The organism is Bradyrhizobium sp. S69 (genome assembly GCF_009766005.1).
GTDB lineage: Bacteria > Pseudomonadota > Alphaproteobacteria > Rhizobiales > Xanthobacteraceae > Bradyrhizobium.
Map to the genome: position 1 here is coordinate 535,638 of NZ_LMUK01000041.1, position 45,456 is coordinate 581,093.

A 45,456-nucleotide genomic window follows, 5' to 3' on the forward strand; every position below is an offset into this window, starting at 1 on the left:
CTTGCTTGTGTATCCTTGCACATGAGACCGCGGGTGCAGCGCGCACCCGGTCTTCCCTGCGCCCTTGTTTTGGGCGGACTGAATTTGCAAAACTCGGGCGAATGCTGCCGCGAGATCGCGAAGGTATGCCTGCCTCTGAAGTCGTTCTGCGCTGTGTAAAACCGGCGTATCGGGGCATCCAGGGGCTACCGATGTGCTACTTTGGTCAACATCGCGGGGCAAGCGTAGCCCGGATGAGCGAAGCGACATCCGGGGCAGATGGATATCCTCCCTTCGTACACCCGCATGTCGCTGCGCTCATGCGGGCTACGTTCATCCTCCGATTGTAGATGGCATCATGACGCTTCCCGCCTCCGCATTGCCCGTCGAAATGCTGCCGTCGTTTCTCGGCGTGGCGCATTCCGCGACCGGCAAGGTGTGGCGCGACCGGCTCGATGCGCGGGGCGCGGCGCGGGCGCTCGCGATCACGCAACGCTATCAACTGCCGGAAATGCTGTCGCGGGTGCTGGCGGGACGCGATGTCGAGCTCGACGCGGTCGCGGATTTTCTCGACCCGACCATCCGCAAATTGATGCCCGATCCCTACACCGTGACCCAGATGGAAACCGCGGCCAAGCGCATCGCGGACGCCGCCATCCGCCGCGAGAAAGTGGCGATTTTCGGCGACTACGACGTCGACGGCGCGACCTCGGCGGCACTGTTGGCGTGGCACCTGCGCCATTGCGGCCTCGATCCGCTGATTCACATTCCCGACCGGATCTTTGAAGGCTACGGCCCCAATAGCGAGGCGATCCGCATGCTCGCGGGCAAGGGCGCGACCTTGCTGGTCACGGTCGATTGCGGCACCACCAGCCTGGAGCCGCTCGCCGAGGCGCGACGGCTGGGGATGTCGGTGGTGGTGATCGATCACCATCAATCCGGCGACGAATTGCCCGAGGTCGATGCGCTGGTCAATCCGAACCGGCCCGACGATCTCTCCGGCCTCGGCCATCTCGCGGCCGTGGGCCTGGTGCTGATCACGCTGGTCGCGGTCAACCGGGAACTACGCAGCCGCGGCTTCTGGACCAGCGAAATGCCGGAGCCGGATCTGCTCGGCATGCTGCATCACGTGGCGCTCGGCACGGTCGCCGATGTCGCGCCGCTGATCGGGCTGAACCGCGCCTTCGTCGCCAAAGGCCTGATCGCGATGCGCAGGCGGGACCATGTCGGCCATACCGCACTGATGGATGTGGCGCGGCTGAACGGTCCGCCAGAGGCCTGGCATCTCGGCTTCATGCTGGGGCCGCGCATCAATGCGGGGGGGCGGATCGGACGCGCCGATCTGGGCGTGCGGCTGTTGCTGGAAGGCGATATCTCCGAGGCGGCGCGGATCGCGGCCGAGCTCGATCGCCTCAACACCGAGCGCCGGGTCATCGAGCAGATGGCGGAGGCGCAAGCCGAAGCCGAGGCGCTGGCGTCGCTCGGGCTTGAAGACAAGGGGTCCGTAATCGTCACGGCGTCGGAAGGCTGGCATCCCGGCGTAGTCGGCCTGGTGGCGTCGCGGCTGAAGGAAAAATTCTCGCGGCCGGCGTTTGCGATCGCGCTGGAGCCGGGCGGTATCGGAACTGGATCTGGCCGCTCGATCTCCGGCGTCGATCTCGGCAAGGCCGTGCGACAGGCCGTTAACGAGAAATTGCTGATGAAGGGCGGCGGCCACGCGATGGCCGCCGGCGTGACGTTGCGCAAAGAGAGATTGGCCGAATTCCGCGCCTTCATGGAAAGCACCTTGGCAAAAGATGTCGCCAACTCGCGCCATGAAAACGAGCTGTTCATCGACGGCGCGGTCAGCGCGCGGGCGGTCACCACCGAGCTGGCCGCGACGCTCAACCGCGCCGGCCCGTTCGGCAGCGGCAATCCGGAACCCGTCATCGCGCTGCCGTCGCATCAACTGGTCTATGCTGATGAAGTGGGCCAAGCGCATTTGCGGTTGCGCTTCAAATCGGGCGATGGCTCCATCGTCAACGGCATCGCGTTCCGCTCGGTCGGCCAGAAGCTCGGCCATGCGCTGACCGAGAATCGCGGCCAGCCGCTGCATGTGGCAGGATCGCTCGCGGTCGATCGCTGGCAGGGCAGCGAGCGCGTGCAGTTGCGCGTGATCGATGTCGCGGTGCCGGATCAGGGACCGGCTATCATCAGGTAAGAAACGCCAGACAATAAACGGGAGTGGAAATGACAGGACAGGTTGCAGGCAAGGTCGCGTTGGTGACCGGCGGGGCGTCGGGCATTGGTGCGGCGGTCGCCGAATTGCTGGCGCGCGAGGGCGCGTCGGTCGTGGTCAGCGATGTCGATGAATTGAAGGGACCGGAAGTTGTCGCCGGCATCAAGAAAGCCGGCGGCGAGGCGACATTCCTGCATCAGGACGTGACCAGCGAACCGCGCTGGATCGAGATCGTCGCGGAAGTCGAAAAGCGCTACGGCCGGCTCGACGTGCTGGTTTCCAACGCCGGTATCGGCATATCGGTGCCCTCGATCACCGACATGACCTTGGAGGACTGGCGGCGGCAGAATGCCATCAATCTCGACGGCGTATTTCTTTCGGTAAAGCATTGCCTGCCGGCGATGCGCAAGACCAGCACGCGAGAGAACGGCGGCTCGATCATCCTGATGTCGTCGCTGGCGGGTCTGCGCGGCGCGCCGGGTCTGTCCGCCTACAGTCTGACCAAAGGCGGCGTACGGCTGTTCGCCAAGTCGATCGCGATGGAATGCGCGGGTGTCGGCGACGGCATCCGCGTCAACTCGGTGCATCCAGGGATCATCGACACCCCGATCTGGGGCAAGATTCCGACCGAAGCCGCCGGTCGCGGCCAGAACGCGCCGATCGATCCGGAAGAGCGCGCCAGGTTCGCAACGCCATTGGCGCGCGCCGGCCATGCTGCCGAGATCGCGCAAGGCGTGCTGTATCTGGCCTCCGACATGTCGAGCTACGTCACCGGCAGCGAACTGGTGATCGACGGCGGCATGAACGCAGGCGGCGTCGCGCGGAAGAGTTGAGCGGATTCGTGGTGACGTCGCGTCACACTCGCCGTCATTCCGGGGCGCGCGCTTGCGCGAGCCCGGAATCCATAACCCCTGTGTTCCCGTTCAGCGGCCAGACGCCGCCACAGGGCGTATGGATTCCGGGCCTGCGCCAAGAGGCGCATCCCGGAATGACGAAGGCTGTACGTTCATCGCGATCGCTACGGCCCTTGCCGCAACCGCGCCAGCACCTTCAGTCCGCCGTAACCGTCGGCGGGCTGAAGCCCCATCTGGGTCTGGTAGTTCCGGATCGCGGCCATGGTGTCATTGCCGACACGGCCGTCGGTGCCGCCGGTATCGAAGCCGGCTCTCGTGAGGCGGGTCTGCATTTCCTGCACCTCGGATAGGGTCAGCGCGCGCTCCGAGCCCGGGAACGGCTGGATGAAGGGTGGCCCGCCCAGGATACGGTCGCCGAGATGGCAGATCGCCAGCGCGTAGTTCATCGAGGGATTGTAGCTGCGCACCGCGTAGAAATTTGGCCCCAGCAGGAACGCCGGCCCGCCTTCGACCGGCACCCACATCTTGGCGCTGGCATCGGGTTGCGGAAACGGCTGGCCGTCGGCGCGGGCGATGCCGGCGCTGGACCACGCCGCGTAGCTTCGACTGCCGCTGGACGAGCCGCTCGCGCCGCGCACCTCGTAGCCCCAATGTTCGCCGGCGTGGTATTTGCCGCGATTGACCAGGTAGCGCGCGGTCGAGCCCAGCGCATCGTCGGGCTTGCCGAACGGCGATATCTTGCCGTCGCCGTCATAATCCATGCCGACATTGAGCCAGACTTCCGGCATCCACTGGGTATGTCCCATCGCGCCGGCCCACGAGCCCCGCATCTCCTGCGGCGTGCTCCAGCCGTGATCGACGATCTTGAGCGCATTGATCAACTCGGATTGCCAGTAGGCCCGGCGGCGCGGTTCGTTCCACGCCAGCGCCGCCAGCGCGGGGAATACCGGGCGCATATGGTTCTGCTGCACCTGCGGATCGCCATAGGCAGACTCGACGCCCCACAGCGCCAGCAGCGTGCCGCGCTCGACGCCGAAATCATGCTCGATCCGGGCGAACACCGCTTCGTTCTTCCGCAGCGCTTCCCTGCCGTGGATGACGCGCCAGTCGGAAACCCGGCGGTTGATGTATTGCCAGATCTCCTCGTTGAATTCGGGCTGGCTCTGCAGCTCCTTGAACACGGTCATGTCCGGCTCAAGGTGGCCCATCACCCGGTTCCAGGTCGCCTCCGAGACACCTTTTGCCAGCGCGCGCGCGCGAAACCCCTCGCGCCATTTCTCGAAGCCCGGCGGGGCGGCGAGGGCCGCGCGCGGATGCATCAACAGGGCGCCGGCCGCGAGGCCGGATTGCAGGAGCGCGCGTCGGGTTGGCGCCTTGAGGGAATCAGGCTGTTGCATCCGGCCAGTCTAGCTGCGTCGAAGGCCCTCGGCAGCAGCCATGACGCCGCGGAATTAGCCCAGATCGGTGGCGATTCTGGCGAGCCAGCGGCGGATTGTAGTCTGTGCCTGCTTCGGGAGGCCGGCCATCAGGCGGCGTTCGATGCCCAGCGCACGCCGCCGGCACTTATCGAGTCGCGTTTCGCCGCGCCGGGTCAGCCTCCATTGCAGCACCCGGCCGTGGATCGGGTGCGGGGCCTTTCCGATGGCGCCGTCGCGCTCGAGGTTGCGGATGATGACGCCGACGGTCTGCGGGGTCAGCAGCGCCACCCGCGCGAGGTCGGCGCCGGACAGCCCCGGATAGGCCCGCAGCATGGTCAGCACCACGAATTGCGGCGGCGTGACGCCGAGGTCGGCCAGCGCCCGCTCCATGGCCAGCCGGGCGGCCGCCTGCGCCTGCCGCAGCAGATAAGCGAGATAACCTTGCTCGCCGCGCTTGCCCTGGCCCGGCGGCGGAGGGCGGATCATCGTGGGGTCGGGATTGCCGGAAGCAGGTTTTTGGCGGGAGCGGGTTTTCGCCTGAGCGATGATTTTGGCGCGCAGGACTGCTTTTTGGGAGGGCTTTTTGGCGCCGAGCGGTTTTCGGCCTTTTTTTGAATTCGGCGATTTTTTCGGTTTTGCCGGTTTTTCGGCCGAGGCCTTTTTTGCCGTTTGTCGAGCCATGATCGGTTTTGTGTTTTTCGATTTTGTCTTTTTCGCCATCGCGACCTTGCCCGCTATATAAGTGCTCTTATAATATATCAGAACACTGATATGGTTAGGAAACTAAGATGTCACATGCCAGAAGCGAATACAAAGACTTCATGACACAGGCGCCGGACACTTACGAAATTGTCCGTAACCTCGGTCAGCTCGCCGCCAAGGCCGGCATCGACAAGCAATTGCTCGAACTGATCAAGTTGCGCGCGTCGCAGATCAATGGTTGCGCGTTTTGCGTACAGTTCCACATCCTGCAAGGCGAGAGCCTCGGCATTGCCATCGACAAACTCAATCTGGTGGTGGTGTGGCGCGAGGCGCCGCAATTCTCGCCACGTGAGCGCGCGGCGCTGGCCTGGACCGAGGCGCTGACCCTGCTGACGGGCGGCGTCAGTGATGAAGTCTACGCCGAGGCGAGTGCGGAATTTTCCGAACGGGAGCTCACCTATCTCACATCCGCGATCGCTTCGATCAACGTCTGGAACAGGTTCGGCGTCGCCTATCGCTGGACCCCGCCGGCGCGGCAGAAGGCGGCGGTCGCGGCGTCCTAGCAGTAAGACGAGAATGGCTTACGCGATGTCGGCCGCGGCGAGATGCTTGGGCGAGGCTGTCGCCGTGCCCGATGCCTTCTTGCGCGCCGCAACGCGCGCCGCCAGCCGGATCGCGGCTTCATAGGCGCCGATGTCGGCGATGCCTTTGCCGACGATATCGAAGGCGGTGCCGTGCGCGGGCGTCGTGAAGACGATGTCGAGCCCGGCCGTGATGGTCACGCCCTTGTTGAAGCCTTTGAGCTTGGTCGCGATCTGACCCTGGTCATGATACATCGAGAGCACGCTGTCATAGTCGCCGGCGAACGCCTTGATGTAGATGGTGTCGCACGGGAAGGGGCCTTTGCAGTTGATGCCTTCATCCGCCATCTTCTTGATCGCGGGCGCCAGGATCTCGATCTCCTCGCGCCCGAACAGGCCGCCTTCGCCGGCATGCGGATTGAGTGCGGCGACCGCGATGCGCGGCTTTTCAATTCCGGCCATCACCATGGTGTCGTGGGAAAGCCGCAAGGAATCGCAGATCCGGTCAACGCTGATCTGTTCGACCGCCTCGCGCAGCGAGACGTGCGAGGTGGCGCGCGTCATCCACTGATTGTCGAGCACGTTCATCTCGCTGAACAGGCCTTTGAAGTTCAGCAGATGCGCGAACATCTTGTGCTCGTCGGGGAAGTGCCAGCCGCCTTTGTGGAGGGCCTGCTTGTTGAGCGGAGCAAAGGTCAGCCCGTCGATCTGGCCGGCTTTGGCGAATTCGATCGCTGCCGCCAGGGTGTCGCCGGTCAAGCGGCCGGAATCGGCACTGGACAAGCCCGGCGGGAACAGCGCCGGATCGATGTTGCCGAGATCGATCGCGGGCACATGGGCCTCGTCGCTCCAATCGGCCTCAGCGGGCGTCTTGATCCAGTTGCAGGCGACATCGACCTTGGCCTGCTTCATGCCCATGTCGAGCACCCGTTTATCGCCGACATAAACCAGCCGGGCGACATCGCGCCCGCGCCGGTCGCTGAGGATTCGCGCGGTCTGCTCCGGTCCAATGCCGGTGCAGTCGCCTGGGATGATCGCGATAATGGGTTTTGTCATAAGCGTGTGCTTTCGAAGTCTGGGGCCATCTTGCGGCCCCTTGGAATAATCGTCGACGATTATTGGCCTGTCAAGTTTGACCGAAGCCGAGAGGTTTCTGCCTTGGCTCCGCTAACCGGCCGCCTCACGCGACGGGATGGTCTGGAAGATGCGCTTTTTGGCATTGAGCACATGCGCTTCCATCAACGACGCCGCGGCGACCGGATTTTTCGCGCGCAGCGCTGCGTAGATGGCACGATGCTCGGCATTGGAATCCGACATCCGTTCGCGTGTCACCAACGCTTTGCGGCGAAACAGATGAAGTTCGCGAATGATGCTCTGGTAGGTCAGCAGCAGACGCCTGTTGCCGGTGAACTCAAGCAGCGTCTGGTGGAACAAAAGATTGAGCGGATAATAGACATCGAGGTCGCCGTCGTCGGCGGCGGCGTCCATGTCGTCGAGCAGTTTAGCCAGTATTCGCAGTTGTTTTTCGTGAATGACAGGCGCCAGTTCCCGGCCCGCCAATGCAAAGAGGGCGGAGCGGAGATCATAGAGTTCTGCCGCTTCGACAGGGTCGATTTCGCGCACAAACGCGCCGCGGTTGACGACGAAACTCAATAGCCCCGATTGCTCGAGGCCGCGGCAGGCCTCGCGGATAGGCGCACGGCTGACGCCGAGACGGGCCGCAAGGTCGGCTTCATTGACCCAAACCCCGGGCGCCAAGGCGCCGGCCTCGATCATGCGGATGATTTCGTCCCGGACGATGGCGGTCAACGGCGCCCGTCCGGCCGACGACGTTGCGCTGCGAACAACCGCGGGTGGGTTCATTTCAGGCCCTCGATATCAGGAACATCCGGTTCCCTGCTTTTAGGCTCGATTTCCAAAATTGTCGACGATTATTGACAGGTGGGCGCCCGCTGGTGTTCTGTCGCGCAGGCCCGCGCGTACAGGGGCGGCGAGGCGGGGAAATGCGAACGAGCCCGCGGCGTCATCAGGCGAACCGATCGACGGAGAGCACATGTCGGAACTACTCGAGAATTTCACGCATACGCGGATCAAGACCAGCGGCGCCGATATTGTGGTGAGTTATGGCGGCAAAGGTCCGCCGCTGCTGCTGATGCATGGCAATCCCTTCACGCACCTGACATGGCACAAGATCGCGCCGCGCCTGGCCGAGGAGTTTACCGTGGTGTTGCCGGATCTGCGCGGCTACGGCGACAGCTCCAAGCCCGATGGCGGTCCCGATCATTCCGCCTATTCGTTCCGATCCATGGCGCTCGACCAGATCGAGGTGATGCGTCATCTTGGCTTCGACAAATTCATGGCCGGCGGCCATGACCGGGGCGCGCGGGTGCTGCACCGGCTGTGCCTCGACCACCCGGATGCGGTGACCCGCGCGGTGTTTCTCGACATGCTGCCGCAGCATCATTTGCTCAATAACGTGACGCGGCGATGGGGCACTTTCTCGTGGCACTGGTTCTTCATGATCCAGCCCACTCCGACGCCGGAAACCATGATCAATGCCGATCCGGAATTCTTCATTCGCCGCAAGCTGTCGAAAACCGATCAGGGCACCAGCTTCTTCGATCCGCGCGCGCTGGCCGAGTATATCCGCTGCATCAAGAATCCGAGGACGGTCTACGGCATGTGCGAGGATTACCGCGCGACCTTCGGCGTTGATCTCGACATGGATACCGCGGATTTCGAGGCCGGCAACAAGGTCAGTTGTCCGACCATGATCCTGTGGGGCAAGAAGGGTGGCGTCGGCCGCAATCACGACGCGGCCGAGGTCTGGTCGCATTACGCGGCCCATATCGAGCGTACCGCGACTGTGCCGTCGGGACATTATTTGCAGGAAGAAGCGCCCGAGGAAACCTACACCGAATTACGTAACTTCTTCGCCGCCGCCTAAAGGTTCTGCCACCTTCAAATAATGCAATTGCAGGGAGCGAACCGGCTCCCGGAAACGCTCATGGCGCAAGGCGCAACCGACAAGACGCCGGTGAGCAACAGGGTATTTCTGTTGCTCTGCGTGATGGCGTTCATCATGTATGTCGACCGCACCAACATCTCGGTCGCCGCTCCCATTCTCAAGAACGAACTGCAACTCACCAACACGCAGCTCGGCCTGGTGTTCTCGGCCTTCGCGACCGCCTATTCATGTTGTGGTGTGCCGGGAGCATGGTTGAGCGACAGGTTCGGCGCCCGGCGTCTCCTAACGCTCAGCGGTCTGATCTGGTCGGTAGCGACGATCGGGACGGGCCTCGTGTGGGGGCTGCCCTCGCTGGTGGTCGCAAGGCTGTTGGTCGGGGCCGGCGAAGCCCCGATTTATGCGACCGCCGTTCGGGTGATTTCGAACTGGATTCCCGAATACCGGCGCGGCCTCGCTTTGGGCGTCATGCATGGCTGCGGACGATTGGCCAACGCCCTGGCGCCGCTCATCGTCACGGGCTTGATCGTGTCGTTGACGTGGCGCGCGTCGTTTGTCGTGCTCGGCGTCATCACGATCCTGTTCTTTGGGTTTCTCTACACCTGGTTTCGCGATGAGCCGCGCGCGCATCCCGCGATCTCCGAGAGTGAACTCGCGGTGCTCGGCCGTTGCAGCGGCAAGATCACGCAAGGGCGTACGCTCGAGCCCATCGTGTGGCCGGATTTGCTGCGGCGGGTATGGCCCGCTTCGGCCGCATGCTTTGCGCACGGCTGGATGTTGTGGTTCTTCCTGAACTGGGTGCCGTCCTATTTCTCGACGCGCTACGGCATGAAGATCGAGGCATCGGCGGTGTTCTCGACGCTGGTGCTGCTGGGGGGAACGTTGGGCACGATGGCTGGGGGCGTGCTGTCCGACTGGCATTTCAGGAAAAGCAAAAATCGGCTGCGGGCGCGGCGCGACATTATCATTTTCGGCTTTCTCAGCTCGATCGTGGGCCTCGTGCCGCTACTCTTGAGTAACAATCTATTGGTCAACGCCGGCGGCCTCGGCGTCGCATTCTTCCTGTCGGAATTGGCGGATTCGCCGCTGTGGCTGGTTGGCGCGGAAGTGGCTCCCAAACATGCCGGCACCTCCAGCGCCCTGACGTTCGCGGGCATGGCGGTTGCGGGCGCGGTGTCTCCGCTGATCGTCGGAAAGCTGCTGGACGTGACCGGAGGCGATTGGTCGATCGCCTTCATGGCGTCGATCGCGGTGATGATCCTGGGGCCGGTCTTTTCAATGTTCATCCGGCTCGATCCGTCGCTCGATGTCGTCGAGGACGCGAAAACGTCGTGAGCGGGCCGCTTGAGCCCAATTCACAGTCTGGTGGATGGTCTGGCGCGCGGATCCGGCTGGTCCCGTCGCATCGCCTTTTATAAGCTTCGCCCAGGCCAACCACCCCGCGAGTGTTGAAGCGATGATTCGTACCCTGACCCTGCTGCTCGTCTGCCAGCTCGCCGGTGAAATATGTTCGCGCGCGCTGGGCCTGCCGGTCCCCGGTCCGGTGATCGGGCTGGCGCTGCTTGCGGCCGGCGCGATGATCCATGCCCGCATCACCGGTGCGGATACCTCCGAGATCGAGAAAACCGATCTCGGCGTCACCGCCTCGGCGTTGCTCGGTTCGCTCGGCCTGTTGTTCGTTCCCGCGGGCGTCGGGATCGTGCAGCAATTGCCGCTGATAGGCGGTTACGCGCTCGCGATATTCGTTGCGCTGCTGGTTTCGACGGTGCTGACGCTGCTGGTCACCGTCTATGTCTTCATTTTCGTCAAACGCGCGCTGGCGCCGGGCGCATCGCGCGATGGTGGCGCATGACCAATCCGTTTTCGATCTGGGTCTATCTCTCGGCGACGCCGCTACTCTGGCTGGCGTTGACCCTGGTGGCGTGGATCGTCGCCGACGCTATCGCGCGGGCCTGTGGCCGTCACCCCCTGGTCAACCCGGTGCTGATCGCCATCGCCACGATGGGCGCGGTTCTGATCGCCACGGGAACGCCCTATGAAACCTATTTCCAGGGCGCACAGTTCGTCCATTTTCTGCTCGGGCCCGCCACCGTCGCCATCGCCGTGCCGCTGGTGCGGCATCGCACGCTGGTGCTCGCCAATATCCTGCCGATGGCGGCTGCGCTGCTTGCCGGCGCGGTAACGGCGGTCGTATCGGTTGTCGCGGTCGCCGCCGCGTTCGGCGTGCCCCGTGAAATCCTGGTGTCGCTGGCGCCGAAATCAGTCACCGCCGGCATCGCGATGGCGATCAGCGAGAATCTCGGCGGGCGACCGGCGCTCACGGCGGTTCTGGTGATCACGACCGGCGTGATGGGGGCTGTCATCGTTACCCCGCTGATGAACGCCTTGAAGATCCGCGATTACGCCGCGCGCGGTTTCGCGGTTGGCCTGACCTCACACGGCATCGGCACGGCCCGGGCTTTTGCGGTCGACGAAATCGCGGGCACGTTTGCCGGGATCGCCATGGGGCTCAACGGCGTCGCTACCTCGCTGGTGGTGCCGCTTCTGCTGCAATGGCTCTAGCGTCGCATCGACGTGGATCGCAGCGAATTAGTTCTCGCCGCCTTCCTGCATGTCGGGATGCACGACGTCCTCGGGCAGCGCATGCGCCACGGCCGGGGAGGCGGCCATCTCAGGACCGATTTCGCGGCCGCGGCCGTGGATCAGGCGCTCATAGGCGGAGACCAGCGTGACGTAGGGACTGACCCAGAGCCAGCCGTCGCGGGTGAACACCTGCACGTCGAAATGCAGATGCCGCGTGGTCCCGTTGGGATGGTCGAGGTAATTCGAGACGACGCCGATCTTCTCGCCTTCCTCGACGTGGCGTCCGTTCAGAACGCCGTCGGCATCCATGCTCGATGGGCTCATATGCATGTAGCGAAAGCGGATATGTTCGGTGCTGCTGTTGATCTGCAGGATCGCGGCCTGTTGCGTCAGCGACCGGATCACGACGCCGTCGCGCACCGCCAGCACCGCCTGCTGCTTGGGATCGCAATGATCCTCTTCATTATTGCCCGGGCAGGCGCCCGGTCGAATGTCCTCGCCCTGGTGACCGAAAGCGGCGGGGCATTGCCCCACTTCAAAGCTGCGGGATTCGCAGAAATTATCCCGCCAGGGATAGCTTCCGTTCGGCTGCTCGGATTTGTCGCGCTTGCCGAAGGATTGCGAGCGGACGAAAGCGGGGGTCTTCTGGATCGGAAAGCGGATTTGCGAATAGGCGGTCAGGTCAGCGCGTCCGCCCTGCTTACGGTAGCCGCTGCTGGCAATGATGTCGCCGACCGGGCGGTAGCTGAATTCAGCGGACCACTCCGTCGGCCGTTCGACGACGGCCGATGCCATATCCCTCCGCGCCCGCGACGGTTGGCCGCCGGCGATGCGAAGTGCCTTGAGGAAGCGCTCGGCCACCGGATAGGCCTCGCGGCAGGCCAGCCGCCGTTCGCGCGGCGCGCTGTCCAGACACTGGATCGACACCACATAGGGAACGCCGAACCGGGTGAACGCGTAGCGCACATAGCCTTCCCGGATGAAGCGGCGCAAATCGGGAAACTGCGCCGCAAGCGCCTTGACCGGTTCGCCCTTGCCGCCGAGCGGATCGTTGATGTCATAGGTCAGGATCGAGCCGGTGATCTGCACCTCGACCGGCTTGGCAAAGGTTCGTTGCGGCATGCCGTCACCGGCGCCGGGCTCGAGCGAAAACATCGCGTCGTAGCCGGCCTGGCCGGCCTCGAACAGATCGGCGGAGCGGAAGTCCGCCTGGTAGCGTGCCAATATAACGCTGGCCGGCACGCCGTTCGACCGCGCTTCGAGAAACGCCGCGGTGTCGAACGGCAGCAGCACCGGAACCGGGCTGCGGCCGATCCCGGTGAAAATGGGCGATGTCACGGCATTGAGCTGGACCAGCGCCGGCGTCGAACGCGGATCAGAGCCCGGGACCCGGCGCTGGCCCGAAAACGCAAAGCCAGATGCGACCGATGGCTGGCTGCTGAACTCGGAGCGGAGCTGATCGAGCACGGCACGCCATTCGACGTGAACCGCCGATATCGCCGGTGTTTTGAACTCGTCGGCGAACAGCGTTGACGGGCCTGCGACGAGCAGCAGCAGAGACGTCAGCGTCGGCGCCAGAATCCGGAAAAACGGGCGGCAAACAGCCTTCGTTCTCAACCGCCCGCGCAGCATGTGCGATGATGCCTAGTCCTTTGCGCGCTCGACATACGAGCCATCCTCGGTCATCACGACGATGCGCGTACCGGTGCCGATATGCGGCGGCACGGCGGTGCGCACGCCATTGGAGAGAATAGCGGGCTTGTAGGATGACGATGCGGTCTGTCCCTTGGTGACCGGCTCGGTCTCCACCACTTCCAGGGTCGCCCGCTGCGGCATCTGGATCGCCACCGGAACAAGGCCGTGCAGCGACAGCTTCACCGTCATGTTTTCCTGCAAATACGGCGCGGCGCCGCCGATGATGTCCTCGGCAACCTGAACCTGATCGTAATTGTCGTTGTTCATGAAGTGGAAGCCGTCGGCATCCTTATAGAGGTAGTTGAAATTCTGATCCTCGATGGTCGCCTTTTCGACCGCGTCGGTCGTCTTGTAGCGCTCGGAAATCTTTACCCCGTCGCTGATTCGGCGCATTTCGATCTGGCTGACCGGAGTTCCCTTGCCGGGATGGATGTTCTCGGCGGTCAGCACGACATAAAGCTTGCCGTCTTGCTCGATGACGTTGCCCTTGCGGATAGAACTGGCGATGACTTTCAAAGTTATTTCCCGAATTTCTGGCCTCCGGCCGTTCCGGACATGGTGTCCTGAGGCCATCGAGGCGGTTTCGGGTCGCAACATACTGATTTGCCCTCCAGAAGCCAGCCTTTTGCGGCCGATTTGGACAGGTTGCGGCGGACCGGGAATGTGGGCTGCCGTACCGGTTATGGCGTGTCGGAACCGGGCATTTTGACCGTTCTGGCGTTGTTTTCCGCGAAATCCGGCGGGATCGAAAATGTGCCGGTTTTGAGGTCGTAAACGCACCACCAGTCCTCGATCCAGGGGCCGGGCTTGTCTTCGCCCTGGGAGTCAAAGGACAGACTGATCACGAGATAACGGCTGTCCGGCCAATGCTGCCCCATCCCGGCGTAGTTGTCGTCGAACCCTTTGACCAGATTGGTCTGCATATGATCGAGGGAATCCCGGTCCTTGCGGTAGCGGTGCATGTTCCGCGAGAGCGGCTGGTCGAAGAAATAGTCCCAGGCGAGATCGCCGAGCGGCTTGCGCGTCGCAGCCGAAAACTTGAAACCGCTGCGATGATACAAAAGCAGCGTTTGAAACCCTGCGCCGGTTTTCTGCATGCGGACCAGCCATTGGCTGTCAGGGCTAAATCGAAACCAGGCCGGATAGCCCGCCAAATCGGTGTCTTCGCCGCGATTGAGCAGGAAGCCATGTTGATGATCGGCATCGAACGCCCAGAATTGATAAAGCAGGCGGTCATCCTTCGCATCCCTGAAATATTGGTCGACGTGTGTCAGATGATCGGGCGAGGTGATCGTATCGACTATATCCTTAGGGGCGAGTTTGAACCTGGAGCCGGGGCTATCAGCATGCGCCGGCGTCGCTATGGTCATTCCCAACGCCAGCAGAATGAGCGTTGCTCGCAGCCAGCTGCCAAACATGCCTGTATTCCGTTCCGGATTTCGCTGATTTGACGACGGAGCAGGCGGTAAGGTTCAGGGCGTTATCGGTGGCAAGCGCGCATGGACAAGGCCGGCGTCTTTCGACATGAAAAGGCGGAGGGCGAAGCAGGCCTTCATGGGTTCGCGGGCGGGTCGTGCAGCCGCAGAGAAAGCTTAACAATGTCAACGTCATCAATTGATTTCCTGAAGTCTTTCATGCGCGTTGCGCGGTTCGGCTTCGGGCGGCTCGTGCCGAACGGTCGCTGATGAGCGGGATCGACCAGCTCTCGCCTTGGTGGTCGGCGTCGCGGCACGCCGACCGGCGGCCGTTTCTGATGGCAAGGGCCGCGATCACGCGGGCGCTGCGGGCCTGGTTCGATGAGCAGGGATTTGTCGAGGTCGAGACCGGAATTCTACAGGTCTCTCCCGGCAACGAGACCCATCTGCATGCGCCCCGCACCGAATTGATCGGCGGCGACGGCAGCCGTGCGACACGTTATCTGCGGACCTCGCCGGAATTCGCCGCCAAGAAATTGCTGGCCGCGGGGGAAGCGAAGATCTTCGAGTTTGCACGGGTGTTTCGCGATCGCGAGCGCGGCGATCTTCATCTGCCGGAATTCACCATGCTGGAGTGGTACCGTGCCGATGCGACCTACGATGCGGTGATGGCCGACAGCGTCGTAGCGATTGCTCATGCCGCGCAGGCCACCGGCATCGGGCGCTTTTCATTCCGCGGCAGGACCGCCGATCCCTTTGCCGAGCCGGAGCTGTTGACGGTGGCCGCGGCCTTCGAGCGCTTTGCCGGCATCGATCTGCTGGCGACCGTCGTCGACGGCGAAGGCGACCGGGCGGCGCTCGCGACCGCGGCCAAGGCGCAGGTGCGGATCACCGAGGACGACACCTGGTCGGACATCTTCAGCAAGATTTTGGTCGAACATATCGAGCCGAGACTGGGGCAGGGGCGTTTGACGGTGTTGTTCGAATACCCCGTGCCCGAGGCGGCGCTGGCGCGTGCAAAGCCGCTCGACCCGCGCGTCGCCGAACGCTTCGAGATTTATGCCTGCGGCGTCGAGCTCGCCAACGGATTCGGCGAGTTGACCGACGCGGCGGAACAGCGTCGCCGTTTCGCCTCGGCAATGGATGAAAAGCAGCGGCGCTATGGCGAGCGCTACCCGCTCGACGAGGAGTTTCTCCAGGCGGTCGCCGCGATGCCGCAGGCCAGCGGCGTCGCGCTCGGCTTCGACCGGCTGGTGATGCTGGCGAGCGGTGCCGTCAGGGTCGATCAGGTGGTGTGGACGCCGCCGGCGGGGGAAGCATGAGCAGTATCGCGTTCAGGCCCAAAGGTCCGCTGGACGCCACGTTGCGGGAGCCGGCCGATCTGGTCGCCCGCGGGCTTGCGCCGGCGGCCTCGCTTGTCGATCTGGAAAATGTCGCGGCGCGCTATGCGGTGGCGGTAACGCCTGACATCGCCGCCCTGATCGACACCAGCGATCCCGACGATCCGATCGCGCGACAATTCATTCCGAACGCCGAGGAGCTACGCGCCCGGCCCGGCGAGGATGCCGATCCGATCGGCGATCACGCGCACGCGCCGGTCGATGGCATTGTGCATCGCTACCCCGACCGGGTGCTGTTCAAGCTGGTTCATGTCTGTGCGGTGTATTGCCGATTCTGTTTTCGCCGTGAAATGGTCGGACCGGGCAAGGCAAGCGCGCTGTCGCCAACGGCGTATCGCGGTGCGCTCGACTATATCCGCGCCCACCCGGACATTTGGGAAGTGATCCTGACCGGTGGCGATCCCCTGATGTTGTCGCCGCGACGGCTTGCCGAGATCATGGCGGATCTGGCCGCGATCGATCACGTCAGGATCATCCGGATTCATACCCGCGTGCCGGTTGCCGACCCCGCGCGCGTCAGCGCCGAGATGGTCGCGGCATTGCGGGTTAAGGGGGCGACGACCTGGGTTGCACTGCACGCCAATCACGCGAGGGAATTGACCGACAACGCCCGCGCCGCCTGCGCGCGCATGATCGACGCCGGCATTCCGATGGTGAGCCAGTCCGTGCTGTTGCGCGGCGTCAATGACGATGCCGTGACACTGGAAGCGCTGATGCGCGCTTTCGTTGAATGCCGGATCAAGCCTTATTACTTGCACCACGGCGATCTCGCACCCGGTACCTCGCATCTGCGCACCTCGCTGGCGCGCGGACAGCAACTGATGCAAGACTTGCGCGGGCGGGTATCCGGACTGTGCCAGCCGGACTACGTGCTTGATATCCCCGGCGGCCATGGCAAGGCGCCGGTCGGCCCGAATTATCTCTCGCCGGCAGATTCTTTTTCCGAAACGGGTTCTTTTGCCGAAAAAGGTGAACCGGTTCCGGAATCGCGCTATCGTGTCGTCGATTACTGTGGCGGCGTCCATCTCTACCCTCCCAAATCATGATTGACGTCATGATCGGTCGGTGACGGACGAGGTAAGTATTGAAGCCACTCTCGCCTGGAGCGGCGGGAGTAGGGCGTGTTTCTGTTGGTGGAGAATTCAGATGCGTAGGTTGATCACGGCGACGGTGTTTCTGATGTTGGGTTCTGCGGTGATGGCGCAGACCGGCAACACGGGATCTTCGAGCTCTAATCCGAATTCGGCCGGCACCGGTCGCGAGGCTCCGGTTGGCCATCGCCAGCCGCGCGCCGATCAGGTGCCGAGCGAGAAAAACCTTGGCAACCCGAACGATCCCATCAACAAGGAAGACGCCGCTCTGGACAAGAAGATCAAGAGCATCTGCCGCGGTTGCTAGCTAGAGCATGATCCGGAAAAGTGGAAACCGGTTTTCCCTCGGGACAAACGCGAAGCGTTTGCCCGGAGATCATGCTCAAACAGTGATCCAAGTTCGCCGGGCAAGCTCGTCATCTTGGCCGCGCCGCGAGCGCCATTCCGATGAGGGTCGCGCCGCCGAACAGCAGGTTGATGCCGACCAACAGGCCGATGGCCCACAGCGACGATCCCGGCAAGTCCGTGATGATGATGGCGGCGATCAGGATATCCATCAGCCCGGCCACCAACAGCCATGACCATCGCTGCGACAATTCGCGGCGATGTTCCAGCGCATACATGATGGTGGTAACGCCTTCGGCGAGGAAATAGGCGCCCACCACGATGGTGAGGGTCAGCGTGCCCTGTACCGGGCGCGCCAGCAGGACAATCCCGGCGCCAACCGCCAGCGCTGCCGAAATCAGCGACCACCAGAAACCCGGCATCTGGCGGGCCCAGAATGTCAGCGCCAGTCCGGCGACGCCGCTGACCAGGAACATCCAGCCCAGAAAAATAGTGACGGCAAGGCTCGCCAGCGGCGGCACGATGATCGCGGCGAGCCCCAAAACCACGAGCAAGACGCCTTCAAACAGGAAGGCCTTCCAGTGCTCGCGAACCGCGGCGCTCACTTTGGATTGCAGATTGGTGATGTCCTGGGGAAGCGTCATTGGAATCTCCCGATGCCGGCACCGCAAAGCGACTTTGCGCGACGGTAGTCGCCGCCGCATCGGGCAAACTAGCGATGCGGCTCGAGCGCTGCGCGTGTCTGAAGGCGCAGTCTAGCCCTGACCGGGCGACGATGAAAAGCCCTGTGATGATGTCCCGCGCATCCGGTTGCGACCGAGAATGTAGATCGCCGACGTCACCACCAGGAGCGCGATGCCGATCGTGATCGTCGCGAGACCGATCGGGATCAGCACCAGCGAGACGTTGCGGTCGGGGTTGACGAACCAGTGGTGGATCGAGGTCAGCACAAAGACCAGCCCGATGAACCCGGCGCCGCCGCCGACCACGAGCAGCGCCCACATCCGCCGCAACTGGGCCAGCCGCTCGCGCGCGACATCGTTGCGCGGGGCATGATGGCGGCCGACGCGCCGTACCAGCCGGATCGCAAATGCGATCGAGCTGAATCCGATCAGGATGCTGGTCGCTCCCAGGATCATTCGGGTGGAGGACGTAATGTCGGGATTTTGCTGCAGCGTCAGCAGCGGAAAATCGAAAGCCGCGTGCAACCCCAGCGGCGCCAGCAGAACCAGCATCCAGCTCGAGATACGCGCCCAGTCGCGGTGGAAGCGGTGCGCGCCGAGCGCGGTGCCGGAGCGCGCGATGGCGAGATAGGCGCCGGCGATGATGCCGAGTGCGCCATGAAACGGCACGGTCAAGACGCTGCGTAACGCCGCCAGCGCCCGCCACATATCGGCATGCTGCACGAGATAAGCGAGGTTTTCATAGGCAGCAAAGCCAAGGCCGGCCGCCGCGCCATAGACCACGGTGTCCATCGGATCGGCGAAACGACGTCGCCGCGCCGAGATCGCGAAGATGACGAGGATCTTGACGGTCTCCTCCGGCAGCGCGACCCCCAGCAGGGAATGCAACGCTTGCGCGACCCAGGGATTTTCAGGCGCGGCAAGGATCCGCAGAAACGGTGCGCGCACGACGCCCAGTAGCGAAATGCTCGCGGCGCCCAGCAGGAAGGCGCTCCAGATTTTGGGAGCCGGCCCCGGCCGTTCGTCGGCCGCGATCACGAGCCAAAGAATCAGCAGCGCGGGGGCGATGGCCGCGGTGCCGATAACCGTTGGGAGGGATGCAAGGAGGTTCATCACGATGGCGGATTGGCCATTTTTCCGTGTTATCGATTGTCCGAAACGTCTTGAAGGGCGACCGGTGAACGGTCGCTGAATATTTCCTGATTGGCTGCGGCATTCTTAGCAGCCGTGGCAGATAGCCTTTAGCATCCTTGATTTCGCTTCCATAACCGCGTCCTCCGCGCTGATGGAGTCCGCGTCGTTCCTTCAATACTATTCAGTCCAATCAAAGGGTTTGTCTGATTTCTTAGCCCAAAATGCACGTAATCGCGCAGCCTGTCCATTGCCGGCTGGGCGATTTTCTCATCCCGCGGATGGCAGGCCGCGCGGCGCGTGCTCGGCCGACGTGATAGGCTCGCGCCAACAGCTCAAGGGGAGGCGCACCGGGTGATTTTAGTCCGCGGAGCAGAGACACATGCGAGGTCGGTCCTGAAGGCCGTGAGCTGGCGGACCCTGGGGACACTGGATACGTTTGCGATCAGCTGGTTCATGACCGGCAGGGTTGAAGTCGCCGGATCGATCGCCGGGCTCGAGATCATCACCAAGATCGCCTGGTACTATCTGCACGAGCGGCTGTGGGCGCTGGTCTCCTGGGGCCGTCGCTGATCGCAAAGGCTGGCGCGTTCGCCCCGCGGTCTGCCGGCGCGGTTTCACAGGCGCGTGAAGACGTGAACCAGCCCCGGCACGCGCATACCCATTTGAGCCCGCCGAGAGTGCAGGGCCGACCCCAGGGTCATCATTTTGAGGGTCGTCATTTTGCCCAGCCGTGAAATTGGAGAATGCTCATGAAGAATTTTATGGTCGTTGCCCTTTTCGCCAGCGCCGCCTTGATCGGGATGACCGGAGCGCGGGCCATGCCAGTTGCGCCGCTCGCGCAGGATCCGAACCCGGCGGTTATCAAGGTTTTCGGCGGCTGCGGTCCTGGCTGGCATCGCGGCCCCTATGGCGGTTGCCGACCGCTGTTCAATTGCCCTCCGGGATGGCACACGGGACCGTACGGACGGCGCTGCTTCCGCAACTGGTAGGTAATCTACCGGACGCGTTGACGTTTCCCTGGCGGCGTCAGTGACAGCCGTGACTGCGGTAACACCCGTGAGGGCCGGCGCCGGCTGGACGCATGCCTACGCACAACACGGACATCGCAACGGCTAGCGCGGCGATAAATTGTCGCATCGGAACGGTCCTTTGATCGGGCTCGCTGTTAAGGAACGGACCAGGTCGTCAACCGGTTTCATTCCACACGTTAAATTGTGGGAATCTCCGATGGTGATAACTTTTCGTTAACCGTGCAGGGTCACCTTCCGGATGACCTTCGGGTCGTCAGTGAGCCACATAGAAGCCGTCGCTGACTCAACCCAGCGGCGGCTTTTTTGCCCGTTTGGGCGATTAACTGCCGCCTTGATTATTGCCAATTGAAACTTGTTTTGGACACCGGTCGTAACTATCTCGAAGGCCAAGCAAGAACGAGAGCGAAGTGCATATCCAAGTGAAGACTCAACTACAGAATCAACTACAGACCGCCGGAAGAGACCTCCCCAGGGCCTTTGTGCCAGCCACAGTCGCGGGCATCATTGCGGCCATCGGAATGGCAGGATTCTTTTTTATCGCGTTCGGCCCGGGTAACAACCTCGAAGGCCACGGCGACGGAATGCGATCGGTCGCGGTCGTCTATAGCGCTGGCGCAACCATCACGCCCACCGCGCCGTCGAGGTAATTTTCCAATCGTCCGCTCTTAGGATTCGGCGGCTTCAGATATCAGAAAAAGTGGATAGCGGAACCACCGGCCATGCCGGCGGATAGGGCTCGCCTTTTTGTCTGGTTATGCCGCCGAACAATGCTATGATGGCTTCGTCGCAAGACGATGGCGCTGAACCTTATAGCGGACTGCGGGCAGACCCGGGGGCAGTACCCGGCGCCTCCACCTTAGAAGCCCGAGCTTGAAGGTCTCATTTCGGTGAGATTGATGTTGCCGCAAGGCAGATTCGAAAGCTTCTAAGGCGGGGGCGAAATAGGATCGATGGTCGCGAAGAAGCTGTGAATTGTGCTCGGCATGATACCGCCGTTATCGGGTCAAAAACCTAAATGCAAACGATAACGTTGCATTGAACGAAGTGCGCCTCGCGGCGTAACCGTTCGGGGTAGGTCCACCTAGCAACAGAACGGCCATTGCCGCGTCGTCCTTCACCGGACGGCGCGGCTTTTATTTGCGGGTTTGATTTTCAACGTGGTCGATTCGTGATCGCGCCCGGTGTTCCCGGTGTTGTTATTTGGAAACAGAACGCACGTAATCATTGAAGAAAATCTCGAACGTCACGCCAAATCTTGCACGCCACAATCGCGCCGCAGGAAAATCCAATTCACAAATCTAGTCTGTGTCACTTCGACGCAAGACAGGGGGGACGCTGGATGCGCCGCGACGATCAACCGATCGAGAATGATCAGGATATCACCGGCTTTACTTTCCATTTTCAAATTTCGAACGGAGGCGTCAGGCAAGCGTGCAGCGTCAAGGTGCAGGCGCCCAGCATGCAGGACGCGACGGCGTTCTTTCGGCAGAACTGGCCAACGATCGAGACGATGGCGCGCGAGGGTCTTGCAGGCGGATCCGACGAGGGCGGCAGGATCAGATTGGTGATGCCGTGATGCCGGCCGCGTCTGAAGCTACGTCGCTTTGGGCGGATTGATCGGGACGTGCCGAGCGGTGCTTACAACGCGCGGAGCGCCATCGGGATAAGTGTTGCTTCGGATCGTCTCAAGGAAAAGGAAAAACTTCTCGGCAAGCATGGAGGTTCTCCCGTCACAAAAATGCCATCCGCAAGCTACGCCGCTTGATTGTGAGGCCTTGTGATCCGGATCACATTTCGAGTGCCGTATTTTGACAGCGTTAAGAAAGAACGACCGCCCGGATTTGGGGTGGTGCGAGCGCTTCGGTGGCCAACCAGCTGAACAGCTTCGCAACCAGTTCGCGGCCCGACCCACACGCCAAGCTGTCTCGCTGCGGCGGGCTGTGTCGAAGACGATGTCTCTAAATTAGTTGAAAGCGAAAGCGACCAGGCCAGAGCAAAGCAGGACAAAACCTGCAACGGTCACAGCGAGGAAGCTTTTCGAAGCGAATTCATCCCGCATGGTACACCACCTGTCATGTGCCCCGGTTCGAAGAGAACGACTGCCCTGTTGCACAGTCAAAGAGTATCCGCCCGGATTCCTGATTTCGCGGCGCGCTGATACTTTGGCGCAACACCACGCGCACAGCGCGGCATGATGCAATCTAAGGCAGTAGTTGCGGGATTGGAGCTAAGCCATTGAAATATATGGCGCTCCCTAGCGGAATCGAACCGCTCTCTCCACCGTGAAAGGGTGGCGTCCTAACCGATAGACGAAGGGAGCGAAACCTGAAGGCCCCGCCACGACCATATGGTCGCGGCATTGCCGTTTCGCCAGTTAAACCAAATACATACCGGCAAATCAACGCGTTGATGTCTGCGCAGGTGCCCGTGCCGCCTCCCATACCCTTGATTCCGGGTCCGAGCGACAGCGGGCGAACGTATAGTGGCGTTTGGGCGGCCGGGCAAGTCACTGGCGGTGGGGTTTTGGCAGCTCATTTTAGACGTCGCCAAGCGTCCGATACCTCCGGGATACCTCGGGGATTCCTGCCCGGAAGCAACGGTTTCTAAAGCCCGGGGGCATTAAGCTGGCGGCCAACAGGAGTAGCCAAAATGGCCGGAGCCACCAAGAAGCGAGAGGTCCGGAGATCGCTGCGCCAATCCGCATGGATCACCCTCGACGGCGGCTTTGCGGTTCGCCCGTGCGTGGTGCAGGACATCTCGACCGCAGGCGCCAAGATCACGATGGACGATCAGAGCGTCTCGTCGGACCGATTGCGGCTGGCGTTTGCGCGCGATGCCCGAACCGGGCGCAACTGCCAGGTGGTCTGGCGCCGCGGCAAATCGCTGGGCGTCAAATTCGTCCGCTAGCGCGGGATGATTTATTTGAGCATGATCTCCGGGCAAACGCTTCGCGTTTGTCCCGAGGGAAAACCGGTACCCACTTTTCCGGATCATGCTGTAGCCAATCGAGGCCGCGCGCGATAAAAAAGCGCGATGCGAAGCATCTTCCTCGTGATCGTCATTGCGATGCTGCCGGCCACGATCGCCGCGGCGGACCCGCCCGGCGCTGTGAAGCTGGAAAAAGCATTGCCCCCGACCAGGCTGCTGCCGGTGAAGGGCGCTAACACCGGCGACAGCTGCGCGGCCTATGGCCCAGGCTTTGCGAAGCTGGCCGGCACCGACACCTGTGTAAAGGTCGGCGGCGCCGTCAGCGTCGAAGTCGGCGGTTCGCGTTGATGGCGTGGGCGGCCGCGATCGCGTCAGGTTCGCGCTGCGGTCATGACATCGGCGGCGCCACGAATTGCTGAAATCCGGGGCGCTCCGAGATCTCCGCGAACCAGCGGTCGAGATGCGCCAGCTTTGGCTTGCTGACACCTTCGAACCCGAGCCAGCGCCTCGCAAAGGCGCCGACCGCAATATCTGCCAAGGTGAAGGTGTCGCCCTCGAAGAAGCGATGGGTTGCCAGCCGCTCGTCGGCGATCAGCCACACCTTGGCCTCGGCATCGACGTCCTTCTGGATCGCCACCATGTCGCGTTGTCCGGCCGACGGACGCACCAGCCCCCAGAACACCGGACGATCGACCGGCTGTAGCGTCGAGAGTGTCCAGTCCAGCCAGCGGTCGACGCCGGCGCGCAGCTTGGGCGCTTGCGGATAAAGCGGCGATTCCGGCCGATAGCCGATCGCCAGATATCGCATCACCGAATTGGATTCCCAGAGCACGTAATCGCCGTCGACCAGCGTCGGCACCCGCGCATTCGGATTCATCGTGAGGTAGTCGGGCTCGGTGTTGCGGCCGAACGCCATGCCGGCGTCGATCCGCTCGTAGGCCAGATCGAGCTCCGCCAGGCACCACAGCACTTTTTGTACGTTGACCGAGTTGGCCCGGCCCCAGATTTTGAGTTGTCTCTTGTTGTCGCCCACGCGTTTTCTCTCCCGCTAATCCGCTTCCCGCGCTTGATAGCGGAAGTCCGGCGAAAAAGCGCGGACCGCGGCGGGATTCGATGCAAGATTTGATCGTTGCCATCAAAAAAATCAGGCCCCGCCAAACCATGACGGAGCCTGAGATTCGAGAACGCCTGATGTCGCAGCGGTCAGTGGCCGAAGAACAACCACAGCAGAATAATCACCGGAATCGGTACGCCGATCAGCCAGAGCAAAATTCCTTTTCCCATGTTCGCCTCCTTGATTTCCTCAGTCGGAGAGAGAACGTGCGGAGGGGAAAAGGGTTCCTGCCAGCTAAGTAGAATGACCTCACCAATGTCCGGTGTTCGGCATCGAGGTCCACGGTTCGGCCGGCGCCTTTGCTTCGCCCTTCTGCAACAGCTCGATCGAATGCAGATCCGGCGAGCGGACGAACGCCATCTGGCCGTCGCGCGGCGGACGGTTGATGGTGACGCCGAGTTTCATCAGGTGATCGCAGGTCGCGTAGATGTCGTCGACCTCGTAGGCGAGGTGGCCGAAATAGCGATCTTCGCCGTATTTTTCCTCGTCCCAGTTATAGGTGAGTTCGACCAGCGGCGCGCCGCGCGTCTTGGGCGTATCTTTCAGGAGATGCTCGTCCTCGGCCGCGCACAAGAACACCAGGGTGAACTTTGCCTTGTCGTTGTCGATGCGCCGGACCTCCTTCAGCCCCAGCGCATCGGAATAGAATTTCAGCGCGGCATCGAGGTTGCGGACGCGCAGCATGGTGTGGAGATAACGCATGTTTCTTGCTCCCTTGAACATTTGCAGATTTGGCGGCGGGTAAATCGGGGCAACCAATAGCAGTAAAACGCGGTGGAGGGCAGGGCGTTGCGTACGGATTGCGCGCGGGCAAATGGTCTCTCACGCAGGTTTGTTTGCGGCTCTTTTCGAAGCGGTCTGCCGGGCACGCCGTTGCGCCGACGGCGACTACAGGGCTTTCTGGCCGGGTTCACGCATTGCGGCTTTGACCTTCGCGGTGGCGCGGGCTAGGTCATCAAGAGATGCGAAATAAAGCCAGGAAACGATGATGTCGGCGGACGAAAAAAAGACTTCTCCAAAGAAAGCACCTGAGAGCAAACCGGCCGAAGCTGCGCCGAAGGCCGAAGCTGCGCCAAAGGCTGAAGCTACGCCAAAGGCTGAAGCTACGCCGAAGGTGGAAAAAGCTGACGCGGCGCCGAAGAAGCAAGGCATGGGCGAGGGACAGAAGCCCGTAACCCAAGCCTACAAGGACAACTGGGACGCGATTTTTGGTAAGAAGAAAAAACGCTAGAGAGGTCAGACGCGCGTTGGTGGCTGCTGCCTCGGCGCCGTCGTTGATCGCGTTCGAGCAAAATCATTCGACCAAGATCGGCGACAATAGTTTTTTAACGCGTTCGCCTGCTCGGAAATATCGCCCCCTGTTCGTTCTTTGGGAACAAAAGGTGGTCTCAGGCCAGGCTGATCGCGCGCGGGCGGTTAGCCGCATCACGGCGGCGTGCGCATCAAAAGTCCCATCGAATCGATCGGGGCCTGTTTGACGCCGTCAAGATTTGCAAGATTTGCAAGATTTGACGGAATCGCCTGACAATGCATCCTTGCGCGGATGTTTTCGCGCGTGCGCCATTATTTCAAAGGTTCTCATCTCGCCCGCATGAGCGACGGGACGTATTGCGTCATCCGTGATCTCGGTCTGGTCAAGGGCGGGAAGGGGATGCGGCACCACGAGGTGCTCGTGACGTTCGGTGTCAGGATCTTCCTGAAACGTATTCGCCGGCGCGGTTTGCCGTCGCTTCAATTTTTCACGCAGCGCACCGGCTCGTCGGATTCCAGGCAAATCGCAGACGCCGGCGCCATGAAAATGAATGAACTGCCCGCAACGGAATCTTAATCCGCTGTCTTGCGAATAATCCCGTCCCCTGTTCGTTCCGTGAGAACAAAAAGAGTCTCGGTTTCCTGCCGATATTTCGCATGCGAAGTCGTTATGCTGTCGATCAGCTGTGACAGCCGTTCGGCCAGTATGAAGCGAGGCCGAGAAAGCCGACGAAAGCAGAAACGTTGATGAGCGCTTCGATCCATTGCATGGACCGTCAAAGCGCCGCGCTGACATTGGTTCCGGCAAAGCTAGTTGTAATGACAGGGTCGCCATTTCACGTCGGCGTGAATCGCGCGGACGTGCGTGGCGTCGATTGCCGGGTGGAGTAGGCTTCGCGGTGTGGACGTGGAGCACAGCCATGAATCTAGAACTGGTCCAGACCATGCGCGCCGCGCTCGAAGCCGTGATGGCGCGGGTTCCCGCCGAGCAGTCGGTGTTCGGGCTCAAGGCCGCGATGGCCGAGGTCATTCTGAAAGCCGCCGCGCACGGCCACACGTCGTTTGACGGCCTGGTGGCTTCCGCCTCGAGCCAGCTTCAGTCGGTTATATCGATGCTGACCTGAGCCGGAGCGATCTATAGCGTTTTCGAGCCAACGGGTCGCGCGAATGCGCGCCCGATGACAGGCTCCGTGGATGCCGGTTCGCGTCAAGAAAACGCGTCAAACAGAAATCTAGAGCCCCGTTCCGATTCAATCGCAACGGAAGAGGCTCTAGGCGCTGTTGCTGGAGCTGGACTCGCCGCGGCTGACCACGCCGTAATTGCTGGATTTCTGGCCATCACCATCCGTCCCGACGACGGTAAGGCCGAGGCGCAACAGCTCACGGACCGCTGCCGCGCGCGTCGGCATGCGGTGCTTGAACCTGAAATCGTCGAGCACTGACAGCTCGTCCGGGGAAAGCATGATCTGCAGTCGTTCGTCACGCATGTCGGTCATGGGCGGCCCCAAATTAGGCAATTGAGTAAGTACCTAACTCCGCTAAGTCGGCCTCGGTTCCCTGGCCTACCCAAAACACTCCAAATGAGTAAAATAGACTAATAAAATCAATAAGTTATAGGTTTAAAGTTGGCGTCGAAAGGGGTATGATTGACACCAGCGAAGGAGAGATCCGATGACCAAAGAAACCCAGCGACCGTCAAAAGACCAGAAGCCGCCGACGCGCCCGAGCCATGACCGGGTGGTCGAAAACCTCGATAAATGGGCCAACAGCCCAGGCCTTCAGCCCCCGAAGTAGCTGTGGACGATCCAGACGCTATGTAGCGGCCGGGGATCGGATAGCGCCTCGGTCCAGTTTCTCGTGGCGCGAAAGCGGAGCGGCCAGGAGCGCCCGGTGAACCGCCCCGGCGGTGGAAGGCGCCACAAAGAGGCGCTAGAAGAAACGACCGGAGCGGGCCCGATCGGGACTTCCTGAAGATGATTTTTCGGACATGAACCGTATTGTGGCTTTTGGCCTTGTCGGCCCGGTAATTGTCGCGCTGCTCGGCGCTTTCCTGTACGTGCCCGCGATCGCCTATCTCAACGGCCAGGTTTCCATCGGCGCCGACACCTATCAAGTCGCCTTTGTGCTGTTCCTCATCATGGGGCTGGTGCCGGAATGGCTGAACTTCATCGTGGTTGCCTTGGGCTGGACCCAGTTCCGCTCATCCATCGGCACCGGGCTTTTTGGCGGGGCCGCGATGGCCTACCTGCCGCAGCTCGCCGGTCTTCCACATGAGAACCCGATCGTTTGCGCGCTGATGGGGATCGTCGCGAGTTCGGCATGCTGGTGGCTCTCGACGCGGAACCGGACGAACAGCGTCATCGGGCAGGCCTAAGTTCGGACGCCGCGGAAGCGACTGTCACGAAATTCCCGAATCAAAAACCCCGCCAACACAATTGGCGGGGTTTTGTTGAGGGCGGGCGCCTGGAAGCACGCGCGCGCCTTAAGACCAGAAGGCCTTGCCGTCGGATCCGTTGCGGGCTTTTTCGAGCGTCGTCACGAAATATTCCTCGCGTTCCCGTTCGAATTTTTCCTGGGTGGCTTTGAAGCTTGCGACGCGCGCCGCAATTTCTTCCCGCGCACGCGCGAGGCGGTCACTTTTTTCGGTCATTGCCCATCCATTTTGAGTCGTATTTTTGAGTCGTGTTTTTGAATCGCGTCCCACGTCTATTGGGGATCTCAATTGGGGCACGAATGCGGACGCAGCGTTGCCGGATTGTGATTGTCTGCGCATGGCTGCCTCAGCGGTGGATAAGACCACAACATGCTTGTGGCCTTCACGTCCTCCCGGTAGCCAGAACAAAACGGGGAGAGCAGCATGGCAAAGATCGATCTGGATTCACTGAGCATCGAAGAACTCGCGAGCTTGCGCGATCAGGCCACCGAAAAGCTGGCGGAAAAGGTCGCCGCGCGGCAGTCCGAACTCGAGGCGGAACTGGAGCGGCTTTCGCAGTACGGCAAGCCGGCGCGAAAATCCCAAGGAAAATCTGAAGGGAAACCTGAAGCAAAATCTGACGGAAAATTTGAAGCAAAGTCTGAAGCAAAGTCCGAGACAGCATCAGACGCCTCGGCTGCGGCCCCGAAGGCCAAGAAGAACGACGAGAAAAAGAGCGACGAGGTCAAGGAACCGGCCGCCAAGGCGGCGTGATGACGGCGCCGCGTCGCGGCGCAGCCATCTAATCGACGTCGAAGTGATAATCTGATTGGCCGTGCTATAGTGCGCGCGGTCAACTTTCGGATCATCAGCCGTGATTGCATCGGATCTTCGCAGCGGTGTGGAACAACTTGGCGACATGATCGCCGAGGCTTCCACCATCGTCCCTTTTACGGGCGCCGGTATCTCCACCGAATGCGGCATTCCCGACTTCCGTTCGCCCGGCGGATTGTGGACCCGCAATCGTCCGATCCCATTTGATGAATTCGTCGCCAGTTCCGATGCCCGGGATGAGGCGTGGCGGCGGCGTTTTGCGATGGAGCCGACTTTCGCTGCGGCACGGCCGGGACGCGGCCACCGTGCACTCGCCGCGCTCTATAAGGCCGGCAAGGTTCCAGCGATCATCACCCAAAACATTGACAATCTGCATCAGATGTCAGGTTTCGCGGCGGATCACGTCGTGGAACTTCACGGCAACACCACGTATGCCCGCTGCATCGGTTGTGGGCAGGCTTACGATCTGCCGTGGGTCAAGCAGCGCTTCGATACAATGGGTGGGGCGCCGGACTGCACCGTCTGCGACGAGCCGATCAAGGCCGCCACGGTCTCCTTTGGTCAAGCGATGCCGGAAGATGAGATGCGTCGCGCCACGGAACTCGCGCAAGGTTGCGACTTGTTCATCGCGATCGGATCGTCGCTGGTGGTGTGGCCGGCAGCGGGCTTTCCACTGATGGCGAAAAACAATGGCGCCAGACTGGTCATCGTCAACAATGAGCCCACCGAACAGGACGACATTGCCGATCTGGTCATCCGTCATGACATCGGCGAGACGCTCGGGCCATTTGTCGGCAACTGATGCCCAATTGATTCGCTGGCGCGCAAGCTGTTCATAGCTTTGGGAGCGTTCGTTTTTTAGCTATGCGTGGCAGGCGGGAGTGTTATCTTTTGATTCGAGAGATTCGCGTGGCCTTATCTTGAATTGTCAGAGATGAGCGCGTGTGCAGACACCGTCGCGGCGACGGCGGGTCGTGGATAATGTGTGGGGTCCGGGGTCATGGGGTCGGACGGATTTGAGTCCAAGAAGCTGGGAGGATCGTCACCGGGTGTGACAGGATCCGGCCAGCTTGGACAAAGCAGGCTTAGTTCGGAGAGACTAGCTCCGGGTGATTTTTCGGGCGATCGCGATCCAGCGATGGAAGCGCTATCGGGCCTTGGCGACAGCGCCGCCAACCTCGTTGAAATCAGCGGTGTCATCAAATGGTTCGATGCCTCAAAGGGCTACGGCTTCATCATTCCAGACAATGGCTGGCCGGATGTGCTGCTGCACGTCACGGTGCTGCGGCGTGACGGCTACCAGACCGCGTACGAAGGCGCGCGGCTGGTCTGCGAGTGCGTCCAGCGGCAGAAGGGCTATCAGGCCTTTCGCATCCTCTCGATGGACGAGTCGACCGCGATCCACCCGGCTCAAATGCTGCCGCCGCGGACCCATGTCAGCGTCACCCCGACCAGCGGTCTGGAACGGGCGCAGGTCAAATGGTTCAATCGGCTGCGCGGCTTCGGCTTCCTGACCTGCGGCGAGGGCACGCCGGATATCTTTGTCCATATGGAAACCCTGCGCCGCTTCGGAATGACCGAGCTGCGTCCGGGCCAGTATGTGCTGGTGCGGTTCGGGCCCGGTTCCAAGGGCATGATGGCGGCTGAAATCCAGCCGGAGGCCGGTTCGCCGGGCCTGTCGTCGCATTAGAGCGTTTTCGAGCCAACGGGTCGCGCGAATGCGCGCCCGATGACAGGCTCCGTGGGCACCGGTTCGCGTGAAGAAAACGCGTTAAAACAAAAAACTAGAGCAAGCCCGCACGCCCACTTCCCGATCACCACTCCGTTACGACCGGAAGCGCTCGACCGATCGCCGCCAAAATGATCTCGCGGCGGTCTCGGCCGTCTGGTATTTGCCATGATCGGCGGGCTAGGGTTCCGCCGAAAAGGCCGGGTCCGGCGAAATCTCACGGTTGGGTAAAGTGGTGTCCATGAATTTAAATGACGGTACTGGTCGGGCTCGCCCGCGAACCCGTGTGTGGGCTTGGTTGTGGATCGCGGCTTCGGTCGCCATATCAGGCGCGTTAACGGGCTCTGAGGTGCGGGCTGCGAGCATCCAGTCGCTCGAGATCGTCACCAAGTCCGGCGTGCACGTCTTCTCCATCGAGATGGCGACCACCGAAGAGGAAAAGACCACCGGCCTGATGTACCGCAAGGAACTGGCGGACGGGAAGGGAATGCTGTTCGACTTCTCGCCGCCGCAGGAAGTCTCGATGTGGATGAAAAATACCTACATCTCGCTCGACATGATCTTCATCCGCGCCGATGGCCGGATCCTGCGCATTGCCCAAAACACCGAGACGCTGTCGACCAAGATCATCCCGTCGGGAGGGTTGGCGAAGGGCGTACTAGAGGTGATCGCCGGCACGGCGCAGAAATACGGCATCCAGCCCGGGGATCGCGTGGCGCATCCGCTGTTTAATGGCCATTAAGGCGGCGAGCGCCTTCTTGCTGGCCCTGCCTTAAGCGTGTATCGAGGTCGTTTCCCAGCTGATCGGGGTATAGCGCAGCCTGGTAGCGCGGCAGTTTTGGGTACTGCAGGTCCAAGGTTCGAATCCTTGTGCCCCGACCAACTAACCCGTGATGTTGCTCAGTCGGATACTGACCATTTGAGAGCGATTCTGACCTCTGGTTCTACCCTCGTTCCAGGCAGCGGCTTCGCATGTTGTCGGGGCTGTTCATTGTCGCGGAAACGGAAGTGCACGGCATGGCAATAGCTCAAAGAGGGCGTATGTCCGATAGATGGCAGGTTGACAATCGGCTCGCGTCCCCGCGGATCGGCCGGCGGTTTATCCCATGGCTTGCGGCGTTTGTTTTGCTCGTGGGTGCTGGTGGCCTGATGCTGTGGGCGACCGGCAGCAATAGCGCCGCCGCGGTATCGCCGAGCGTGACCGCCCTCGTACAAACTTCGAACGAACTCGTCGAAAAGACCGGCGCTCTGGAGACGACGGAGCAGCAGACCATCGACCAACTTCAAGTGGTGCAAGACCAGCTCGCGGCCCAGCAGGCAGAGACGAAAAAACTGACCGGCGAGATCGAGGCGTTGCATGCAAAGCTCGATGCGCTCGCATCGTCGGCTTCCGAGACGACGGCCCCGTCGGCCGGAGCGGCGGTTCCGTCACCGAAGATGGCCCGCAAGGGGCGCAACTGAGTTGTTGTGGATCGTGCGACCTGCGATGAAATCCGTCTTGCTGCTTTGGCTTTGGCTCGCAATCACCTTCTGCGCCTTTTGCGGTTCGGTAACCGCGCAGCCGGCGGCCCCGCCGGCCGACATGATCTCGAACTTTCGCGTGCAGCATGGGGAAGGGCGGGTGACCCTGGATGCCACACTCGACCGCATCGCGCGGGAGCAGGCCGTCGCGATGGCTGAAAAGGACGTGCTCGACCACAGTGTGCTTGGGCAGTTTTCGGCACGGATCGCGCCGTCAGGATCCAGGCGGGCGGCGGAGAATATCGCGTATGGCTATGACAGCTTCCCGAAAACGCTCAACCAATGGATCGAGTCGCCGGAGCATCGGAAAAATCTCTTGCTGCCTAATGCGTCGCGGGTCGGGATAGCCAGCGCGAAGAGCAAGACGACGGGCCGGACCTATTGGTCGATGGAAATCGCCGCCGACTATGAACGCCCTGAACCGCGCGGCGCGAAGCGATCGGTGGGCACCAAGAAGCCCAAAGCGGGTTCAACGCCGAGCGCACGAGACAGCACGCCGCAAGACTGCCGACTGAAGATTTTGAGCCTCTGCCTATAGGCCTCTGCCTTTAAGACGTTCCGGGTTTAGCGCCCCGGATCCGGCGTTCGCGGCTATTTCTTCTTGCCGGTGTTGGAGGTCGGCTGCCACCCGCCGCTCTTCTGGCTGGGCGCCGCGGCTATCGTCTTGATCTTCTCTTTCTTCGGCTTCTTGGTTTCCCGGTTGCTCTTTTGCTCGCCCTTGGACATGTCGATCTCGCTTGCGATTGGAGGACTCAACGCTTGCACAGCGTGCGCCCTTTTTCGCTGAAAAGCCATGTGCGTGAACGACGGTTGTGCTGATTTGGGCACTGTCGGCGGAGAAGCGCTCGGCCAGGGCTGTTTTTGTTGCTCTCGTTCACCGCTTGAGGAACAATGGCTCACAGGATAAAGCTGTGGTGCTCCGCTCGGGGTGGGGCGCATAGAGCGATGATCGGTCGAACACGGGGACTAGCGATGCAAATCAGGGTTTTGGCTGCGGCGGCACTCATGCTGTCGGTTTCAGCGCCGTCATTTGCCGCCGATGCCGACGTGCCGGTCCGGCATCACCGGTACCACCATTCCGTCGACGACATCTACCTGCATAATTACGGTCCGCCCGACTTCTATCCCGGCACCACGGTTCCGCCCGACCGCGTGGTCTACCCGGTGAACGGCGCTCCCTACGGAATCTACGACGGGTTCGATCGGCTGTGCGGACAGTCGTCGGCCAACTACCGGGGCCAGGACGGCCGGCGCCATCCCTGCTTTTAGGCTCAATATCTGACAACAGGCGTTATCGAGCAGGCTCGATAACGTTGCAGTTGGTGCGGCCCGACATCAGGCAATCCTGCATCTTGCTGGCCGCGGTCAATTCGTGGGCCAGCCAGAGGCCGACCACCAGCAAGACCACCGCGATGGCCAATCCTGCGATCGCGGGGGTCCGGCTTCCGCCGCCGTCTTGTTCAGGCTCGTTCATGGCGCACCGTTTTTAGCCTTCGTCCCGCATGCCGCGCCCCAGCGCAAATTGCCCGACCGGCCCCTCGACGTGGAATTCGATCCCGGTCATCTTGGCGAACAGATCGATATTGTTGCTGCCGATCGCGCATCCCCCCAGTCCGCTGTCGGTCGCCATCAAATAGAGCGTCTGGAGCAATACGCCGACGTCCTTCAAAATCAGCGAGTAGGCGATCGAGCTGTATTTCCACGAAATACGGTCAAACCGCGCCGCCATCGTGATCAGGATCTGGGGCAGGCCGGGCGCGTCCATGGCGAATTCGGCTGAGTTCAGCTGTACCTCGATGTCCTGCGGACGCGCATCGATCGGCACCAGCGCGTGCAGGTCGGCGTCGTAATGATAGAAGCCGCGCTTGAGGCCGGCGCAATTGTTCACGGTGAGATAGAGTTCGAGCTCGTAGCTGCTGCCGGCGGCGGGATAGGGCCGGCTGGTATAGTCGATGACCGGACCCTCATCGGCCTGGTCAATCGTGCTTTGCCATTTCGACCGGATCCGCACGGTGCTGTCGAGAAACTGCGAAAGCTCGGCGAGCGTGATCGGGTTGCTATCGTCGAAGCCGCGCGTCGAATGACGCTCATGCATCAACCTCGTGAACGGTGAGACGGCGTCCGCAGGTGCCGTCGGGGACGGGGCGTGCTGCTCGGGCAGCTTGATCTTCTGCCCCGGCCAGCGTGACCGCACCGCGGCCGGCGGCGGCATCTCGCCGGCATAGGGATAAAGCCCGCCCAGCGGATTGGCCTGCCGTCCCTCGGTCGAGTGCGTATGGAACAGAAGGTCGTGGAAGTCCCACAGCACCAGATTATCGTCGCCCTCGTCGGCGCGCAGGCCGTCGCCGCCGCCGGCATCGATCTTGAAAAGCATATTGCAATCCAGCAGGAGCGCGAAAAGCTCGACACCCGGAAAGCCGTCCTGTCGCCGCAGCCTGTTGATGGTTTGCGGCGTCGCGAGCAACGCAAGGGCGGCGGCAACTTTCGGATCGCGAATTCGAAACAACGCGCCGGCGCGCGGCGATTCCAGGATCATCTCATTGCCGCGCCTTCGCATATAGGCGAAGCGCGACAGCACGATCCGCTCGGCGCCGCCGAGATCAGGCGTTTGCGGCCAATAATCAGCCATCTGCGGCTCGATGACGACCTGGTCATTGTCGGCGTGGCCAAGGCGGTATTCCAGCAGGCCGCTGCGGGCCAGGCGCCGCACCAGCACGTCGATTTCCTTGTCGACGGGGGTGCGACCGGCCGCGAACGACTTGAGCGGCAGGCCGGTGCTCAGCGCCTGGGCGCGCAAGGCGGCTGCGCCACTGTACTTGCCGAGTTCGGCCGAATAGCCGTCGAAGCTCGCAAAGACGCTGCCGTCCGGGCGGGTATTGAGCGTGATGTGCGCGCTGGCGACGGCGGAAATGACCGGCGGCGCGACCCGCCGCGGCGGCTTTTTTGCGGGAGCGCGCACGCAGGACAGCCCTTCAGCTATGGGGAAGAAATGGCGTCAGGTCGCTCTCCGGGATCGGCTGATCGCGCAATCCGAGTTTCACCGGCACATCGTACAGCCGGCCCGGGGCAAAGCGGCGATAAAAATGCCGCAACCCCGGAACGATCACCCGGACGACGGGGACTTCGACGTCAGGCCGGGTCTGATTGAGGACCAGGAAATCGAGGCCCGCGCGTCTGGCGATATCGACGCAGGCCATCACCTGATCGCGGGTGTTGTCGAGCCGGCCAAAATCAAGACCCGACGGCAGCGTCGGATTTTGTGCCGGCGTCAGGAACGGGTAATTCTCAAGATGCAGCGGCGTCTCGCCATCGAGGCTCGGCTTCTCGCCGGTTCCGCCCTCCATGAAACCGATCGACAGGAACTGGTTCAATTCCGTCAGCGTGCGCAGCAACGCGATACGCTTGTCGAAATGTGCGCCGGAGCCGAACTCGATATTTTCCTGTCCGTTTTGCATCCAGTGCAGGATCGCGACATAGGTCGGCACGCCGAGATCGCTGGTGACGTCGAGCACCCACAATTTACGACCGGTGTCGGCCAACTGATTCTTCAGATCCTGCACATAGGAATCGTTGAACTGGCTGAGGTCGACTTCGGTCCGTTGCGATTGGTTGTACCACCAGATCGCGTAGGCATCGCGTTCCACCAGCTCGAGGAAGCCTTGAACGATGGCTTCCTCGACCGTGTTGCCGGCCGCGCAGCCGTTGGAATCCGCCTGGAAAGCGGCCGGGCCGCTATAGAAAAAATACAACAGGCTGGTTGGCAGATATTTGAAGCAATTGTCGCGCAGCGACCACACCGGCGACCATTCGATTTTGGCCGATGGGTCGAACGCTTCAGGGGCGGCCTGTGTCTCGCCGTGATCATGCGCATGATCGTCGGCGTGCGCTTGTGCCTCGCTGAACAGCAGCACGTCGTTGGGCAAGATCGCTTCGCCCGGTGCAAAATCGATATAGCGCCGCGTCGTCCGGATTTCGTCGCCTTGAAAGATCCCGGAATAGCGCTCGATCGATTCCATCAACGCGCTGGCTTCGGCCTGCTCGGCGGTGCTGCCCTTGCCGAAGCTGCCGCCGGTCAATCCGGCGCGGAGCTGATCGACGTCCTGCGCCGGCGCGGAGAAATTATGCTTGGCATGGAAGTTGGTGTTCATCGGCAGGTCGGCTTCGATTCGCTCGAGCTTGGTCACGACACCGGTCAGCGGGCTCACATGCTTGCGATGTCGCGCCACGGTGGTGCGCGCCGATACCGAGCGGTATCCGCCGCTGGTCATCACCAGCTTGGCGCCGCCGGTGATCTCGATCGGCGTCGGCGCCCGGCGCGGGTCCCGCAATTTCTTCGCGCCGCACGTCGGACATTGCGGGCGGGTCGCCACGTAATGTTTCACCAGGCTCGCGCCCAACAAATCGTGGCTGATGATGTGATCGTTCAACTCGGTGCGAAAGCCGGTGGCGATCGCCTTGGCGACTTCCAGCGCCGCGAATTGAATGCCGCTCTGCCCGAGGCTGTTGCGGCTGAGCGATGAGACGGCAACCGGGCGCGCCGGCCCGCGATCGAGAAATCCCTTGATCTCCCGGTTCCGGATCATGCGATCGAACAGGCATGTCCAGCACGCGCCGTCACCCGGTGTGAACACGGGACCGACCAGCGGAAAGGCGCCGGAGGGTTGCACCAATAGCCAGCGCGCGCGGTCCGAGACCCGCTGCTGGTTCAATTCGGCCAGTTGCCGGTCGAGATAGTCGTTGACCAGCGTGACGGTCAGGTCGGGGGAACGGCTGACGATGTGGACGCCGAGTTCGGTCAGGGCGGCGCTGAATTCAGCCGCGCCCTTGACGTCGATCGCTTCAACGCGCACGCGACAATTTTCGAGATTTTGCGCCGCGACTCCGGGCGGCAAACCGAGGCTCGCCCAGTAGCCGTCCACCGGCGCGGAAGATGAGGAAGCCGGCACGATGTAGCCGCGTTCCATCAGCCGCTTCAGCGCCTGCTCGATTTGATCCGGCGGAAAGCTCTTCGACAATTGATCCGCGATCTGCGGAAAACTCTTGCCGCCTTTGCCGATGGCTGTGGCGAGCGCGCAATACACCTCGCCATGCAGGAAGAATTTCCGGTCCTCGGAATAGAGGCAGATCGTATTGGGCGGCAGCACGTAGACGGTGAAATTCGGGGCAAACTGCGGAACGTTCTGGAGCGCCTGATGTCTGGACGCCGGGCGAGGTTTGCGTCCGCTTCGCTTCGGCGTTGCCGAACTTTTTTTGCGCGCGCTGGATTTCTTCTGACCAGTCCGGGCGAGTGCTTTTTTAGCCAAGATCAAAAATCCATTCGCTCGTTAGACGCGTGCCGACGCAGTGAAATAGCCGCAACGCAATCAACACATCACACTAAAGACATCAGACTAAAGACATCACGATCAACTCATGGATTGGCCGGGTCGACGAAGTCGAGCCCGGCCAGTAACTTCGTTTATCGGTGTGGTCGGAACGTAGTCCGCCTTAGCAAAGGCGGCAAGCGCCCCAGGAAGCGCAGCAACCGCCGCCGCCGCAACCACCACCACAGCCACGGCAACCGCGGCAGCCGCGGCAACCACGACAGCCTCTGCAACCGCCGCAACCGCGCCAGGCAACCTGAACGCCAGCCTTGGCCGATGCGGTGTTTTCCTTGTCGAACACGTAGAACGTCGCCAGGCTGACGTCGGCGATTTCTTCCTCACCGAGTGTTACCTGATGACCAAGTCCAACGGTGGGCGACTGCACCACATCCGAGGTCGGCACGGCCGCTGCCGATGCGCCGCCGATCATTGAGAAAGTCAACCCGGCGGCCCCCAGCACCGGTACGGATTTCATCACACGTTTCTTCGTCGAAGTTTGTTTCACCCGTGACATAGTCGAAACCTCCATACCTTGAAAAAGTAGTTTGACTCCAGCAATCAGATTGTACGCCGTGCAAATCTACCACGCAAGACGGTCGCACACCGGCGTCGGAATATTGGTATGTGCAGCAAGGGTTTCGGTTCATCTTGATGAACGATATTGGCGCGATTTATTCACGCGATATTCATGATCGATGCCCGCAAGGCCAGGCCCGGCGTTGGCGCGTCATGACCGCTTTCCCGTCGATGCTTCGACCCGTGAAGTCGGGCGAAACCAGCGATTGCCAATTCATCCGCCATTGCTGTTTATAGGCGAGAACGGAGACTGGACGTGGTCGATCACAAAGGACGTTTCGCCTGGTACGAGTTGATCACGACCGACGTGGCGTCAGCCCAGGCCTTCTATGGCAAAGTCGTGGGCTGGGGCGTGCAGGACGGGTCGACGCCCAATCTCGCTTACACATTGTTTACCTCTGGGAGGACGGCGGTCAGCGGCCTCATGGGCCTGCCGGAGGAGGCGCGGCGCATGGGCGCGACAGCGCGGTGGATGGGATATGTCAGCGTCGATGACGCGGAAGTCGCTGTCGGTCGGCTGAAGCGCCTTGGCGGGGCCGTCTACGTCCCCCCGACGGACAGCAACATCGGGCGCATCTCGGTTGTCGCCGATCCGCAAACGGCAACGTTGGCGTTGATCGAGGGATTGCCGAGCGGTCAACACAAGCCTCCCGAATCCCATAAGCCCGGACGGGTGGGCTGGCATGAATTGCTCACGGCAGATTGGCAAAAAGCGTTTCCTTTTTACAGCGAACTTGTCGGTTGGCGGAAGGCGGAGACCGAAACCGGCGCAGAGATCACCTATCAATTGTTTTCCGCCGGAGAGGAGACGCTCGGCGGAATGTTCAACAAGCGTCCGATGGACCCGGTTCCATTCTGGCTATTTTATTTCAACATCGGCGACATCGACGCGGCAGCGGAACGCGTGGAGGCCGCCGGCGGCCAGGTGTTGGAGGGCCCGCTTGAACTGCCGGGCGGCAGCTGGGTCGTGCGATGCCGCGATCCCCAAGGGGCCGCGTTTGCACTGCAAGGTAAGCGAAGCCAGCAGGGCATTGCGCAAGCCCCGGCATCGGAAGTCGGCTGGTCGACCTCGTGGGGCGGGATTTCGTCCCGGGGGCGATTGGTGGTCACCAAGCCGCGCGGCAAGGCGCCCGTTCCGGATTCCGAAAGCTAACCGGCAGGACTTGATCGGCCGGGCTCGATCAACCAGCCTTGGCTGCGGCCGCCGCGGGTTTGGGCAGCGGCTTGTCCTGCCGTTTCGACCACGAGATGTAATAGGCGACGATGGTCATGATCGCGATCCCGGTGACGCTGACGAAAATCTGCGCCAACAGCGAGCCCGAACTCATCATCAGTTCGAAATGTCCGACAAAGGAGAGGAACACGCCGACGCAGAACACCGCGAGCGATTGCTGGCCGCAGACGATGACGGGATCGAACCCCTTCCATTCCAGCCCCTTCCAATCCTTCGGCACGAAGCGGATGACCATGATCACGATCACCACAAAATGGATGAAGCGATAGGGCGCCAGATTGGTCTTGTCGTTCGGATTGAAGGTGTCAAAGAGCCAGTGCGGGAACATCGCCCCGAAGTCGGGGAATTTGCCCGCCATCGTCATGACGAGAGCAAAGATCAGATAGGCGATCGAAAAATAAAGCGTGATCGGCGCGTTGATGACCGCCATGTTTTTTCGCGCGCCGCCCAGCGCACACCACGAGCCGAACACGAAAAGCACCTGCCAGCAATACGGATTGAAGTACCAGGTGCCGGCCGGGTAGGCCGTGAAATTCCAGCCGAACTGCCGGGCCGAAAGCCACAGCGCGATGGACGCCAGCATGGTCCAATTGGGCTTGCGCAGCATGAACCAGAGCACCGGCGGAAATAATCCCATCAGCACGATGTAAAGCGGCAGCACGTCGAGGTTGACCGGCTTGAACTTCAGCAGCAAGCCCTGGCGCAGTGTTTCAACCGCGCTGTCGACCAGGCCCGCCACATTGAACTCGTTGATGATCTCGGGGTCGCTGTAACGCTGCGCGACATAGCCGATCGAAACGATATAGATTACGAACAGGATGATGTGAGCGACATAGAGCTGCCAGACCCGTTTGGTCAGACGGGTGGCGCCGACGATGAAGCCGCGTTCGAGCATCATCCGGGCATAGACAAAGGAGGCGGTATAGCCGGAGATAAAAACGAACAGGTCCGCCGCGTCGCTGAAGCCGTAATTTCGCGTGGTGATCCAATTCACGACGTTGTCGGGAATATGATCCAGGAAAATCGCCCAATTCGCGACCCCGCGAAACAGGTCGAGCCGCAGATCGCGTCCTTTTTCCGGAAGGGATGCTTCGATTTTCATGGGTGCCGTTTCGACGTGATGCCTTCGGGAAGATCGAGCGCGTGGGGCAGGGGTCCGGGTGGACCAATAGCCAAGTTGTCACAGTGCGGCATAAAGATTATAGGAAAATGTAACATCAAAGGCCGGGAATCATCGACCGAATACCCCAAAAAATCTATACCATCCCCGCCGTTGGCGCCACGCGTTACCATGCTGCATTTTCACGGGATTTGACACCTCATGACCGCACGGATCTTTAAGCCCGCCAAAAACGCGATGCAATCCGGCAAGGCCCAGACCCAGGAATGGCAGCTGGCCTATGAACCGGAGCAGCCGCGCGCGATCGAGCCGTTGATGGGCTGGACCTCTTCCGGAGATATGAAGCAGCAGCTCACCATTCGCTTCCAGACCAAGGAGGAGGCGGTGGCTTATTGCGAGCGCGAGGGCATTGCGTACCAGGTCATCGAGCCAAAGGCGCCAGCCCACCGCCAGATCGCCTACTCCGACAATTTTGCCTTCCGGCGCGGCGAACCCTGGACCCATTAGGGGTCGAAAATACCTAAGAATCATTCCGGATGCCGTCGGCGGTGAGCCCGGGCCCGTATCGGCCCGTCGTGTTGGCCGGTCAGGGATCGAAACTTCCGGGTTGCCTAAGGCTGGGCCGCAATGACACCATGGCGGGCGTGGGCCCAATGTCGAATTGCGGCGCAGCATAAATAGACCAAGAACTGAGCCGAAAAATTGAGCTGAAAAACTCGCCTCAAGAAACCATCCAGGAACCGCCCGAGAGACCGCCCGAGGCCCATGCCGCTTCATTCCAGTATCGATCCGACTTCGCCCGATTTTGTCCGCAACGCGGACGCCATGCGCGTGCTGGTCAGGGAACTCCGCGGCAAGCTCGATCAGGTTGCCGGCGGCGGCGGCGAGGCGTCGCGGGCCAGGCATACCTCGCGCGGCAAAATGCTGGCGCGGCAGCGCGTCGACCTGCTGATCGATCCGGGAACCGCGTTTCTTGAATTGTCGCCGCTGGCCGCCAACGGCCTCTATGGCGGCGACGTCCATTCGGCGAGCGTCATCACCGGGGTCGGGCGGATCTCGGGGCGCGAATGCGTGATCGTCGCCAACGATGCCACCATCAAGGGCGGCACCTACTACCCGATGACGGTGAAGAAGCATCTTCGCGCCCAGGACATCGCCCGGCAGAACAATCTGCCTTGCGTCTACATGGTCGATTCCGGCGGCGCGTTCCTGCCGCAGCAGGACGAGATTTTCCCGGACGAACGGCATTTCGGCCGCATCTTCTACAACCAGGCGCAGATGTCGGCCGCCGGCATCCCGCAGATCGCGATCGTGATGGGCTCCTGCACCGCCGGCGGGGCCTATGTCCCGGCGATGTCGGATGAGAGCATCATCGTGCGCAATCAGGGCACGATCTTTCTCGGCGGGCCGCCGCTGGTGAAGGCTGCGACCGGCGAGGTCGTCACCGCCGAGGAGCTTGGCGGCGCCGACGTCCACTCCCGGCAGTCCGGCGTCACCGATCACTATGCGCAGAATGACGCTCACGCGATCGGCATTGCGCGGCGCATCGTGGCAACGTTGAAGCCGCCACACCCCACCGCCTTGAACATGCGCCCGCCGCGCGAACCGCTGTTCGCGCCCGAGGAAATCTACGGCGTGGTCTCCGCCGACGGGCGCAAGCCGTTCGACGTCCACGACATCATCGCGCGGCTGGTCGACGGTTCGGAGTTCGACGAGTTCAAGAAATTATACGGCCAGACCCTGATCTGCGGCTTCGCCCATATCTGGGGCTATCCGGTCGGCATCATCGCAAACAACGGCATCCTGTTTTCCGAAAGCTCGCTGAAGGGCGCGCATTTCATCGAGCTGTGCTGTCAGCGCAATATTCCGCTGGTGTTTCTGCAGAACATCACGGGATTCATGGTCGGCAAGAAATACGAGGCCGGCGGCATCGCCCGCGACGGCGCCAAGCTGGTGACGGCGGTGGCCACCGCGAGCATGCCGAAATTCACCGTCGTGATCGGCGGCTCCTACGGCGCGGGCAATTACGGCATGTGCGGCCGCGCCTACAGTCCCAGATTTCTCTGGATGTGGCCGAACGCCCGGATTTCGGTGATGGGCGGCGAGCAGGCGGCGATGGTGCTGAGCCAGTTGCGGCGCGACAATATCGAGGCCAAGGGCGGCAGTTGGTCGGTCGAGGAGGAGAACGAGTTTCGGGCGCCGACGCGCGCGCAATTCGAAGCCCAGGGCAATCCGTATTATGCCACCGCCCGGCTCTGGGACGACGGTGTGATCGATCCCGCCGACACGCGGCTGGTGCTGGGGCTCGGGCTGTCGGCTTCGGCCAACGCGCCGATCGAGCCCACCCATTTCGGCCTGTTCAGGATGTGATGATGGATCGCTCCAGGCCGTACCGGCGCTTTCAAACCCTCCTGATTGCCAACCGCGGCGAGATCGCCTGCCGGGTGATCCGCACCGCGCGAGCGATGGGCTTGCGGACGGTTGCTGTCTATTCCGAAGCCGACCGCGGCGCGATGCATGTCGCCGAGGCCGATGAAGCCGTCCTGCTGGGGCCGGCACGGGCCCGCGACAGCTATCTTAATATCGAGCGGGTGCTCGAAGCCGCCCGCAGCAGCGGGGCGGAAGCCGTGCACCCCGGCTATGGATTCCTGTCGGAGAACGCCGAATTTGCGCAAGCCTGCGCCGATGCCGGGCTGGTGTTCGTCGGTCCCACCGCCGCGATGATGATCGCGATGGGCTCCAAATCCGGCTCCAAGACCCTGATGGAGAAGGCCGGCGTACCGCTGGTACGCGGCTATCACGGCGAAGCCCAGGACGAGGCGACCCTGGCGAAGGCCGCCGGCGACATCGGCTTTCCGGTTCTGGTCAAGGCATCGGCCGGCGGCGGCGGTCGCGGCATGCGGATCGTGCGTTCGGCGGCCGAGCTCGCGCCGGCCATCGTCAGCGCCAAGCGCGAGGCCAAGGCGGCGTTCGGCGACGATCGCATGCTGATCGAGCAATTCGTCCAGAATCCGCGGCACATCGAAGTGCAGGTGATCGGCGACAGCCATGGCAATCTGTTGTCGCTGTTCGAGCGCGAATGCACGTTGCAGCGCCGGCATCAGAAGGTGATCGAGGAAGCCCCGTCGCCGACGCTCGATGCGGGGCAGCGCGAGGCGGTCTGCGCCGCCGCGCGCAAGGCGGCCGCAGCGGTCAATTATGTCGGCGCCGGCACCATCGAATTCGTCTCCGACGGCAAGGATGTGTTCTTCATCGAAATGAACACAAGGTTGCAGGTCGAGCATCCCGTGACCGAGATGATCACGGGCATCAATCTGGTGGAATGGCAATTGCGGGTGGCGTTCGGCGAGAAACTGCCGCTGACGCAAGCCGAGATCGGCTTCAATGGCCACGCCATCGAGGCGCGGGTATATGCGGAAAATCCGAACAAGAATTTCATGCCCTCGGTCGGCCGCATCAGGACCTGGCACGTGCCGCCGGCGGTCGATGGCCTGCGCATCGATGCCGGCTATCGCGAAGGCGATGTCGTCTCGCCGCATTACGACGCCATGCTGGCCAAGGTGATCGCCTGGGCGCCGACACGTCAGGCCGCGATCGACAGGCTCAATCGGGGCTTGCAAGAGACCGATATCCGCGGCGTCGTGACCAACATCCCGTTTTTGTCGGCGCTGGTGACGCACCAGGATGTGCGGGCCAACGCCATCGACACCGGCTTCATCGAGCGCGAGTTGCAGAACCTGACGGCGACTTCGAAAGCGCCTGACGATCTCGAGCTTTGCGCGGCGGTTGCCGCCATTCTGGCGCAAGAACAGGGCGCCGCCCGCGTTGAAGCGCATTCGCCGTGGCAGAGTTTCGGCTGGATGCCGGTCGGCCGCCGCCAGCGCAGCTTCGTGTTCCGTCAGGGGCAGGGCGGCGAACACCAGGTAACGCTGCACTATGGCAACGGCCCCTCGACCGTCACCGTTGGCGAACGCGAGCTTGCCCTGGCCTATTCGGTGAACAATGCCGGTGAAATAGATCTGACGCTCAACGGCCTGACATCGCGGATCGTATCCGTCATCGAAGGCCATGAGCTTTATTTGCGCACGCGCAACGGCCGTTTTGATCTGCATTGGGTCGATGCGTTCGGCGGCGACGACGAGGAGCAGGTCAGCGAAGACAAAATCGCAGCGCCGCTGCCGGGTACCGTGGTGGCGCTATTGGCCGAAGAGGGTGCTGTACTGGAAAAGGGCGCGCCGATCCTGACGCTCGAAGTGATGAAGATGGAGCAGACCTTGCGCGCGCCGTTCGGCGGCGTGCTGAAGAAGATCAAATGCAAGGTCGGCGATATCGTGCAGGAAGGCGTCGAACTCGCCGAAATGGAGCCGGCGGCGAGTAGCGAGTAGGATAGCCCGAAGGATGGGTTGAGCCCTTCGCGAAACCCATCACTGCACCGCGATTTATCTTCGACCGTAATGCGAGGACGCGACGATGTGGCGGAGCGCATCATCGGGCCGGCGGGGCTGGCGCCAGCCTCTCGCCGATCGTGCATCTCCATGATGGGTATCGCTTCGCTCCACCCATCCTACGGGCTGACAAGGTGGCGCTTCTGATTTTCAGAAATTGTCCTTGACTCTTGACCCAAATCAGTTGCGTATTCCTCGCCATCCCGTCCCGAGAGAGGGGGCGTTGGCCATCGTCACTGACGTTGGGGCGGGGAGCGGTGGACGCTGATGCGCTTTTGACGAACGGCGCGTGAGGCGTACGGCAAAGTCGTGTGGTCCTGACGCCCCAGTGGCTGGTGTCAAGTTCTTGAGGAGCTCACGCTTCTTGGGGGCGACGGTGACAAGCAAGCCTGGTCTCACCGGGGAGAGCACGAAATAAGCTGTAAAACCATTGCGCAGGGAAGGCCGGACTGCTTCCGCTGAACCTGTATGCTCGTGTGCGCTTTTTGCTGTGTGCATTTTGGCACGCGAGATCGCGGGTGCAGCGCGCACCCGGTCTTCCCTGCGCCCTCTCTTGAGGGTCGCACTGCGCCCTCTGTTTTTGAGGGCGAACGCCGTGCAAGACTCGGACAGATGATGTCGCGAGATCGCGGAGTTGTGTGAAACACGATCACATTACGTCGTCCCGGCGAAGGCCGGGACCCATAACCCCTGGCGTGGATTGTGAAGGAAAGCATCCGCCACACTGCCAAAACGAGAACACACGGCGTGATGGTGTGGACGGCCCCCTACGGCATCAGTTGTGCCAGAATGAGGTTGTTGAGATCTCAGACAAGGGAGCCGTCCGTGAGCCAG

At 61.9% G+C, this 45,456-nt stretch carries 52 protein-coding genes, 2 tRNA genes and 1 other RNA gene; 34 read left to right on the forward strand and 21 right to left on the reverse strand.

What is annotated here, in order from left to right; genetic code table 11:
- The first annotated feature begins 337 nt into the window (after positions 1–337).
- Positions 338–2,179 carry a single-stranded-DNA-specific exonuclease RecJ gene (recJ, locus tag GSQ88_RS19980; RefSeq protein WP_159009424.1) on the forward strand — a complete coding sequence of 614 codons (1,842 nt, stop codon included), beginning with the start codon at positions 338–340 and terminating at the stop codon, positions 2,177–2,179.
- 29 nt (positions 2,180–2,208) lie between these two features.
- Positions 2,209–3,030 (forward strand): SDR family NAD(P)-dependent oxidoreductase, encoded by an 822-nt coding sequence (locus GSQ88_RS19985; protein WP_174248062.1) that lies wholly within the window; start codon positions 2,209–2,211, stop codon positions 3,028–3,030.
- Between the two features lie 185 nt (positions 3,031–3,215).
- Here the strand turns inward: GSQ88_RS19985 and GSQ88_RS19990 are convergent, their stop codons facing one another.
- Both GSQ88_RS19990 and GSQ88_RS19995 read right to left on the reverse strand, forming a co-directional pair.
- Positions 3,216–4,448 (reverse strand): lytic murein transglycosylase, encoded by a 1,233-nt coding sequence (locus tag GSQ88_RS19990; protein ID WP_159009426.1) that lies wholly within the window; start codon positions 4,446–4,448, stop codon positions 3,216–3,218.
- Positions 4,449–4,502: 54 nt separating this feature from the next.
- Positions 4,503–4,955: a MarR family winged helix-turn-helix transcriptional regulator gene (locus GSQ88_RS19995; protein WP_159009427.1), complete on the reverse strand. Its 453-nt coding sequence runs from the start codon at positions 4,953–4,955 to the stop codon at positions 4,503–4,505.
- A gap of 58 nt (positions 4,956–5,013) precedes the next feature.
- On the opposite strand from GSQ88_RS19995, the gene GSQ88_RS20000 reads away from it, so the two are divergent.
- Both GSQ88_RS20000 and GSQ88_RS20005 read left to right on the forward strand, forming a co-directional pair.
- On the forward strand, positions 5,014–5,211 hold the full coding sequence (locus GSQ88_RS20000; protein WP_159009428.1) for a hypothetical protein: 198 nt from the start codon (positions 5,014–5,016) through the stop codon (positions 5,209–5,211).
- Positions 5,212–5,257: 46 nt separating this feature from the next.
- Entirely contained in the window at positions 5,258–5,734 is a 477-nt protein-coding gene (locus GSQ88_RS20005) for a carboxymuconolactone decarboxylase family protein (RefSeq protein ID WP_159009429.1), read from the forward strand.
- 18 nt (positions 5,735–5,752) lie between these two features.
- On the opposite strand, the gene GSQ88_RS20010 is transcribed toward GSQ88_RS20005, so the two are convergent.
- The gene (locus tag GSQ88_RS20010) at positions 5,753–6,808 is read right to left on the reverse strand and encodes a PdxA family dehydrogenase (RefSeq protein WP_159009430.1); all 1,056 of its coding nucleotides are present in this window, start codon (positions 6,806–6,808) and stop codon (positions 5,753–5,755) included.
- A 111-nt stretch (positions 6,809–6,919) separates the two neighbouring features.
- Positions 6,920–7,615 carry a GntR family transcriptional regulator gene (locus tag GSQ88_RS20015; protein WP_159009431.1) on the reverse strand — a complete coding sequence of 232 codons (696 nt, stop codon included), beginning with the start codon at positions 7,613–7,615 and terminating at the stop codon, positions 6,920–6,922.
- A 190-nt stretch (positions 7,616–7,805) separates the two neighbouring features.
- Between GSQ88_RS20015 and GSQ88_RS20020 the strand changes: the two genes are divergently transcribed.
- The 4 genes from GSQ88_RS20020 (at position 7,806) to GSQ88_RS20035 (ending at position 11,279) form a co-directional block, all read left to right on the forward strand.
- Positions 7,806–8,699: an alpha/beta fold hydrolase gene (locus tag GSQ88_RS20020; protein ID WP_159009432.1), complete on the forward strand. Its 894-nt coding sequence runs from the start codon at positions 7,806–7,808 to the stop codon at positions 8,697–8,699.
- A 60-nt stretch (positions 8,700–8,759) separates the two neighbouring features.
- Positions 8,760–10,052 carry an MFS transporter gene (locus GSQ88_RS20025; RefSeq protein ID WP_159009433.1) on the forward strand — a complete coding sequence of 431 codons (1,293 nt, stop codon included), beginning with the start codon at positions 8,760–8,762 and terminating at the stop codon, positions 10,050–10,052.
- Positions 10,053–10,173: 121 nt separating this feature from the next.
- Positions 10,174–10,569 (forward strand): CidA/LrgA family protein, encoded by a 396-nt coding sequence (locus GSQ88_RS20030; RefSeq protein ID WP_159009434.1) that lies wholly within the window; start codon positions 10,174–10,176, stop codon positions 10,567–10,569.
- Positions 10,566–11,279 carry an LrgB family protein gene (locus tag GSQ88_RS20035; RefSeq protein WP_159009435.1) on the forward strand — a complete coding sequence of 238 codons (714 nt, stop codon included), beginning with the start codon at positions 10,566–10,568 and terminating at the stop codon, positions 11,277–11,279. Before GSQ88_RS20030 ends, GSQ88_RS20035 begins: the two co-directional genes overlap by 4 nt.
- 27 nt (positions 11,280–11,306) lie before the next feature.
- Here the strand turns inward: GSQ88_RS20035 and GSQ88_RS20040 are convergent, their stop codons facing one another.
- From GSQ88_RS20040 to GSQ88_RS20050, 3 genes are all read right to left on the reverse strand, one after another.
- Positions 11,307–12,917: a peptidoglycan DD-metalloendopeptidase family protein gene (locus GSQ88_RS20040; protein ID WP_246784883.1), complete on the reverse strand. Its 1,611-nt coding sequence runs from the start codon at positions 12,915–12,917 to the stop codon at positions 11,307–11,309.
- Positions 12,918–12,944: 27 nt separating this feature from the next.
- Positions 12,945–13,511 carry an elongation factor P gene (gene efp, locus GSQ88_RS20045; protein WP_159009437.1) on the reverse strand — a complete coding sequence of 189 codons (567 nt, stop codon included), beginning with the start codon at positions 13,509–13,511 and terminating at the stop codon, positions 12,945–12,947.
- Between the two features lie 164 nt (positions 13,512–13,675).
- On the reverse strand, positions 13,676–14,413 hold the full coding sequence (locus GSQ88_RS20050) for a hypothetical protein (protein WP_159009438.1): 738 nt from the start codon (positions 14,411–14,413) through the stop codon (positions 13,676–13,678).
- A 266-nt stretch (positions 14,414–14,679) separates the two neighbouring features.
- Between GSQ88_RS20050 and epmA the strand changes: the two genes are divergently transcribed.
- The 3 genes from epmA to GSQ88_RS20065 all read left to right on the forward strand — a co-directional run bounded on the left by epmA (position 14,680) and on the right by GSQ88_RS20065 (position 17,208).
- Positions 14,680–15,732: an EF-P lysine aminoacylase EpmA gene (epmA, locus tag GSQ88_RS20055; protein ID WP_159009439.1), complete on the forward strand. Its 1,053-nt coding sequence runs from the start codon at positions 14,680–14,682 to the stop codon at positions 15,730–15,732.
- Complete coding sequence (locus tag GSQ88_RS20060; protein WP_159009440.1) at positions 15,729–16,856, forward strand: lysine-2,3-aminomutase-like protein; 1,128 nt, start codon at positions 15,729–15,731, stop codon at positions 16,854–16,856. Before epmA ends, GSQ88_RS20060 begins: the two co-directional genes overlap by 4 nt.
- A 100-nt stretch (positions 16,857–16,956) precedes the next feature.
- Positions 16,957–17,208 (forward strand): hypothetical protein, encoded by a 252-nt coding sequence (locus GSQ88_RS20065; protein ID WP_159009441.1) that lies wholly within the window; start codon positions 16,957–16,959, stop codon positions 17,206–17,208.
- A 109-nt stretch (positions 17,209–17,317) separates the two neighbouring features.
- On the opposite strand, the gene GSQ88_RS20070 is transcribed toward GSQ88_RS20065, so the two are convergent.
- Both GSQ88_RS20070 and GSQ88_RS20075 read right to left on the reverse strand, forming a co-directional pair.
- Positions 17,318–17,890 carry an HdeD family acid-resistance protein gene (locus GSQ88_RS20070; protein ID WP_159009442.1) on the reverse strand — a complete coding sequence of 191 codons (573 nt, stop codon included), beginning with the start codon at positions 17,888–17,890 and terminating at the stop codon, positions 17,318–17,320.
- 111 nt (positions 17,891–18,001) lie between these two features.
- Entirely contained in the window at positions 18,002–19,042 is a 1,041-nt protein-coding gene (locus tag GSQ88_RS20075; RefSeq protein WP_159009443.1) for a PrsW family glutamic-type intramembrane protease, read from the reverse strand.
- A 423-nt stretch (positions 19,043–19,465) separates the two neighbouring features.
- Between GSQ88_RS20075 and GSQ88_RS20080 the strand changes: the two genes are divergently transcribed.
- Positions 19,466–19,633 (forward strand): DUF2061 domain-containing protein, encoded by a 168-nt coding sequence (locus GSQ88_RS20080; protein WP_246784884.1) that lies wholly within the window; start codon positions 19,466–19,468, stop codon positions 19,631–19,633.
- A 44-nt stretch (positions 19,634–19,677) separates the two neighbouring features.
- Here the strand turns inward: GSQ88_RS20080 and GSQ88_RS20085 are convergent, their stop codons facing one another.
- Complete coding sequence (locus GSQ88_RS20085) at positions 19,678–19,959, reverse strand: hypothetical protein (RefSeq protein ID WP_159009445.1); 282 nt, start codon at positions 19,957–19,959, stop codon at positions 19,678–19,680.
- Between GSQ88_RS20085 and GSQ88_RS36210 the strand changes: the two genes are divergently transcribed.
- From GSQ88_RS36210 to GSQ88_RS20095, 3 genes are all read left to right on the forward strand, one after another.
- The gene (locus GSQ88_RS36210; RefSeq protein ID WP_502706751.1) at positions 19,882–20,052 is read left to right on the forward strand and encodes a GCG_CRPN prefix-to-repeats domain-containing protein; all 171 of its coding nucleotides are present in this window, start codon (positions 19,882–19,884) and stop codon (positions 20,050–20,052) included. The two genes, GSQ88_RS20085 and GSQ88_RS36210, sit on opposite strands and share 78 nt — an antisense overlap.
- 787 nt (positions 20,053–20,839) lie before the next feature.
- Positions 20,840–21,195: a transfer-messenger RNA gene (gene ssrA / locus GSQ88_RS20090) on the forward strand.
- 238 nt (positions 21,196–21,433) lie between these two features.
- On the forward strand, positions 21,434–21,670 hold the full coding sequence (locus GSQ88_RS20095; protein ID WP_159009446.1) for a hypothetical protein: 237 nt from the start codon (positions 21,434–21,436) through the stop codon (positions 21,668–21,670).
- Positions 21,671–22,339: 669 nt separating this feature from the next.
- Here GSQ88_RS20095 and GSQ88_RS20100 read toward each other — a convergent pair.
- Positions 22,340–22,414: transfer RNA gene (locus GSQ88_RS20100), tRNA-Glu, on the reverse strand.
- A 329-nt stretch (positions 22,415–22,743) separates the two neighbouring features.
- On the opposite strand from GSQ88_RS20100, the gene GSQ88_RS20105 reads away from it, so the two are divergent.
- Positions 22,744–23,001 (forward strand): PilZ domain-containing protein, encoded by a 258-nt coding sequence (locus GSQ88_RS20105; protein ID WP_159009447.1) that lies wholly within the window; start codon positions 22,744–22,746, stop codon positions 22,999–23,001.
- 126 nt (positions 23,002–23,127) lie between these two features.
- A complete protein-coding gene (locus tag GSQ88_RS20110) occupies positions 23,128–23,370 on the forward strand; it encodes a porin (RefSeq protein WP_159009448.1) in 243 nt (80 codons plus the stop codon).
- Between the two features lie 40 nt (positions 23,371–23,410).
- On the opposite strand, the gene GSQ88_RS20115 is transcribed toward GSQ88_RS20110, so the two are convergent.
- Positions 23,411–24,055 (reverse strand): glutathione S-transferase family protein, encoded by a 645-nt coding sequence (locus GSQ88_RS20115; protein WP_159009449.1) that lies wholly within the window; start codon positions 24,053–24,055, stop codon positions 23,411–23,413.
- 330 nt (positions 24,056–24,385) lie between these two features.
- Positions 24,386–24,838 carry a VOC family protein gene (locus GSQ88_RS20120; protein WP_159009450.1) on the reverse strand — a complete coding sequence of 151 codons (453 nt, stop codon included), beginning with the start codon at positions 24,836–24,838 and terminating at the stop codon, positions 24,386–24,388.
- A gap of 286 nt (positions 24,839–25,124) precedes the next feature.
- Here GSQ88_RS20120 and GSQ88_RS20125 point away from each other — a divergent pair, with 286 nt between their 5' ends.
- The 3 genes from GSQ88_RS20125 (at position 25,125) to GSQ88_RS20135 (ending at position 26,511) form a co-directional block, all read left to right on the forward strand.
- Positions 25,125–25,367: a hypothetical protein gene (locus GSQ88_RS20125; protein ID WP_159009451.1), complete on the forward strand. Its 243-nt coding sequence runs from the start codon at positions 25,125–25,127 to the stop codon at positions 25,365–25,367.
- Between the two features lie 360 nt (positions 25,368–25,727).
- On the forward strand, positions 25,728–25,964 hold the full coding sequence (locus GSQ88_RS20130; protein WP_502706752.1) for a hypothetical protein: 237 nt from the start codon (positions 25,728–25,730) through the stop codon (positions 25,962–25,964).
- Positions 25,965–26,307: 343 nt separating this feature from the next.
- On the forward strand, positions 26,308–26,511 hold the full coding sequence (locus GSQ88_RS20135; protein ID WP_159009453.1) for a hypothetical protein: 204 nt from the start codon (positions 26,308–26,310) through the stop codon (positions 26,509–26,511).
- A 147-nt stretch (positions 26,512–26,658) separates the two neighbouring features.
- On the opposite strand, the gene GSQ88_RS20140 is transcribed toward GSQ88_RS20135, so the two are convergent.
- Positions 26,659–26,883, reverse strand: coding sequence for a hypothetical protein (locus GSQ88_RS20140; protein ID WP_159009454.1), 225 nt, complete (start codon positions 26,881–26,883; stop codon positions 26,659–26,661).
- A 175-nt stretch (positions 26,884–27,058) separates the two neighbouring features.
- Here GSQ88_RS20140 and GSQ88_RS36000 point away from each other — a divergent pair, with 175 nt between their 5' ends.
- Both GSQ88_RS36000 and GSQ88_RS20145 read left to right on the forward strand, forming a co-directional pair.
- Positions 27,059–27,181 (forward strand): hypothetical protein, encoded by a 123-nt coding sequence (locus GSQ88_RS36000; protein WP_283810696.1) that lies wholly within the window; start codon positions 27,059–27,061, stop codon positions 27,179–27,181.
- Positions 27,182–27,374: 193 nt separating this feature from the next.
- Complete coding sequence (locus tag GSQ88_RS20145; protein ID WP_159009455.1) at positions 27,375–27,761, forward strand: hypothetical protein; 387 nt, start codon at positions 27,375–27,377, stop codon at positions 27,759–27,761.
- A gap of 108 nt (positions 27,762–27,869) precedes the next feature.
- On the opposite strand, the gene GSQ88_RS20150 is transcribed toward GSQ88_RS20145, so the two are convergent.
- Positions 27,870–28,160, reverse strand: coding sequence for a hypothetical protein (locus tag GSQ88_RS20150; RefSeq protein ID WP_159009456.1), 291 nt, complete (start codon positions 28,158–28,160; stop codon positions 27,870–27,872).
- An 84-nt stretch (positions 28,161–28,244) separates the two neighbouring features.
- Here GSQ88_RS20150 and GSQ88_RS20155 point away from each other — a divergent pair, with 84 nt between their 5' ends.
- From GSQ88_RS20155 to GSQ88_RS20185, 7 genes are all read left to right on the forward strand, one after another.
- Positions 28,245–28,574, forward strand: a complete 330-nt coding sequence (locus GSQ88_RS20155) for a hypothetical protein (protein ID WP_159009457.1) — start codon at positions 28,245–28,247, stop codon at positions 28,572–28,574.
- Between the two features lie 100 nt (positions 28,575–28,674).
- The gene (locus GSQ88_RS20160; RefSeq protein ID WP_174248063.1) at positions 28,675–29,436 is read left to right on the forward strand and encodes an SIR2 family NAD-dependent protein deacylase; all 762 of its coding nucleotides are present in this window, start codon (positions 28,675–28,677) and stop codon (positions 29,434–29,436) included.
- A gap of 198 nt (positions 29,437–29,634) precedes the next feature.
- Positions 29,635–30,324 (forward strand): cold-shock protein, encoded by a 690-nt coding sequence (locus GSQ88_RS20165; RefSeq protein WP_174248064.1) that lies wholly within the window; start codon positions 29,635–29,637, stop codon positions 30,322–30,324.
- 280 nt (positions 30,325–30,604) lie between these two features.
- Positions 30,605–31,105, forward strand: coding sequence for a DUF192 domain-containing protein (locus GSQ88_RS20170; protein ID WP_159009459.1), 501 nt, complete (start codon positions 30,605–30,607; stop codon positions 31,103–31,105).
- A 63-nt stretch (positions 31,106–31,168) separates the two neighbouring features.
- Positions 31,169–31,245, forward strand: a tRNA-Pro gene (locus tag GSQ88_RS20175).
- A gap of 90 nt (positions 31,246–31,335) precedes the next feature.
- Positions 31,336–31,824, forward strand: a complete 489-nt coding sequence (locus GSQ88_RS20180) for a hypothetical protein (protein WP_159009460.1) — start codon at positions 31,336–31,338, stop codon at positions 31,822–31,824.
- Between the two features lie 25 nt (positions 31,825–31,849).
- Complete coding sequence (locus tag GSQ88_RS20185) at positions 31,850–32,422, forward strand: CAP domain-containing protein (RefSeq protein ID WP_159009461.1); 573 nt, start codon at positions 31,850–31,852, stop codon at positions 32,420–32,422.
- 53 nt (positions 32,423–32,475) lie between these two features.
- Here GSQ88_RS20185 and GSQ88_RS36005 read toward each other — a convergent pair whose 3' ends face one another.
- Positions 32,476–32,610 carry a hypothetical protein gene (locus tag GSQ88_RS36005; protein ID WP_283810697.1) on the reverse strand — a complete coding sequence of 45 codons (135 nt, stop codon included), beginning with the start codon at positions 32,608–32,610 and terminating at the stop codon, positions 32,476–32,478.
- A gap of 246 nt (positions 32,611–32,856) precedes the next feature.
- Between GSQ88_RS36005 and GSQ88_RS20190 the strand changes: the two genes are divergently transcribed.
- Entirely contained in the window at positions 32,857–33,153 is a 297-nt protein-coding gene (locus GSQ88_RS20190) for a hypothetical protein (protein ID WP_159009462.1), read from the forward strand.
- A 22-nt stretch (positions 33,154–33,175) separates the two neighbouring features.
- On the opposite strand, the gene GSQ88_RS20195 is transcribed toward GSQ88_RS20190, so the two are convergent.
- The 4 genes from GSQ88_RS20195 to GSQ88_RS20210 all read right to left on the reverse strand — a co-directional run bounded on the left by GSQ88_RS20195 (position 33,176) and on the right by GSQ88_RS20210 (position 37,761).
- On the reverse strand, positions 33,176–33,358 hold the full coding sequence (locus GSQ88_RS20195; protein ID WP_159009463.1) for a hypothetical protein: 183 nt from the start codon (positions 33,356–33,358) through the stop codon (positions 33,176–33,178).
- A gap of 12 nt (positions 33,359–33,370) precedes the next feature.
- Positions 33,371–34,843 (reverse strand): SagB/ThcOx family dehydrogenase, encoded by a 1,473-nt coding sequence (locus tag GSQ88_RS20200; protein ID WP_159009464.1) that lies wholly within the window; start codon positions 34,841–34,843, stop codon positions 33,371–33,373.
- Between the two features lie 13 nt (positions 34,844–34,856).
- On the reverse strand, positions 34,857–37,187 hold the full coding sequence (locus GSQ88_RS20205; RefSeq protein ID WP_159009465.1) for a TOMM precursor leader peptide-binding protein: 2,331 nt from the start codon (positions 37,185–37,187) through the stop codon (positions 34,857–34,859).
- 184 nt (positions 37,188–37,371) lie between these two features.
- On the reverse strand, positions 37,372–37,761 hold the full coding sequence (locus GSQ88_RS20210; protein WP_210253856.1) for a hypothetical protein: 390 nt from the start codon (positions 37,759–37,761) through the stop codon (positions 37,372–37,374).
- Positions 37,762–38,079: 318 nt separating this feature from the next.
- Between GSQ88_RS20210 and GSQ88_RS20215 the strand changes: the two genes are divergently transcribed.
- Positions 38,080–38,976 carry a VOC family protein gene (locus GSQ88_RS20215; RefSeq protein WP_159009467.1) on the forward strand — a complete coding sequence of 299 codons (897 nt, stop codon included), beginning with the start codon at positions 38,080–38,082 and terminating at the stop codon, positions 38,974–38,976.
- A 28-nt stretch (positions 38,977–39,004) separates the two neighbouring features.
- On the opposite strand, the gene GSQ88_RS20220 is transcribed toward GSQ88_RS20215, so the two are convergent.
- The gene (locus GSQ88_RS20220; RefSeq protein WP_159009468.1) at positions 39,005–40,159 is read right to left on the reverse strand and encodes an OpgC domain-containing protein; all 1,155 of its coding nucleotides are present in this window, start codon (positions 40,157–40,159) and stop codon (positions 39,005–39,007) included.
- A 219-nt stretch (positions 40,160–40,378) separates the two neighbouring features.
- Between GSQ88_RS20220 and GSQ88_RS20225 the strand changes: the two genes are divergently transcribed.
- The 3 genes from GSQ88_RS20225 to GSQ88_RS20235 all read left to right on the forward strand — a co-directional run bounded on the left by GSQ88_RS20225 (position 40,379) and on the right by GSQ88_RS20235 (position 44,562).
- Positions 40,379–40,684 carry an ETC complex I subunit gene (locus tag GSQ88_RS20225; RefSeq protein ID WP_159009469.1) on the forward strand — a complete coding sequence of 102 codons (306 nt, stop codon included), beginning with the start codon at positions 40,379–40,381 and terminating at the stop codon, positions 40,682–40,684.
- Between the two features lie 258 nt (positions 40,685–40,942).
- Positions 40,943–42,547, forward strand: coding sequence for a carboxyl transferase domain-containing protein (locus GSQ88_RS20230; RefSeq protein ID WP_159009470.1), 1,605 nt, complete (start codon positions 40,943–40,945; stop codon positions 42,545–42,547).
- A 2-nt stretch (positions 42,548–42,549) separates the two neighbouring features.
- On the forward strand, positions 42,550–44,562 hold the full coding sequence (locus tag GSQ88_RS20235; protein ID WP_159009471.1) for an acetyl/propionyl/methylcrotonyl-CoA carboxylase subunit alpha: 2,013 nt from the start codon (positions 42,550–42,552) through the stop codon (positions 44,560–44,562).
- Positions 44,563–45,456 lie beyond the last annotated feature (894 nt).

Bases quoted from the DNA above. Each gene is read 5' to 3' on its own strand.
- recJ (WP_159009424.1), top strand. From the start codon at position 338: ATGACGCTTCCCGCCTCCGCATTGCCCGTCGAAATGCTGCCGTCGTTT.
- GSQ88_RS19985 (WP_174248062.1), top strand. From the start codon at position 2,209: ATGACAGGACAGGTTGCAGGCAAGGTCGCGTTGGTGACCGGCGGGGCG.
- GSQ88_RS19990 (WP_159009426.1), bottom strand. From the start codon at position 4,448: ATGCAACAGCCTGATTCCCTCAAGGCGCCAACCCGACGCGCGCTCCTG.
- GSQ88_RS19995 (WP_159009427.1), bottom strand. From the start codon at position 4,955: ATGATCCGCCCTCCGCCGCCGGGCCAGGGCAAGCGCGGCGAGCAAGGT.
- GSQ88_RS20000 (WP_159009428.1), top strand. From the start codon at position 5,014: ATGATTTTGGCGCGCAGGACTGCTTTTTGGGAGGGCTTTTTGGCGCCG.
- GSQ88_RS20005 (WP_159009429.1), top strand. From the start codon at position 5,258: ATGTCACATGCCAGAAGCGAATACAAAGACTTCATGACACAGGCGCCG.
- GSQ88_RS20010 (WP_159009430.1), bottom strand. From the start codon at position 6,808: ATGACAAAACCCATTATCGCGATCATCCCAGGCGACTGCACCGGCATT.
- GSQ88_RS20015 (WP_159009431.1), bottom strand. From the start codon at position 7,615: ATGAACCCACCCGCGGTTGTTCGCAGCGCAACGTCGTCGGCCGGACGG.
- GSQ88_RS20020 (WP_159009432.1), top strand. From the start codon at position 7,806: ATGTCGGAACTACTCGAGAATTTCACGCATACGCGGATCAAGACCAGC.
- GSQ88_RS20025 (WP_159009433.1), top strand. From the start codon at position 8,760: ATGGCGCAAGGCGCAACCGACAAGACGCCGGTGAGCAACAGGGTATTT.
- GSQ88_RS20030 (WP_159009434.1), top strand. From the start codon at position 10,174: ATGATTCGTACCCTGACCCTGCTGCTCGTCTGCCAGCTCGCCGGTGAA.
- GSQ88_RS20035 (WP_159009435.1), top strand. From the start codon at position 10,566: ATGACCAATCCGTTTTCGATCTGGGTCTATCTCTCGGCGACGCCGCTA.
- GSQ88_RS20050 (WP_159009438.1), bottom strand. From the start codon at position 14,413: ATGTTTGGCAGCTGGCTGCGAGCAACGCTCATTCTGCTGGCGTTGGGA.
- epmA (WP_159009439.1), top strand. From the start codon at position 14,680: ATGAGCGGGATCGACCAGCTCTCGCCTTGGTGGTCGGCGTCGCGGCAC.
- GSQ88_RS20060 (WP_159009440.1), top strand. From the start codon at position 15,729: ATGAGCAGTATCGCGTTCAGGCCCAAAGGTCCGCTGGACGCCACGTTG.
- GSQ88_RS20065 (WP_159009441.1), top strand. From the start codon at position 16,957: ATGCGTAGGTTGATCACGGCGACGGTGTTTCTGATGTTGGGTTCTGCG.
- GSQ88_RS20070 (WP_159009442.1), bottom strand. From the start codon at position 17,890: ATGACGCTTCCCCAGGACATCACCAATCTGCAATCCAAAGTGAGCGCC.
- GSQ88_RS20075 (WP_159009443.1), bottom strand. From the start codon at position 19,042: ATGAACCTCCTTGCATCCCTCCCAACGGTTATCGGCACCGCGGCCATC.
- GSQ88_RS36210 (WP_502706751.1), top strand. From the start codon at position 19,882: ATGCCAGTTGCGCCGCTCGCGCAGGATCCGAACCCGGCGGTTATCAAG.
- GSQ88_RS20085 (WP_159009445.1), bottom strand. From the start codon at position 19,959: ATGCCAGCCAGGACCGCAGCCGCCGAAAACCTTGATAACCGCCGGGTT.
- GSQ88_RS20095 (WP_159009446.1), top strand. From the start codon at position 21,434: ATGCGCCGCGACGATCAACCGATCGAGAATGATCAGGATATCACCGGC.
- GSQ88_RS20105 (WP_159009447.1), top strand. From the start codon at position 22,744: ATGGCCGGAGCCACCAAGAAGCGAGAGGTCCGGAGATCGCTGCGCCAA.
- GSQ88_RS20110 (WP_159009448.1), top strand. From the start codon at position 23,128: ATGCGAAGCATCTTCCTCGTGATCGTCATTGCGATGCTGCCGGCCACG.
- GSQ88_RS20120 (WP_159009450.1), bottom strand. From the start codon at position 24,838: ATGCGTTATCTCCACACCATGCTGCGCGTCCGCAACCTCGATGCCGCG.
- GSQ88_RS20125 (WP_159009451.1), top strand. From the start codon at position 25,125: ATGTCGGCGGACGAAAAAAAGACTTCTCCAAAGAAAGCACCTGAGAGC.
- GSQ88_RS20130 (WP_502706752.1), top strand. From the start codon at position 25,728: ATGAGCGACGGGACGTATTGCGTCATCCGTGATCTCGGTCTGGTCAAG.
- GSQ88_RS20135 (WP_159009453.1), top strand. From the start codon at position 26,308: ATGAATCTAGAACTGGTCCAGACCATGCGCGCCGCGCTCGAAGCCGTG.
- GSQ88_RS20140 (WP_159009454.1), bottom strand. From the start codon at position 26,883: ATGACCGACATGCGTGACGAACGACTGCAGATCATGCTTTCCCCGGAC.
- GSQ88_RS36000 (WP_283810696.1), top strand. From the start codon at position 27,059: ATGACCAAAGAAACCCAGCGACCGTCAAAAGACCAGAAGCCGCCGACG.
- GSQ88_RS20145 (WP_159009455.1), top strand. From the start codon at position 27,375: ATGAACCGTATTGTGGCTTTTGGCCTTGTCGGCCCGGTAATTGTCGCG.
- GSQ88_RS20150 (WP_159009456.1), bottom strand. From the start codon at position 28,160: ATGCGCAGACAATCACAATCCGGCAACGCTGCGTCCGCATTCGTGCCC.
- GSQ88_RS20155 (WP_159009457.1), top strand. From the start codon at position 28,245: ATGGCAAAGATCGATCTGGATTCACTGAGCATCGAAGAACTCGCGAGC.
- GSQ88_RS20165 (WP_174248064.1), top strand. From the start codon at position 29,635: ATGGGGTCGGACGGATTTGAGTCCAAGAAGCTGGGAGGATCGTCACCG.
- GSQ88_RS20170 (WP_159009459.1), top strand. From the start codon at position 30,605: ATGAATTTAAATGACGGTACTGGTCGGGCTCGCCCGCGAACCCGTGTG.
- GSQ88_RS20180 (WP_159009460.1), top strand. From the start codon at position 31,336: ATGTTGTCGGGGCTGTTCATTGTCGCGGAAACGGAAGTGCACGGCATG.
- GSQ88_RS20185 (WP_159009461.1), top strand. From the start codon at position 31,850: ATGAAATCCGTCTTGCTGCTTTGGCTTTGGCTCGCAATCACCTTCTGC.
- GSQ88_RS36005 (WP_283810697.1), bottom strand. From the start codon at position 32,610: ATGTCCAAGGGCGAGCAAAAGAGCAACCGGGAAACCAAGAAGCCGAAG.
- GSQ88_RS20190 (WP_159009462.1), top strand. From the start codon at position 32,857: ATGCAAATCAGGGTTTTGGCTGCGGCGGCACTCATGCTGTCGGTTTCA.
- GSQ88_RS20195 (WP_159009463.1), bottom strand. From the start codon at position 33,358: ATGAACGAGCCTGAACAAGACGGCGGCGGAAGCCGGACCCCCGCGATC.
- GSQ88_RS20210 (WP_210253856.1), bottom strand. From the start codon at position 37,761: ATGTCACGGGTGAAACAAACTTCGACGAAGAAACGTGTGATGAAATCC.
- GSQ88_RS20220 (WP_159009468.1), bottom strand. From the start codon at position 40,159: ATGAAAATCGAAGCATCCCTTCCGGAAAAAGGACGCGATCTGCGGCTC.
- GSQ88_RS20225 (WP_159009469.1), top strand. From the start codon at position 40,379: ATGACCGCACGGATCTTTAAGCCCGCCAAAAACGCGATGCAATCCGGC.
- GSQ88_RS20230 (WP_159009470.1), top strand. From the start codon at position 40,943: ATGCCGCTTCATTCCAGTATCGATCCGACTTCGCCCGATTTTGTCCGC.
- GSQ88_RS20235 (WP_159009471.1), top strand. From the start codon at position 42,550: ATGGATCGCTCCAGGCCGTACCGGCGCTTTCAAACCCTCCTGATTGCC.